The sequence below is a fragment of the Bordetella muralis genome (assembly GCF_965139205.1).
Taxonomy (GTDB): Bacteria; Pseudomonadota; Gammaproteobacteria; order Burkholderiales; family Burkholderiaceae_B; genus Bordetella_A; species Bordetella_A muralis.
In genome coordinates this window covers 1-54,047 of sequence record NZ_CBCSIU010000009.1, presented here as the reverse complement: position 1 = coordinate 54,047, position 54,047 = coordinate 1, and the positions used below count along the sequence as shown (strand labels likewise).

The following is a 54,047-nucleotide window of genomic DNA, read 5'->3' as shown; positions in this document are numbered from 1 at the left end:
GGCTTTGAGGCGGCCTCCCGGCCCGATTGCCTCGNCNCCACGTCCAAAAGAACTCCGCCCCCTCAACCGAAACGAAATACGTATCCGCACAATGCCTCCGCAACGCACACATGCTCGCATTGCACAGCCCCCCTACCGCGTCTGCCCCCTCCTCAACCTCTCCCGGCTATTACTCAAATGCGTCCGCATCGCCCCCCGAGCCGCATCCGGTTCCTGACGCGAAATCGCGTCATAAATATCCTCATGTTCCCGATTGACCCGAGCCAGATACTGCTCGCGTCCTTCATCAGCAATACGTGCCGAATTGATCCGAGTGCGAGGAATCGCCGCCGACCCCAGATGAGACATCAGATCAGCAAAATAACGATTGTCCGTCGCTTGTGCGATCAATAAGTGGAACCGAAAATCAGGCGTAATCGTGTCACCATCGGATCCTAAGCTATGGCGGAACTCATCGAGCGCCACCCGCATATCCGCCAACTGCGCATCCGTACGGCGCATCGCGGCCAACCCCGCCGCCTCGCTCTCCAGACAGATGCGTAATTCCAGCAACACCAGCACATCGCGCACCGTCGCCAGATCCGCGGGATCGACCCGAAAATCCGCCCCGCCGCTGGGTTCCAGCGCATAAGTGCCAATACCATGATGAGTCTCGACCAACCCTGCCGCCTGCAAACGCGACAAAGCCTCGCGCACTACCGTACGGCTGACACCGAATTGACGCATCAATTCGGACTCGGTCGGTAATTTGTCACCTGGCCGGATTTGCCCACCTCGAATACGTTCGGACACGTCCTCAACCAAGCCTTGCGCCAGATTGCGCGGCCGACGCGGTACAGAAACCGGCCAGTCTGCGTTGTTCGTCATCAAGGGATATCCCGAGTAATACTGCGCTTGACGTGAAAATTCTGGCCTCATTATACTGCCCGAAGTTGTACGACAACGTATCTGTATCACCCAGGATATCTGTCGGCGTTCACGTATCACTCAGTCTGTCCCTTGCTTCTGCTACACCGCCGGAATGCTTGAATGACTCTCGTTACTGAATCACCCACGAACACCCGACACTGCCATTGCCCGCCGACCCGCGCAGCGGGCATTCATCACAGAGAACGATCATGAACACCCAGCCCCAAGCAGAACGGCTGGGCAGCATGCTATGCACCGTGGGCGAAAGCCCCGTATGGCGTGCCAGTGAGCAGGCCCTGTATTGGACAGACATCCCGGCACGCCGCCTGTGGCGCTACGATCCCGCCCAAGGATTGGCACATCATTGGCCGCTCCCTGAAATGGCGGGCTGCATCGCGATGCACGGCACAGGCTGGCTGGCTGCCATGGAAAGCGGCCTCTATGCCTTGCCAGCAGTCACCGCGCCCCCCAGCGCCGGCAATAGCGTTTCTGAACCGGCACCGCTGCCTGCGACAGCGCTCGCTCTCGTCACGCATGCCGCACCCGAGATGCGCTTTAACGACGGTCGCTGCGACCGCCAGGGCCGTTTCTGGGCAGGCACGATGGTCCAGAACATGGCATTGGGCCATGACGCCGGCCGGCTATATCGCTACGCGGGCGGTGAACTCAGCATCCCCTTGCCCACGACATTCATCGTGCCGAACGGCATGGCCTTCAGCCCCGACGGCCGCATCATGTATGTGTCCGATTCACACCCGGCTCGTCAGACCGTATGGGCCTTTGATTATGACGTTGATAACGGCGTGCCGCATCATGGCCGCGTCTTCATCGATCGCCTGCCCGCGGGCCGCCCGGATGGCGCAGCCGTGGATCAAGACGGCGGCTACTGGATATGCGGCAACGATGCCGGCATGTTGTACCGCTACACCCCGGCGGGCAAACTGGATCGCAGTCTGGCACTGCCCGTCGCCAAACTGGCCATGTGCGCCTTTGGCGGTGCAGGCCTGGACACCTTATTCATCACCAGCATCCGCCCTCCTCATGCTGCGCCCGACGCGCTGGACGGCGCCCTGTTCGCCCTCACACCTGGCACCCGCGGCCTGGAGGAACCCGCTTTTATCGGCTAGCCCCCGAGCGACTGACTCATAACGGGCCAACACCCATGGCCCACTTGGCACCAACGTAGTGCCCGCAGCGTTTTTTTCCACAAGAAACCTGATTACGCCCCACTCCTAAGCCGGAGGTAGACAATGTTGTGCTTTACCCTGAAACGCGCCACCGTGGCCGCGTTGACTGCTGCGTGCCTGTCCACAGGCGCATCCCTTCATGCCGAAACGCTGCGCTCGGCGGACATACACCCTGACGACTACCCCACCGTACAAGCCGTACGCCACATGGGCGAGTTGATCAAACAACGGACCAACGGACGTATCGACGTCAAGGTCTACGCTGGCGGCACACTAGGGCGCGAAGAAGACTCCATCGAACAAGTCAAAATGGGCGCGCTCGCCATGACACGCGTCAGCAGCGCCGCGATGCACAACATCTGCGAAACCACCCGCGTGCCATCGCTGCCCTTTTTATTCCGTTCCAAAGAGCACCTGCACAAAGTGCTCGATAGCGACATCGGCGAACAAATTCTGAAATCCTGCGAGAACGCGGGCTTTGTCGGATTGGCCTGGTATGACAGCGGCGCACGATCGATGTACACGCGCAACAAACCGGTCAAGAGCAAAGACGACATCAAAGGCATGAAGATCCGCGTCCAGCAGTCGGATCTGTCAGTCGCCATGGTCGAGGCGCTGGGCGGCAATGCCACCCCCATGTCCATGGGCGAGGTCTACACGGCATTAAAGACCGGCCTCGTGGATGCCGCAGAAAACAACTATCCCAGCTACGAAAGCGCGCACCATTATGAGGTGGCCAAGTATTACTCTCTGACCGAACACACCATGACACCGGAAATCCTGCTGTTTTCCAAACGTCAATGGGACAAGCTGTCGGACGAAGATCGCAAGATCATTCGCGATGCCGCTCGCGAATCCGTGCCCTATATGCGCAAGCTGTGGGCCGAGCGCGAAAACACATCGCGTGCCATCGTCGTCAAAGCAGGCTCGGAAATCATCGAGCCCGATAAGGCCTCGTTCCAGGCGGCAATGAAGCCCGTCTACGAGCGCTTTGTCACGACACCAGAAACGAAAGATCTGGTGACTCGCATCCAGGCCGTTCAATAAAGGAACAACCATGTCTGCCCAAACGCTTTCACCTACGGAAAGCAGCGGCAGCACAGTGTCACGGGTGTTAAATGGCTACGCACGTCTGTGCGCAGCCATTGCCCGGCTATGCATGGTGCTAAGTGTGATCGGGGTGATATGCCTGGTCGCCGCTGTCTCGTATCAAATCTTCGGCCGTCACGTCCTGAACAACACACCGACCTGGGCCGAAAGCCTGTCGCTGCTGCTGGTGCTGTACGTCACGATGCTGGGTGCGGCTGTGGCCGTGCGCGATGCTGGCCATATCGGCTTTGAATCGCTGGTCAATCTGCTGCCCGAAGCCGGCCAACGGCGCCTGCAGATTGTCATCCATTTGCTGGTGCTGCTGTTCGGTGCGCTCATGGCGTGGTATTGCGGCCAATTGGCCGAGTCGGTGCACAGCTACAAAATTCCCAACCTGGGTCTGTCTGAAGGCTGGAAATACGCGCCTGCCACGTTGTCCGGCGCACTGATCGTGCTGTTCTCGATCGAACACATCATTGCGCTGCTGCGCAATCAAAAGGTGGTCCCCGCATGGCATTGACTCTACTTTCATTGACGTTCATTGGGTTCCTGGTCATCGGAGTGCCGGTCGCCTTTGCCATCGGTCTGGCCTCGATATCGGCCATCGTCTATGAGGACCTGCCTATCGCGGTGGCTTTTCAGCAGATGACCTCGGGCATGAACGCCTTTTCGTTCCTGGCCATTCCGTTTTTTATCTTTACCGGAGAATTGATGTTGTACGGCGGCATTGCCGACCGTATTGTCGCGTTTGCCAAATCCGTCGTCGGTCATGTGCGCGGCGGGCTCGGCATGTCCAATGTCCTGGCTTGCACGCTGTTCGGCGGCGTATCGGGTTCGCCGGTCGCCGACGTTTCGGCAATGGGTTCAGTCATGATCCCGATGATGAAGCGCGAGGGCTACCACGCAGATTACGCGGTGAACGTCACCACGCATGCGGCATTGGTGGGCGCACTGATGCCCACCAGCCACAACATCATCATTTATACCTTGGCTACCGGCGGCAAAGTCTCCATCGCGGCGTTGATTGCCGCCTGCGTTGTACCGGCAGTCATCTTGACGCTTTGCAACTTGGCAGCAGCCTATCTCGTAGCCCGCAAACGCGGTTATCCCGCGGGCACATTTCCCGGATGGGCAGTGGTAGTGCGATCGCTCGTAGCGGCTGCACCGGGGTTGTTTGTCATCGTGCTGATCATTACCGGTATTCTCAGTGGCGTCTTCACCGCCACAGAATCTGCCGCTGTCGCCGTCCTGTATTCACTGGCGCTCACCGCGCTGGTGTACCGTTCGCTGAGTTGGGATCAGTTCATCCGGGCGGCCGCCAAGGCGGTCAAGACCACCGGCATCGTGCTGTTGCTGATCGGTATCTCGGCTACCTTCGGCTATCTGATCGGGTTCTACAGCGTCGCAGAAAAGACCGGTGAACTGATGGGCGCGATCTCTACAGAGCCCTGGGCCATTTTTCTGATGGTCAACATCGCGCTGTTTGTGCTGGGCACTTTTCTGGACATGGCAGCTACGATCCTGATCTGCACGCCGATCTTTCTGCCGATCTGCATGCAGTACGGCATGAGTCCCGTGCAATTCGGCGTGGTCATGCTGTTGAATTGCGCACTGGGACTGAACACGCCTCCGGTAGGCACGGTGCAGTTTGTAGGGTGCGCCATAGGAAAAGTGTCAGTGGGTACCGTCATGCGCACCATATGGCCGTTCTATGGCGCGCTGATTGTGGCGTTGGCCCTCGTGACCTATGTGCCGACGTTCTCGTCGTGGTTGCCTGATCTGCTGTTCAAGTAGACACGACGCAGACTGCGGCGGCATTGCGCATGCCGCCGCGGATCGATCACGCTTGCAAGACTTTGCCAGGATTCATCAATCCCCGCGGATCCAGCGCCTGTTTGATCCGCTTCATCAGGCCCAGCTCCAGGGCACTCTTGTAATGAGGCAGCTCATCACGCTTGAGCTGACCGACTCCATGCTCGGCGCTGATGGAGCCTGCATGCTCGATCACGCTACGATGCACGACGTCGTAAATGTCTTGCTGCAACGCCAGCAGATCAGCCTCTGTCTGGCCCGGCGCACGCGCCACGTTGTAATGCAGGTTGCCATCGCCGAGGTGCCCAAATACCACGTTGCGCACATTGGGAAAGCGTTCCTGCAGCAACCCATTGGTCTTGTGCACAAACCCGGCAATCGATGAAATCGGAATCGACACATCGTGCTTGACGCCTTTGCCTTGCTCAGCCTCGGCCAAGGGAATGCTCTCGCGCAAATGCCATAGTGCACGGCTCTGCGCCACGCTGGCAGCAATGGCCGCATCGGTAACCAGCCCCGCCTCGATCGCCTCGCCCAATACTGCCTCGAAACGCTCGCGGGCATGCGCCTCGCTCTCGCTGTCAGATAGCTCCAGCAAGGCAAACCACGGGGATTTGGCCGAATCGCCCTCAAAGGGCAGCCGCTGCTGGGGAAATAGCTGCACGACGATCTGCAGGCAATCGCCCGCCATCAACTCGAACCCCGTCAGCGACGCCCCGAACCCGGACCGCGCCCGCGACAGCAACTCGACTGCAGCATCGATAGAATCCAATGCCAGCAACGCCGTACAAGAAGCCACGGGTTGCGGATACAACTTCAGGGTGGCGGCGGTAATAATGCCCAGCGTGCCCTCGCTGCCGATATAGAGGTCACGTAAATCGTAACCAGTGTTATCTTTGCGCAGCCCCCGCAGGCCGTTCCATATCTCGCCTTCGGCGGTCACGACCTCCAGCCCTAGCGCCAGTTCGCGGGCATTGCCGTAGCGCAACACCTGCGTACCGCCCGCGTTGGTGGCGAGATTTCCGCCTATCGTGCAACTGCCTTCGGCCGCCAGGCTCAGGGGAAACAGACGCCCGGCTTCGGCGGCCGCCTGCTGCACAGCCTGCAAAATGCAGCCGGCCTCGACCGTAATCGTATCGTTGGCCGTATCGATGGCACGGACGCGGTTCAACCTGCCGGTCGACAGCACGACCGCCTGGCCCGAGTCGTCGGGGGTTGCACCGCCGCACAGACCGGTATTACCGCCCTGCGGCACTACCGGCGTACCGTGCTGGACACACAGCCGCACTGCCTGCGCGACTTGTTCAGTGGAGCCGGGACGGATCACCGCCAACGCGGTTCCCCGATAACGTCGGCGCCAGTCTTGCAGGTACACCGCGGCATCTTCGCCGGTCAGCACATGGGCCGGGCCCAGTAGGGATTGCAATGCGTTCAATAAGCTCATAGCGAAAACCGCAATCAAAGCGCCCGGCCACGCAGGACGACATGGAAGACAGGAGGGTTATTGTAGGGCTGACCAGCAAATTTGGCGGTCCGTTCCGCCGGCAGCCGCCCCGCAACACCCGCGAATCGAGGATAATTCACATTCCTGCACACATAATTCACATTCACGCACACGTAACGCCCTGCTGCTTGAATATGATCAGCCCTATTTGATTATTCATCATTCCCAGGAGCCTGCTTGAACACCGCCACTCATTACCCCGATTCCGTCTTCAAGGCATACGACATCCGGGGCACGGTACCCGATGCATTGAATCCGGCCTTTGCTGTTGCACTGGGCCGCGCGCTGGCCGATCAGGCACGCGCCCAAGGCATTTCCGCGCTGGTGGTCGGCCGCGACGGCCGCCTCAGCAGCGCCGAGCTGTCACAAGCCCTGCAAGACGGCATTCTGGATGGCGGCATCGATACGATCGATATCGGCGAGGTCCCGACTCCGCTGGTGTATTACGCAGCCTACACGCAGAAAACCGGCTCCGGGGTTGCCATTACCGGCAGCCATAACCCGCCGCAATACAACGGGTTCAAAATGATGATGGGCGGCAAGGCGCTCTACGGCCCAGGTGTCCTGGCGCTGCGCGATGCCATGAATACCGCTGCAACGTCCGGGCAAACCGCGCCGGCGAGCCAGCGCGGCACCCGCCGTGAGCTGAATCTGATTGACGAGTACATCCAGCGCATCGTCGGCGACGTCAAACTGGCACGCCCGCTCAAGATCGCCATCGACTGCGGCAACGGCGTTGCCGGCGCCGTGGCGCCACAGCTGTTTCGCGCGCTGGGCTGCGAAGTCACCGAGCTGTTCTGCGAGGTTGACGGCACGTTCCCCAACCACCATCCCGATCCCGCCGACCCGCACAATCTGGAAGACCTGATTCACTGCCTGGCGACGACCGATTGCGAGATTGGCCTGGCGTTCGACGGCGACGGCGACCGTCTGGGCGTGGTCACCAAGTCCGGGCAGATCATTTGGCCTGATCGCCAGTTGATCCTGTTCGCGCGCGACGTGCTGCAACGCTGCCCGGGCGAGACCATCATTTACGACGTCAAGTGCAGCCGCCACGTGGGTCTGGCTGTCGAGGCCGCCGGCGGCAAACCGCTGATGTGGCAGACCGGCCACTCATTGGTCAAAGCCAAACTCGCCGAAACCGGCGCGCCGCTGGCGGGCGAAATGAGCGGCCATATCTTCTTCAAGGAACGTTGGTTCGGTTTCGATGATGGCCTGTACACCGGTGCGCGCCTGCTCGAAATCGTCTCGCGAGAAAGCAACCCCTCGCAGCTCCTCGAAGCCCTGCCGCAAGCCGTCTCCACGCCCGAGCTCAAACTCGAAATGGAAGAAGGCCAGCCATTTGCGCTGATTCAAAAGCTGCAAGCGCAAGGCAAGTTCGACGGTTCCCTGCGCGTGGTCACCATCGATGGCGTGCGTGCAGAATATCCCGATGGTTTCGGCCTGGCGCGTGCGTCGAACACCACGCCGGTCGTCGTGCTGCGATTCGAGGCCGACACGGATGAGGCCCTGACTCGTATCCAGGAGGATTTCCGCAAGCAATTGCAGCAACTCGCCCCTGGTGCGAAATTGCCGTTCTGATTGGGATGGCGGTCAACGCCGAACGAGAGCCTTGACGTCAAGGCTCTCGCAACGCATCCTCGCGGACATCTCGAGTTCAATGCCGCCCGGCTAACGGGCACGCTGATCGAGCAAGGTCTGGTAGATATCCAGATGTTTACGGCACACATCGTCGATATCGAATTCCCGCTCGGCCAACACGCGGCCCGCATGACCCATTTTTTGGCGCAATGCGTCATCGTTGACTAAACGGCCAATCGCTGCGGCCAGCGCTGGCGCATCATGCGAGGGAACGAGCAGCCCCGTCGTATCAGGCTCGATGGCATCACGGCAACCCGGCACATCGGTGGTGACGACCGCACGGCCGCATGCCGCAGCCTCGATCAGCGATTTCGGCAGCCCCTCGCGATATGAAGGCAATACCGCAATATGCGAAGCCGCGTACAACGCGGCGACATCGCTGCGTTCGCCCAGGGCCTCGATAAGGCCTTCTTGCTGCCATGCGTCGACATCGGCTTGCGTGACCGAGGCGGGATTACCAGGGTCGATGCCGCCGGCCAAGCGCATACGCACGTTGACCCCTTCACGGCGCAGGATGCGGGCTGCCTCAACGAACTCCTGCAGTCCCTTGTCCCGCAGCAGACGGGCCACCATCAGTGCCACCACGGGTGGAGGCGGCTCGGCGACAGCGGCATAGTCAGCCAGGTTCACACCGGATCCACGAATCATGACGACTTGCCCATCGCGCACCGCGCCCAGGCCCGCTAGCACGTCGCGATCATTGCCATTCTGAAAAACGATACGGCTGTTGCGGTGGCCGAGCGCCAGGCGATACAACATGGCTACCACCTGCCGTACCAATGCAGCTTTAGCGCCTTTGGCGACAAACACGAAGCCCAGCCCGGAGATCGCCGACACCATGGCAGGCACACCGGCCAGCCGTGCAGCGATGCCGCCGTACAGCACAGGCTTGATCGTCACCAGATGCACCACATCCGGCCGCAAGCGGCGGAATAATTGATACAGCGCCCACACCGTGCGCAGTTCTTGTACGGGATTCTTACCACTGCGCGTCATCGGAATCGCATGATGCGTCAGCCCATGGCCCTGGATGCGCGACACGCTGTCGCCTGCCATGGTGGCCACGTGAACATCGTAACCGGCACGCTGCGCGGCCAGTGCCAATGGCAAACGATGCGAGAGAAAGAACGCGGGATTATTCACCACGAACAGCAAACGAGGTGCGGTCATCTAGCCTCCTGCGCGATGCGGCGCCACACGGCATCGTATGCCGCGACCATGTGGGCCAAGTCGAATTCAGCCAGCACGCGTGCGCGCCCCGGCTCGCCGACAGCCCGACGGCCGCGTGCCGCGATGTCTTGCAATGTCGTAGCGATCCCTTGGGCCAAGGCCTCGGCATTCTCGGGCGGCACGACAGCGGCTGTCTGCCCGACGATGTGGGCCGCATCGCCCACATCCGTGACGACGCAAGGCGTGCCGCAGGCCATGGCCTCGGCGACCACGTTGGGAAAACCTTCTGCGCAACTGGACAGTACGTGCATGTCCAATGCATTCATGACGGCCGGGACGTCATCACTAGGGCCCAACAACAGGACATGATCGCGCAGTCCCAAACGATCTATCAACGCGCCCAGCTCGGCATTGTCTGGCGACATGCCGCGCCCCACCAACGCGCAACGCAACTGAGCCAACGCAGCCGGATCAGCCGTGGTGTCGGGACCAGCCCCTGCGTCCCTCTCGCTGCTGCCATGTCCTTGATCCGCACCCTGTCCGCGATCACGTCTCTGGCGCAGTAGCACGGCCAAAGCCCCCAGCAAATTCGCATGATCCTTCAACGGATCCCAACGCGCCACGCAGCCGATCACAGGAACTTCGTCAGCCAGTTGCCATTGTCCGCGCACGCGCCGGCGAGCCTCAGCATCGGGCTGATAGCGCGATAAATCATAGCCATTGGCAATCACCACGAGGCGATCTGCGCGATAACCATACTGCTCATGACGTACCGCGGCATCGCGTGCAGCGCAAACAATCGCGGCGGGTACGCGACCCGATAGCAACGCGCAGAGCTTCAACACCAATCGGGCCGAGCGGCTGCTGCGTTGCAGATGCGCTCCGGAATTACGAATCCCCCACGCCACGGCACGCACACCGGCCAACCGCGCGGCCACGCCGCCGATCAAGTCCGCGTGATACATCCATGTCTGCACCGCATCCGGCTTTTGCTCGGCCAATAGTTGACGCAATTTCAACACGCCACTCAGGCTGACACGGCCACGCGCCATACCCAGCGTATGCACGGTGACGCCTGCAGCACGCAGGCGCTCTCCATACACACCCTCATCCGTCAACGACACCACCGTGTGATGTACCTGTTGGTCGGGATACGTCACCAAGCGAAACAGGACAGCTTCGGCGCCGCCCTGCCCCAAACCCGTAATCACATGCGTGACGCGCAAAGTCGCAGGCGTATTCACGATCTGCCTCGCACGCTGTCAAACAAGGCATCCCATTGCGCCAATACCGCCGGCAACGCATAGCGATTGCGTACCGACTCGGCGGCACGTTTGCCCAATTCCTGACGCAAGGCCGGGTCGGACAATACGCGGCGCAACCCCTCGCGCAGCTTGTCCCGGTCACCCGCGGGCACCAGCACGGCGTCCTGGCCATCGCGCGTCATCTCTCGCGGACCGCTCGGGCAATCGAACGTCACGCAAGGCAGGCCCAATGCCATCGACTCCAACAACACATTTGGAAAACCCTCTACCGCCGAGCTCAGCACAAACGCCTGTCCCTGAGATAACGCATCCCACGGAGCGTCGGTGCGCCCGCGCAGTTGCACGCGATGCTGCAGGCCCGCTGCATCGATACGCGCCTGCAGATCGTCGCGATCCGCGCCTTCGCCCCAGATACTGAGATCCCAATCGGAAAACTCGTCGGCCAAGTCGGCAAAAACGTCGATCAGTAAATCGAACCGTTTGGCCGGCGCCAGCCGTCCCATCGCCAACAGCTGTTTGCGCGGCGTGACGGCCTGCGTATCCACCAAGGGCGCGTCCAGCAACTCGGGCGGCAAAGGATTGGGGATGACTTTCAATTGCTTGATGCCGGGCACATCACGTGCAAATGGAGCGACCGTATCATCGGCCTGCACCGTCACCATGTCGGCACGAGGATAGAGCCAGCGGCGCGCAATACGCCACACACGGCCCGTCGAGAGTTCCGCGACTGGGTTCGTCCGTTCGCAGACAATCAGTGGAATATCCGACTTGCCCAGCACCTTCGTTGCCAGGATCGCGGCCACATTGACGTTGGTCAGAAAGGACACCACCACATCAGGGGCCTGTTCGCGAATCAATTCCCGCAATGCGCGCAGTCGCCGCCACGCGGTCAATGGGCCGCCGCTGCGCGTGCCGACCCGATCGGCCAGCCAGATCAGATTCACGGCATCGGAAACAGGATAAAAACACGTACCCTTGGAGGAATAAGTGGGCACCAGTGTCACGGTATCACCGCGATCGGTCCAGGCGTTTACTAACGTGGCGGCCACCCGTTCGGCTCCGCCTGCATGCATGGAACTGACCAGCAGCAATATTTTCATCGTGAAGCATCCTTTTCGCCGGCAACGCCGGCGTGATAGCGATCCAACCAGGCCTGCATCATCAGCACGCCCCACAAGCGGCTGCTCCAGTCGCGATGACCGGAGACATGCTCACGCCATTTGTGCAGGATGGGTTCGGGTTCAAACCAGCCCTCCTGGCGCAAGCGCGCCGGGTCCAGCAACGATTCGGCCCAATCTCGCAACGGCCCGCGCAGCCAGCTCGCCAGCGGCACGGCAAATCCGCGCTTGGGACGATCCACCAAAGACTGAGGCACATGGCGGTACAGCACTTGGCGCAACAACCACTTGCCGGTGTCGCCGCGCACCTTGTATTCAAAGGGCAAGCGCCAGGCAAACTCATAAACACGATGGTCCAACAAGGGTACGCGCGTTTCGAGACTGACTGCCATGGCAGCGCGATCGACCTTGACCAGAATGTCATCCGGCATATAGGTCACCGTGTCGAGCTTCATCATTACGTCGAACACGGAGCCGTCCATAGACTGTTCGAACAACGACGGAGGCTCGACCCCTTGCTTGACGACCGAAGTCGGGTCCGACCAATACGAAACGAACGACCGATAAAAATCACCATGCGTGTCGGCGCGTAGCATCTCGCCGAATTTGCCTACTTTACCGCGCCAGGCGCCACGTCCAGGCAATGCCGTGGACGCCCCCATGATGGCGCCCATCGCATGACGCACCGGGCCGGGGAAACGTTCACACTTGCGCCACCAATCCCGCACGCGAAAATACCGTGAGTAACCACCAAACAGCTCGTCGCCACCGTCACCAGACAGCGCCACGGTCACATGCTGGCGCGCCAAGCGCGTCACCAGCGCGGTAGGGATCTGCGAAGAATCTGCAAACGGCTCGTCATACATATCGGCCAACGTCGGCACGACAGCCAGGGCATCGTCGGCCGTGACGTAGAGCTCGGTATGGTCGGTGCCCAGATGCTGCGCCACCGCCTTGGCGTGCTCGGCTTCGTTATATTTTTTCTCGTGGAATCCAATCGCAAATGTACGCACAGGCTGCGAGCTTTGCGCCTGCATCAGTGCGACAATCGTCGACGAATCAATGCCGCCCGACAAGAACGCGCCCAGGCTCACGTCTGACAGCATCTGTCCACCCACCGCCTTGGACAGCACTGCCTCGAGTTCATCGGTGGCCTGTGCATCCGAGGCAAAACTGCTGCGTGTCTGCACACCCTGATCCGCCATCTGCAAGGCAGACCAATAGGCATGATGTGCGGGCACACGCTGCGCGCGCATGTCCGCCTCGGAAATTTCCAGCCACGTTCCGGGTGGCAGCTTGTAGATGCCTTCGTAGATGGATTGCGGCGAAGGAATGTAGTTATGGCGCATCAGCGAAGTAATCGCAGCGCGGCTCAGCTGGCGGCCAAACCCTGGAATCGGCATCAAGCCCTTCAGCTCGGAGGCGAACACCAGATTGGCGCCCGTATAGCCGTAGTACAACGGCTTTTCGCCCATCCGGTCTCGCGCGAGCGTCAACGTGCGGCGCTCACGATCCCACAAGGCAATCGCGTACATGCCCACGGCGGCCTGCAAGGTCGCCTCGACACCCAATGCGGCGAAGCTGGCCAGTACGGTTTCCGTGTCCGAGTGCCCACGCCACTGAGGCGCCTGCCCGGACTGCTCCAGGCGAGCGCGCAACTCCATATGGTTGTAGATCTCGCCGTTGAGCACCAGTACATAACGGCCGCAGGCAGACACCATAGGCTGATGCCCAGCCTCGGTCAGGTCCAGAATGGCCAGACGGACATGCGCCAGCGCCACATCGGCTGCAGGGTCTTCCCAAAAGCCATTGCTGTCAGGACCACGATGCCGAATACGCCGGCAGCTCTCTGCCAGCACCTGCGCCTTGTCCTGCAAGGCTCCCCAGATTCCGACTATTCCACACATGATGGTTTCTTCCGTGCTCGTCCAGACGACTGTTGGGCCGGGCGATCAGCCCTGCCCTCGCACATCGTCGAAAAGTTGTTGCCACAAGCCCAGCACCCGCTGAGCCGAAAATCGTTCACGCGCTTCGATGGCCCGCTGCGCCAAAGCCTGACGGGTCTCGTCATCGTCCATCAACGCCGACAGCGCCGCCGCCATGGCCGCGACATCACCGTTGGGCCGAACCAGTACGCCATCCGTACCGTCACGGACGACCTCGCGCGGCCCGGTATCGCAATCAAAGCAGACCGCAGCCAATCCGCTGGCCAAAGACTCCAGCAAGGTATTGGACAAACCCTCGAAACGAGAGCTCAGAACATAGATGTCCGCACTCGCATACCAGTCGCCCACATTGCCTACCCGCCCTGGCATGCTGACACGCCCCTGCAAACCCGCCGCATCGATCTGGGTCTGCAAGCGTTGGCGTTCGCCACCCTCGCCCAGGATGATCAGATCCCACTGCGGGTACCGATCCGCAATCTGCGCATAGGCCTGTACCAGCAGGTCGAACCCCTTGTCCGGATGCAATCGTCCCACCGCCAACAGACGGCGTCGGCTATCGGCTGCAGGCGGCGCGACGACCGGCTCGGCACGCGACAACGGCCAATGCACCGGATTCGGAATCACTGCGAGCTTGCTGCCCGGTACGTGCTGTTCCAACCAATCCGCCGTGCCACGTGTGAGCGCCACCACGCGGGCGGCCTGCGGGTACGTCCACCGGCGCAAGCGTTGCCATAACCCAGACAACGTCTGCGATGGCGGATGCGTGTGTTCTGTCGCGATGACTTGGCACGGCATACCGCGCGCGGCCATCACCGCCAACACCGACGCCGTCGTCATCATGCCCAGCACGATATCGGGCTGAAACTCTCGCAACACCCGGCGCAAAGCATGCACGCGCCGCACATTCGCCCATATCCCGCGTAAGCCACCGCCCTCGCCTGCCGTGTGCAGGATTTTGCGCTGCACGTGCGGATGCAGCGTGTAGGCATCGTCGCGGGCGTCCGCTTGCGTAACCAGCATGACTTGCCAGCCGGCCTGCGCCCAATGCGCGCTCAAATCGGCAGCGACGCGCTCGGCGCCACCGCCATGCAGCGAGTGGATAAAGATCAGGACACGCGGCTCACGCATCGCGGGCGAATCCATCAAACGGTCTCCTTAGCGGCCGGCGGCTCATGACGCTGTAATGCCACCACGAGATAACACGCAAACGACAAGGCATACATCAGCGCCGTGGCCAACATGATGCCCGATGCCCCCATACGCGGCGCGAGCACGGTGTTCAACACCGCCTTGAGCAGAAAATTGGCGACCGCGATCAGCGCCATGACGCGATATCGATTCTGGCTCGCCAACAGTTGCACCAGAATCAGCACCCCGAAATAAAACGGCAGTTGCAGCAGTCCCCAGCGAAATACCTCGGCTACGGCCTGAGTATTGTCGGCGCTAAATGCACCGCGCTGGTACAACACCGACACGCCCCAAGGCGCCAACACCCACGCAATCGCCACCGCAACGGCGCCAGCCCCGAGCATCAAGACCGACCATTTCAAAGCCATCGTACGCGCCCGCGCGGCATCGCCACGGCTCTGGATATCAGCCAGCACCGGTAACGCCGCCCGCCCGACGGACACGGCGCCGATACCGATCAATAACGATAACAACCGAGCCGCATATCCCAGCGTCGCATTGGCGTTGTCGCCCAGATTGGCGGCTGTGTACTGATCCAGCGGACCAACGAAACTCATCGCGACTTGGCCCACCAGCATGATGCCCGCCGCGCTTACCAGCTCGGGCCAGTGCGATGACTGCATCGTCAGGCGCGGCGTACCCCAAAAACCGTTATCGGCGCGCGCCGCCAGCCAAGCCAGCCACACCGCCTGAATCGCATAGCCGACCAACGTCCCCCACAACAAGGGGCCCACATCGTGCGGTGAGGCCGCGGCCAGCATGACCCATGCCAGCGTAGCGATGGCCGGCACGCTGTCCAGCAAGGTATTGACGTGCCGCTCGTGTGAGCGCAAACGCGCCCCGCTGATGCCTGCCATCAACAAGAACACCGTGACCGGCACAAACGCCAGCAGCAAATCCGTACTCATGCTGGCGACCTGCACGGACAGGCCGCTGCCCAGCCATTGCAATACCCAGGGCCAGGCCAGCGCAGTCGCCACAGCCAATACCAGCCCCAGCATCAGCATCCAGCCTTGGAGCTCGCTGATGAACAGGTCGCGTTCCTTGCCCCCCGTGCGCCTCAGGCGCACGAGCACAGGAATCAATACCACCCCCAGGACGCCGACGATCGTGACCGGCAACCAGTTGGTCATGGTCATCGTGAACTGATAGGCATCTACCGCATCGCTGATGCCATAACGATACGCGACCGCCATTTCCTTGACAGCGCCGGCAGCCTTGCCCAGGATCAAGAAAACTGCCACACGGAACGCAGCCTTGAAGATGCGTTGATGATCCGGATGGATCGCGTTGACTCTGCGAATGAGCGCTTTCAAGAATTCTCCCACTCGCCTATGATTCGTCGCGGTAAAAGCGACCGCACGGCACGCGGGCGGCCCGGCAGAGCGCGCCCGCGGCCTTTGGAATGATCAACCCAGGAATTTGACGTACCAGGGCATCGCGGTTTCCAGGCCACGCAGAATATCGAACGCGGGCTGATAACCCAGCAGTTTGCTTGCCTTGCTGATATCGGCCTGCGAATGCCGTACATCGCCCGCCCGGAAATCCACGTACACCGGCTTTTTGTCGTATTGCACGCCCTCCGTGGCCAAGGTTTTGGCCAGAAAGCCATACAACTGAGTCAGCGTCGTGCGTCCGCTATAGGCCACGTTGTACACCTGATTGATGCCTTCTTCGGGCGCCATTGCAGCCAGCAAATTGGCCTGCACGGCGTTGTCCACAAAGCAGAAATCCCGGCTGGTTTCGCCATCACCGTTGATGTTGACGTCCTCGCCGCCGATCATGGCGGCTGTCCATTTCGGGATGACCGCCGCGTAGGCGCCATCGGGATCCTGGCGCTTGCCGAACACGTTGAAGTAACGCAGGCCCACGCTGCGGAAACCGTACGAGCGCGCAAACACATCCGCATATAACTCGTTGACGTATTTGGTGACTGCGTAGGGCGACAGCGGCTTGCCGATCTGGTCTTCGACCTTGGGCAAGGCCGGATGATCGCCATAGGTCGAGCTGGAGGCGGCGTACACGAAGGTCTTGACCTTGGCATCGCGAGCTGCGACCAGCATGTTCAGCGAACCACTGATGTTGACCGCATTCGTCGTGATCGGATCGTTCAACGAACGAGGCACCGACCCCAGCGCCGCCTGATGCAACACATAGTCCACGCCTTGCGTGGCCTTCTGGCAATCCTCGAGATTGCGGATATCGCCCTCGATAAAGGTAAAGCGCGCCCATTGAGCGGGCTCCACCGAATCGCGCACCTCATCCAGATTGCGCTGATGGCCGGTCGCGAAGTTATCCAACCCCACGACTGTCTGGTCGAGCTTGAGCAGCGCTTCCAGCAAGTTTGATCCGATGAAACCAGCGCAGCCCGTGACCAGCCATTTACGCGGCGTAGCGCGCAACTCGCGCTGAATGCTTTCGTAACGTTCGCTCATACCACCCTCTTTACAGACGCAGGTCGGATTCGTTGGTGGCCAGCACGTACTTCAAGTCGTACAACACATGCTTGGCCTTGCCCAGTTTACGAATCTCGGCAGCGCCCATTTTGACGAATTGTTCATGCGACACCGCCAGGATGATGGCGTCGTATTTGCCCTGTTCCGGTTTGGCGACGGGCGTGATGCCGTATTCGTGCACGGCTTCTTCCGGATCGACCCAGGGATCGTAAACGTCGACATCGACGTTGTATTCCCCCAGCTCGTGCACGATGTCGACCACGCGGGTGTTGCGCAGGTCGGGGCAGTTTTCCTTGAAGGTCAGGCCCATCACCAGTACGCGCGCGCCCTGTACATGGATACGCTCTTTGGTCATGGCCTTGACCAGCTGCGACACTACGTAGCCGCCCATGGAGTCGTTCAGACGACGGCCTGCCAGAATGATTTCCGGGTGGTAGCCGATGGATTGCGCCTTGTGCGTCAGATAGTACGGATCCACGCCGATGCAATGACCGCCCACCAGACCCGGACGGAACGGCAGGAAATTCCATTTGGTGCCGGCAGCCTGCAGTACGGCCTCGGTGTCGATGCCCATCTTGTTAAAGATCAGGGCCAGCTCATTGATCAACGCGATGTTCACGTCACGCTGTGTGTTTTCGATGACCTTGGCGGCCTCGGCCACACGAATGCTGGACGCCTTGTGCGTGCCCGCCGTGATGATTTCGTTATATAGCGCATCGACCAGATCGGCGATTTCGGGCGTGGAACCCGAGGTCACTTTCTTGATCGTGCTGACGCGGTGCGCCTTGTCGCCCGGGTTGATACGCTCGGGGCTATAGCCGGCGTAGAAATCCTCGTTGAATTTCAGGCCCGACACGCGTTCCAGCACCGGCACGCAGTCTTCTTCGGTGGCGCCAGGATAGACGGTGGACTCGTAAATGACGATATCGCCGCGCTTGAGTACCGCACCGATGGTTTCGCTGGCCTTGACCAGCGGTGTCAGATCGGGCTGTTTGTATTCGTCAATAGGCGTAGGCACCGTCACAATGTACACATTGGCCTTGGCCAACTCGGCACGCTCGGCGGTATATGTCAGATGCTTGGCCTCGGCCAACTCGGCGTCATCGACCTCCAGCGTGTGGTCATGACCAGCCTGCAGGGCCTGAATACGCTTGACGTTGATATCAAACCCGATGACCGGACGCTTCTTGCCGAACTCCACGGCCAGCGGCAGCCCGACATAACCGAGGCCGACCACGGCAAGTTTTACCTCATCGATACGCAAGATAGCTCTCCCTTTGCCGCGCTACGATCACGGCATTTTAAATAGGAACGGGGAAAATTGTAACAGTGGCCCTTGACCCGTTGTGGGCCTGTCGCCAGGACATTCACTCAGTGAGTACGTGGCAACAACAGCCACCCCGGACGACGCCACGACACCAGCCGCACGTACAGCCAGATATAGGCTGCCGCAAAGACAGCAAGACTCAAGCTCAGGATCCAGGCGTTGTCCCACCAGATGGTCGCCGGGACCAGGCCTATCAAGGCCAACACCCACATATATGGGGAAGCCAGGGCATTGCACAAGGCCGGTACGGCATGACGGCGCCCGCGGCTGAACGTCACCCGGACCAAGCGGCGAAACACCAACTGGTGCAAGTGCAGCGCATCCGGCTGATCCACCGGCACACCACGCTTGAAACGGCGGCGCCAGATCGAAAAACCGGTTTCGAATACAGGATAAAACAGCACGGCCAAGGCATAAAAAGGCGACACGGACGGATTGCGCACCACCAGGAGCACCGCCAGTTCCGCCAACATAAAGCCCAGGAAATATGCCCCGCCATCGCCCAGAAACACCCGGCCAAACGGGAAATTCCACACCAGAAAGCCCAGCGTGGCCGACGCCAGCGACGCCGCGATCATAAAGATAGGCATATCGCCGACCTGCAGCGCGACCAGCGCGATGGACACGGCCATCAGCGTAGCCACCATACCCGCCAGGCCGTTCATACCATCCACGATATTCAGCGCGTGCGTACAGCCACCGACAGCGAACATCGTGAACACCAGCGAAACGGGCCAGAACGACAGTACCCAATCTACCGGGGCAATACCGACACGGCTGACGCCGCCCAGCAGCCACCACGCAATCGCCGCAGACAGAAAAGCCGCCAGCAGACGTTTACTGGCACCGATATCTTTTGTAATGTCTTCGAGCAGGCCTGCGACAAACACAGGCAGCGCTGCCACAAACAGCGCGGGCCACAGCCAGGTCAGCGTCATATTGCTGGGCCCCAGCACCAACAGGCCCGCCAAAGAGCCTGCCAACACGGCCAAACCACCCACGCGAGGCGTCGCACGCGTGTGCGAGGCCTGCGGCTTGCTCAGGTCGCTATCACCGGTAAATGCACCATGCCAGCGTTCGGAGGCAACAATGAGCCCCCCAACCATGAACGCCGCCACGCAGATATACAACCAAGTCACAAAATCTAACCCCCACGCTGCGCCTTCGGCTTGTTGCCCTCGCAAGAAGGCGTTTTGCCTTGAGCCGGCTCGGCGGCAAAAAAGCAGATTGGGCGGAATGCCCGGAAACACACCATTATCTACAGTGCGTGTAACGCTCTTGTATGTAGGGCATAAACAAGTGCAAGGCACCCCCACAAAACGTAACGGCGCTATGGATATGAGCCTACATTACACACCTAGTTTCAACGGATTGTAATGCTATCCCTACGCCAACCGAGACAAAGAATTACGGGGTGTCTGAACAGGCTCTACAACGAGGGCTCGTCACTCGGGTTCTATCGCCGTCGAGCGTCCTCGAGTCGGCTCCATATCGCAAAGTCGGGTCTATCCGCAAGAATTGGGGACACAACAATTCTGATTAAAAAAAAGCCCGAGATCTTGCGATCTCGGGCTAAATCCACCAAAGGAGGAGGGTGGAGGAGACAACCGGGGCATGTTGGGGTGAACACTGCATCAGGTTCGACCGCTACGCATCGGGGTGATTCACCGCGCCGCTGCGTTTTCAACATCCATGAATGAATATTAGCGCATGGTTTTGTGCGATGCAAGATATTTTTTTAGCTGGGATTTTGATCGCCGTTGAGTGTTGCAAAACCACATCACCTCGCCGGAAAGCCGCACCGCAGCACGCACATGCATCAAACCTGATTTTAGGTAAAAGGGTAAACCCTTGCGGGCTTACCCTATAGTTTTCAACCACTTATACCGAGTGCATTGAGGCATTTCTTATCCATATGAGGATTTTGTTGTGCGACGCACCAAGCGTCTGCCACTACCCTCGCCCCGCCTTCGCGCTTCAAATCCGATAGGCGGTGGTGGTCATCACACGCGACATCGCGCGCATCATTCCCCGTACGGGCATAGGCAGGGACACCCCGCCGGCATCTTCGGCGCTCGCTCGATGCTTTGCCTCGTCGTCTTTCATCTTGCTCACGATCTGGCGCGAACGCTGGTCGGTCGCCGGCAAAGCAGACAAATGGCTGTCGAGATGCTCTTCAACCTGACGTTCGGTCTCGGCCATGAAACCTAGATTACGCGGCGCGCCTGCATAACTGGCCAGCACACCCAACGTAAACGAGCCCGCGTACCAGATCGGGTTGAGCAGGCTGGGACGGCTGCCCAGCTCCTCGAGCCGTTGGGTGCACCAGACGAGGTGGTCGACCTCTTCGACGGCTGCATCGAGGAGCAATTTTTTAATCGGTTCCTCTCGGCAGGCCGCTGCCTGGCCCCGATAGAGCGCCTGCGCACATACCTCGCCGACATGATTGACGCGCATCAAGCCCGCGGCATGACGCTTTTCTTGCTCCGTCAGCGGTGGCTCGGGCTCGGCCGCCTCGGCAGGGTTGGGACGAGACGCCGTCGCCGCCCCCGTCAACACTCGCAATGCCCGGTCAACCTCGCCAAACAAAGCGTCAAGCGGACCTCGCCGGCGTGAAAAAGGGGCGAAATCGGACATTGAGGGTGACACAGACATAAATAGAACTCCTAAGTGGACATCCCCGGCTATGGCCGAGGTTCTCCTCTAGGAATTGTACGGAAATGCATAAAGACATGCCGCGCGCGCCGGCTCGCGGGCTAACCAGTCGCTGCCGTCGGCCAGGTTGAGCGAGAGGCCCTCGAGCAGTCCATCAAAGGGATAAACAGCGCGGCGTTTGACAGTACACAGCGCCGTGTCGGCATGGACGCTATTGAGGAGGAATTGCATCGCACCGGCCATGGACGGAACCCGCAGCAACAACGAGCTCTCATTGTCCAGCCAGCGTTGACCAAACGCTCGGGTCGCCTCCGTGTCGTGACCCCGTAAAAGCGCCGGCGGTGGCGTCGTGATGCAACGTGCCGGCGCGTTGATTTCGAGCAGCCGATAGGTGCGCGGCAGTTGATGAGGATGCGGCACCTCGGCCAAGGCCAGGCGCGCACAAATTGCGGCAGCTGGACTCGCATCCAACAGGATCACCGGTGCACCCGCCACCGCCCAGCGCCCGTCCAGAACTGCCGTACCCGTCAAATTGTCGCTATTGCTCAACCGCCAAAGTGTCGTCAAGGTTGTATGTCTCCTAATACATTGTGGGTATGGCTGCAGCGGGCCGTCCGGCCTGCGCCGCCATATGCCTCGTCGGCGCGCCCACGTCAGAGCCCGCTGCCTTGATCGATCGCGATCAGCCAGCGCTCCAGCAAGGGGGCATCGGCGGCGCAACGGGCCAGTTCCAGGGGCGCACGGCCATGCAGGCGGCTTTTGGGCTGACGCAGCCACGCGCGGGCCGTGTCTCGATTGCCAAAGACCAGTTCTGCCAACCAGACGACGCGCACAGCGCGGTACAGCGACACCACATATTTGCGGGTCATCTCAGCCGGAGGAGCCGGTTCGATCAGGCACGACAGGCTGACTTCGGTCAGATCATCCCGCAGGATCTCGAGCAACACGGGACCCATTGCCGTCGACCGGGGCGAGCTCACATAACCAAGCGATGCCTCGATACGCCGCTGCAACCTGGTGCGCACGTCCAGGCCTGCGTTGTCTTTATTGGACGGTTGCCGCCGTCTCGATGGCTTTGAAAGCCGCGTTGACTTCACTGCCGTCGATACTGACTGTTCCGCCATTAATCAGTCCCTCCAGATAAGCCCGCGCCGCTTGCTGTTGACGCTGGGTGCGCAATGCGATGCGCAGTTGGTCTTGTACCTGCGCGAGCGGCGGCACTTGGGCCATGTGCGCATCTACGACTTTGATGATGTGGACACCACCCGGCATTTGAATGGGATCGCTGACCTCGCCCTCGGACAGGTGCTGCACGACTTCGCGCAGGCCCGGCACCAATTGCTGCAACGTCATTTCACCGCTGTCGCCGCCCTGCTTGGCCGTGGCCGCGTCCTGCGAATATTCGCGCGCGAGGGAGGCAAAATCGGCATTGGCGGCGCGCGCTTGCTTGACCAAGTCGGCTGCCTGTTTGCGAGCCTTTGCTACGGCCTGGTTATCGGTGTACGGGGCGGCCAGGAAGATCTGGCTGACGCGATAGCGCGCAGGCATGGTCAACTGCGACTTGCTCTGATCGTAGGCAGCCTGCAGTTCCTGTTGCGAGGGGTAATCGTCAGGCGGCTGGCTGACCGACTCCAGATACGTGCGCAGCACCACCTGATTGTGGGCCAGCTCCAGCACACGGTGAATTTCCGGACGTTCGGGCCAGCCCTGCAGGGTGGCCTGTTCGATCAACGCTTTTTCGGCCAAACGGCCGCGCAGCCACTGATCCAGCGATGCCCGGTCGGCCTGTAACTGCAGACGCTGCTCGGACGGCAAACCACGCAAGACCGCGTCCATGTCGGCACGCGAAATCGAAATGGTGCCCAGCGTGGCCACGGGTTTGCTGACGTCGATCTTGGATGGCGCGGACTTGCCTGCGCTTTGAGTGACCGGTCCGGAGGCGGCGCCACCCACCGCTCGGACCGGCGTGTTCGGCGCGCCCTGCGATTGCGCGTGCGCATCGCCGCCGTCGCCGCAGCCGCCCAACAATGCCGCGCTCAACCCGAGCACGGCGGCCACACGCAAGATATTGCTTTCGTTCATAAGGACTCTCGGAATGGACACAACACAACTACGCGGCGTCATGCACCGCGGCGGATTGCGCACTGCCCTCTTCTACCGCAACAGCGTGATCCTGCGGAGCAACACTGCCTGCGCCTTGCTGTGATGCCACCGTCTGTTGGGCATACTGGCGCAGGAACAATAGAAACTCCTGCAGCAAGTGGTCCCACAACTCGGTCACGGCACGCACGTGAGACTGGCTGACGCCGCCGGCAACGATGACGTCGAACTCCAACACCAGGAACGAACCGCCCTGCACCGTCAGGCGTGCGAAACGCTTGGCCACGTTCCAGCCAGCGACGAAGTCAGCAGACAGCTCGCCTTGCACGCGCAATGCGCAACTCAGCGTGTAGTCGACAAACTCGCCTGCTTGCGGACCCGGGTTGCCGAAACGGACGGAGAACCCCACCCCCTGGCTGGCGCTGAGCAACTGCACCGAACCGTTCTGTTCGGAACGGTTCACGCGGTAGCCCGCATCTTGCAACAAGTGGGTCAGGCTTTCGGCTGTGACGGTCTGGACGAGAGAAGTGCTGTCGGTCATTGTGTGATCTTTCCATGTAGAAAAAATGAAAACTCAGTCGTTGGTCAGGCGTGACGCGTTGCCGGCTGCAGCAGGCTCCGCCGTTTCTTGATTGGCCGCCTGTTGTTTGCGCGCCAGTGCAGCGGCCGCGTCACGGCTGAACTGGGCCTCGTACAGTTTGTCGCCGTGCGCCTGGGCCTGCTCGTCGAACAACACACGAGCCTGCCCCGCAAAGGGCTGGCGGATTTTCAATATGTCGCCCGTTCCGAATGCTTCGTAGGCCGATAGCAACTCCTTGCCAGCGGCATACATTGCGGCGTTTTTTTTCTCGCACATCGTCAGCAGGCCGTCTCGGTCTTTCAAGGACGCCTCCAGGGTGACGCGCTTGGCCTCGCTGGCGCGCGCCATGCCCAGGAGTTCCTCGTAAGCGCCGCGAAATTTGTCGATCTGCGCATGGCTGGCCGCCACCTGGGCGTGGGCGGCTTCGCGTACGGCCTCCAGTTTGCCGGCTTCGTCTTGCGCGACGCCCAATTGCGTACGAAGTTGCGCGATCTGGGCTCGCAGCTGCTCGTTGTCCTTGTGTGCCGCTTCACGTTGCGCCTCCGCGGTGACCTTGGCGGCCAAGGTTTGGGCGCGCTCGCTCTGCACTTGCTGCAATTGCTGGGTGACGTTGCGCAATTCCGACCGCAGGCGTTCCTCCATGCTCTGCGCGTGGGCGGCCGGCGCGGCCCACACTACCGACAGGGCCAACCACAGCCCCGCCCAAGGAAAACGCAAGCCGCGCCGGGACACGGGCTCTTGGCGTATCGTCGCGTGACGACGAGAAAAATATAAAGTTGTCATGAGTGCCAACCACCTTAGAAGCGCGCGTTGACTTCCGCCTGCAGGACGTCGACGGAGTACGGAGCACCATAGACTTCCTTGGTGCTGGTCCAACGCAGCAGGCCGTAGACGTTCTTGTCAAAGGCGTAACCGCCTCCCAGGAAATAGCCGCGAGCGTTAGTGCCGCCCAAGTGGAAGGTGGAATCGTTGTAGCCGTCAGGCATCGCATCAGGCTGGATGTATTTGTATCCCGCGAACACCATCCAATCGCCTTGGGCACGCAGATCGAGCCCGCGACCGAGCGACGCTTGCAGCATCCAGGCGTTGGGGCCGCTTTCGATCGAATCGTTGTTTGCGCCCGTCCGATTGTTGGCCACGTTGTTGATGCCGCCCGCGCGGCTGACCATTTTGTCTTCGTCGTAGGCCAGGTTACGAACATAGTTGCCGTGCAAACGCAGACCCATGCCGTCGAATATCTGGGTATCCCAGATCAGGTTGACGTCCAGCAAATTGAATTTGGAGGCCAGGCCGACGTATTGATATTGATCGTTGGCAGGATCGGCGGGATTACCCGGCACAGCGGCCATCAGGTCACGCAGCAGGAACACCGTGTTGCCGTGCTGCATGAAAGCGGGCCGCGACCAGTCGGTGTCGCACACGGCCGAGGTCGTCAGGCAGGGCGAGGAACGCTGGCCTTCGATATTATCGAAACGATAATACGCCAACGCACCGGTCAGCGTATTGCGTTTGTCCAATTCCCAACGAGCGCCGATCTGCGCGCCGAACAACCACTTGTTTTCCGTCTCGCCCTCGCTCCAGCTGCTATCACTCCAACTGCCGAAGGTGTTCTCCAGGGCAAACGCACCTAACGAGCCGAATAGTGTCACCGGGCTGTCTTGCAGCGCCTGCTTGAACTGGGCCGAGATGCCGTCGAAGTTCAAATCATCTGAATACAGCATATTGGTGGACACAAAGGGATTGGCCCCGCGCCCTGCCGTGATGCTGGCCCACTGTGCAGGCCGGTAGGTGATATAGGCCTGATCCAGCCAGATATCCTTCTTGTCCATGCCGCCGCCCAGCGTCTGCGTCGTGGACACGGGACTGTCGTCGCTGCCGGTGGCCAACCGGATGCCCGCCATCCATTGATCCGAGATCTGAGCCTTCACACCCAGACGCGCGCGGGCACGCATCATGTTGCGGCGGTCCTTGCGGGTATTCAGGAATGGCATCTCCAACGGATAGTCTTGGCCATTGACGACGACAGGGACAGGACCGTTGCGGTTCCAATCGTTGAAGTCGACGATCGTGTCGCTGTTATACGAGTCGTACAGGCGCGACTCGTAGCGAGCCCGCACATCGCCTTCGACGGTGATGCGAGAAACCCAGTCAGGAAAGGTATTGGGCTGCGCCCAGTTTTCGGCCTTGGCCTGGACCATCACCTCGGCTTTGACCTGGTCGCGAATACTATCGCGCACCGATTCGGGGATATAGGTCACGCGCACGTCGCCCGGCTGAGCCACTGCGGCGCCTGCGGCCCCCACCTGATGTGCCGGGGCGGCCTGGGCCTGCGCTTTTTGCGCCTCGGCTGCTTCCGATTCGGCTTGTTGCACCAGGGCGTCGGCTTGATCCTGTTTCAGTACGCCCTGCTGGACCAATAGACGAATCAGATTGATAGTGGCGTTGGGCGACGCCTGGCTCTGCGCGACGGCCGGGCCCACGCCTACCACCAGCGCGACGGCCAAAGCGCTAGCCAATCGTGTGGATGTGAATTTCATCTGCAAAACTCCGAATCTAAGAATCATGTTCAAGACAGCTCGATCAAGACGGGCGGCGGCCCGTCAACGACGCGCGCACAGGCATGCTGACGGAGGCCGGTGGCCGCTCGTCCAGCGCAGGCACGGCACGCAATGCGGCAATCACTCGCTCGTCCACGTCGGCATCACCACTGGAGCGCCCGATCTCTACGCGCAGAATCTGCCCCGTTGCGTTGAGCCAGATGTTGACGGTCATGCGGAAAGTCAGATTGCGGGTGCGGTCGTCCTCGCGCAGGATTTTCTGCAGGGCGTAGGCCATGTATTGGCTGTACGTCGCATTGCCTGCGCGGCCGCCTCCGGAACCCGCCATGCCGCCGCCTTTTCCTGCGCCGATGTTGAAAGAATCGCTGCCGGCTTGCGCGTCGGCGTCCATCTGCATGGGCTTGGCCAGGTCATCGGAGGGCGACGGCGGCGCTTCTTCCTTGGGCTGCGGCGGTTCGTCCTGAGGCTCGGGTTCGGGCTCGGGTTCAGGCTCTACGACTTCCTCTTTCTGCTCGGGCTCAGGAGGCGGCTGTTCCGGCTCGGGAGGCGGAGGCGGCGGCGGGGGCAGCGGAATAATGGTGGCGACCTTCGGGGCCTCCCGCTTCACGCCGGCCATATCGTTGGCCCATTGCCAGAGGAAATAGCCGAGCACGGCCACCACCGCCACGACCCCTGCGCCTTTGGCGATGCGCACGCGCCGGTCTTTGCCGCGGCCGGCGTCCTGGCGGCCGGTTGGATCAGGAATGTTCGACGACATGTTGCGCGCTCTACGAGGTCGGCTTGCCGGTGACTAGACCAATCTGGGACAGCTCGAGACGGCGCAGCATGTCCAGCACCTCGACGACTTTCTGGTATTGCACGATGGCGTCGCCGCGGACGATGACGGGAAAATCGGGGTTCAGCGCCTTTTCGGTGCGCAATCGATCTTCCAGCTCGGGCAAGGTGACCGGATAAGCGTCCAGGAAAACCTGGCCGTTCTCGTTGATCGAAATGGCTTTCGTCTTGGGCTGCGCCAGCGATACGGTGCTGCTGGCCTTGGGCAGGTTGACTTGAATGCCCGCGACTTGCGCCGTGGCAGTCAGGATGAACATCACCAGCACCACCATCAGCACGTCGACCAACGGCGTGATGTTGATGCTGTCGACCGGTACGCCGTCGTCGTCATCAGGGGTCGAGGACACGGATGCCATGTGCGGTCTCCTTTAGACAACGGCGGCTTCGGGTTTGACCGATGCCGGTGTGCGACGGCCCTGATGGGCAGCCTCGGCAGCCTGGCTTTCGCCCTGCACCTCGGCCAGGCGCGTCACGAACTCGTCTACGAATACGCGCATGTCGGCGCCGACATCTTTGTTGCGCCCCTGCAGACGGTTGTAGCCAAACAGTGCCGGGATCGCGACGAACAGGCCCATGGCAGTCGCCAGCAGCGCGGCAGCCATACCCGGGGCGATCGCGTTGATATTCACGTCACCAGCCATGGCCGTCCCCAGGAACACCACCATGATCCCGAGCACAGTACCCAGTAGCCCGATGTAGGGTCCTCCCGCAATCGCGTTGGACAACACGCCCATGCGACGTCCCAGTGCTTGGGATTCTTTGGTCCGCACGGCATCCATGGAGGCGCGTATGGCTTCGATGGTGGCGCCGGAAATCGAAGTGGTGTCAGCACCTTGCGAACGGCGCACACGCAGTTCGTTGACTGCAACCTCGTACAGGTTCCACAGCGGCGCGTCTTGCATACGGCCTTTCAACGCCGTGTCGTCGATCAACATTTCGAGGCGGTTGCCGACTTTGGCAAAGGCTTCGCGGAATGCCGCATTGCCTTGCTCCACGCGTTTGACCTTGCGGCTCTTGGACACCATGATGACCCAGGATTGCAGCATCATGAAGACCAGCACCGCGATCACGATCCAGGCATCCAGCGGCACGGCGTTCAACAAGTAGCCCAGGCCGCCAAAACCAAAACCGGATTGCTCTTCGTCGGCACCGTAGACGACCAAGCGCGACTCTGCTCCCTGGGACACGGCATCGGCCAGAATCAGCGCAGCGGACCGAGCGGTCTTGGATAAACGGATTTCGTCGATGGCGCCGATGAACGGTGCATAGGTCGCGACCGGGACGGCAGGCGCCGCAGCGCCAGCAGATTCTGACGCGGCTGCGGTCCCCTGGGCTGCGGGGGTGTCGGCAGATGGCGCAGGGTTTGTGGGCGCCGCTACGGCCGGCGTGGTCTGACCTGGAACATCGGCCCCGATGGCGGCGATCGTGTTCAGCGGCGGCAGACTGGCGGCCAGCGTTGCGCTCGCCTGACCATTGACATAGAGCACGACCTGACGGCCATCCGCCGTGACAGCCAAATGTTGCCACGCGGCCGGCGACAAAGGCTGGCCCGGCTGCGTGCGTTGGCCATTGACTTCGACAAAGGGAACACCGTTATCCACGCCGATCAACAACGCGTTGCCGCTATCCCGACGTGCGTAGATCAATTGCGCACCCGCGGCTTGGTCCGAGCGCACCCAGGCGCTGAATGTGAATGCGCCTGCGGCCGGAACGGCCAGCGAGGGGCTGGCTGGCAGCATCAGCGGGGCGCCGCCCACGAACTGCGCCGCACGGCCCGTCACCCCATCGACCATGCCTGCCAGCGCAGTCTGGGCGTGGTTGCTGTAGGCCGTGGCATCACGCGGCGGCGCATCCGACGCACCATTGAAGTGGTACACCAAGGTGTAGTTCGGGTCGAACGCAAGCTGGCCGTTCGAGGTGGCAGGCGCTTTCTGGTTGCCGTAATACATCCAGATGTCCTGGCGCTGCGCGCCGACGACGTCTGGGATATCCACCCACACCAACGCCATGCCCAGCAAGGGATCAAAGCTCTCGATCTGGTAGTTCAGCACCGTCTGATCATCGCTGGTCACAAAGCGCAGGTCGTCGCCTTTCTCGTTCACGCCGTCAAACGCGAAGTTGCCGGTGTGCAAGCGCACCAGTAACGGCATGCGGCCGACGTTTTCATTGATGGCCCCGGCCTGTGCAGTGGTATCAACAGAAATCTGCTTGCGAAAATTCCAGTCGGCCTGCCACCAAGCGTTGGCAGTCAAGGGAAACACACTGGCCATCAAGGCCAGCATGAGGAAAAGTAAGCGTTGCATGGTTGCCGTGCTCCGGTAGTCCGTCATGCGTAAGGGTTAAAAGTTGGCGCGCAGGTTGAAATTCACGCGCGATTCGTTTTTCTTGGTGACATCGCCGTCACGCAGGGCATAGCCCCAGACCAGGCCGCCATGCAGCCAATCGAACAACTGCATACGCGTGCCCAGGCCGACGCTGGCCAAACCGAAAGACCTCTCTTGATCGGGCAGCGGGTCGCGCAGGCGCATAAAGGCCCAGTCGCTAAAGGCGAAGAAACGCCATTCATTCACCTGAGGCCCCAACCAGCGCGACAGCGAAGGAGTCCGCAATTCGAGAGAGGCCATCAGGCCTTCGTCAGCCGAACGTTCGGCTGCCAGATAGCCGCGCACACTGGTGGCGCCTCCGGCCGAAAACTGTTCGTTGGATACCAGCGCACCCGAGGCCAACTGAAAGCCCGTGCGCAAGAAAGCCTGCCAATCGTTGCCGACCGTTTGAGTGTGAGTCAGGTCGCCGCGCAACAGCGCAAAGCTGGGGCTGGCCATATAGCGCTTGTAGTCGAACTCTTCGTCGCTGCTGCTCACGCCGAACGAGGTACGCGTGGCACCGACCACGCTCATGCTGACCGAGCTTTGCGATGTTTCGGTATAGCGGTAGCCGTCGTATGCCAAGGTGAACGGAACGTATTTCAACGGCACCTCGTCGCCGTCCCCGCCATAGATCAGGTTCTCATCGAAGTTCTTGTAGTCCACACCGACGGACAAGGAGTTGTGCCAATTGCCTAATGGCTCCATGGAGTAGGTAGCCATCATGCCGAAGGAGTAACCCTTGCCCAGCACATTGGTGCCGCCAATCGTGGCCACGTTGCTATCGGAGTGATAGCCGGAAAACTGCAGACTCCACTTTCCGGATAAGGGCATGGTGTAGGAACCCGACCACACTTTGGCGTTGGAAGGCTCCTCGGGTGCGGTGAAATAAGTCACCGAGAACGCATGCCCGCGCTGCCACAGATTATCGTGGCCCAGTGTGACCATCGCCCGCAGTTTTTCCGTGTCGGCGCTGTAGTCGTTGTTCAAGCCCACGCTGGCATTCCAGGGGCTTTTGTCTTCTACGCGCAGATCGACGTCCATGGTGCCGGGCATCTTGCCCTCACGCACCAGGGGCATGACCTGGCGGCTGGCCGTACGATTCAAGGCAGTCAACTGCGTTTGCGCTTCGTTGAAATCCGGAACCTCGCCTTCTTTCAAGGCAGGAACCTCATCGCGGATTTCCAGCGGCGAGTAATGTTTGGCTCCCACCACGCGCAGGCGCCCCACCTTGGTTTCGGTCACTTGCAAGATCACCACACCGCCGCTGACCTGCTGTTCAGGCAAGTCGACGTACACAGATTGGTAACCTGATTGGTGATAGACCTCTTGCAAGGCATCGCGAGCCGCCTCGATGTCGGCCATCGTGCGGTCGGGTCCCAGATAAGCGTAAACGGCCTTTTCGATGTCGCGCGCGGTCAATACGGAATTGCCCCGCACGATGTACTCGCTGACGTTCACACGGCGGGCGTCGGCCCGCTGTGAAGCAGCGGCAGCAACGGGTTCGGCGCTATCGGTGCCCACCGATGATTGGGCGTTTACACAGGCATGTATACCTAGCGCCGCGAGAGCCGCGCTAAAGATCCTGAGACAGACGCCGTGGCCTGCGTTGTTCAATTCATGCATAGAACCGCACTCAATCCTGATTAGAATTCGCCGCGAGTCACGGAGCCGCAAGGCATCAGCAACGCGCAGCGGCCGCCTGTGAATCACGAAAAGCCGGTCGATCAAACCGATCACATTTACGAACCGGCAATGACCAGCGTTTACTGATTGCTAGACGAATGACGGACGTGGGGAGTGCTCAATGTCACAAAAACTTCACGGAGAAATTTGTGTGGAGCAGGAAAGAAGCTACGCAGCGGGTACTGGGTAGTGGACGCGCACCTGTGAAGCGCAGCATGCTCAGGACAATGGCCGCTGACTAGAGGAGCGAAGACGGTACGCGTTGTACCGTGCGGCTGTGCTCAGTGCGGGCTTGTACTGCAGTCGTTAAAAAGGGGGCTGGCGCCCCCTTTTTAACGATGCTCCTCTACTGTGCAAGATTGCGCCGCTCTGACGGCGTCAGGCTTGCCAACTGTTCGGACGTCAGGGAGCCCGTGCCGACGACTTGGACCACGCCGTTTGGACGATAGGACAGCGGCTGGATGACCGACGCAGACGAGCTGGCGGGCGGCGGCGCGCTGCTGATGGGTTCGTTGCCAAAACCCAGAATCTGGACGTTGATGATCGAGGGCAACGCACGCTGGGCGGCGGCACGTGCACCTCTTGCCGCATCAGATGCGGCAGAGGCAGCAGTGGATGCCGCTGCGCTGGCGCTGGTCAACGCGCCGACGTTGACTGTCGCCACCATCGGGATCCCCGTGGATTCGCCCTGCACCTGGATGTTCTCCGCATTGACCACACGCAATGCGGCAATGTTGACGTCGCCTGACACCCGGATACCCGCCTCGCCCGCATCGACGGTACCCAACGGCGCAATCAGGTCGATGTCGCCCGGCGGGATTTCCGGGATGGGATTCAGTGTGGCGATGCCCGCGCCGGTCGTAGGCGCGGAGGGAGACAACGCGATGTTGCCTACGCTGTCGTATTCCCGGCGCTGGGGCGTATAGACCATGCTGGTCTTGCTGCCGCGGCCGGCGTTGATATCTCCCTCAGCAGACCAGGCCAGGATGCTGCCGCCAAAAGTCGTGAATATACGGCTCTGGCCCATCAAGATGCTGTCGAGCGCGTAGAGATTGATATTCCCATCGCCCTGCGTGATCACGCCCGAACCCGGACCTGGATTGAACCCGCCATCGATGCCCACCAGGGTACGGCCGCCTGGCGTCATGATGCTGATATCGCCCCCGAAATTGGTGTGGATACCGGCGTCCAGTACATCGTAAAACGACACGTTGTAACCCGGGCTGCCCATCGCTTCCCACTGCGCCTTGGTAATGTAGGTCACGCCCGGTGTGGGACGGGTGCGGCCAATGTTGTTGGATACATAGTCGGCGTTAAAGTAGAGCGCGCTGCTGAACATTGTCAGGTCGCCCTCGTACGTCAGCGCCCGGCCTTGCACATCCTGTGCGGGGAACAGGGTGGCGATGGCTTCGCGGCCGCGCAGATAGCTGCCAAAGCGCTTGCCGTCGGGATCGTTGTACTCGCGGCCCGACTCGCGCAGTTCCGCGTAATAGACATTGCGCAGGAAGGCACGCTGCTGATCCGACGGCAAAGCGTTAAAAAAGGCGCGCGCGTCCGTGGTGGCCGCATCGAAGTGCAAGCCCAGGCCATTGGCACCACCGAAACGTTCGCTCAACCAATTCACCAAGCGCAGTTGGCTTTCCGCTCGGAATTCGCGCGCGAGCGATCGGTTGCCAGCGCTGCGGCCCTCGGCCGTTGCAGTGACGCGCGCCGCATCGAGTTCGGCTTGTTTCTGAGCCAGGAACGCTTCGGCCCCGGCTTCATCGCCGGTATAGCCAAACTCACTTTGCAGCCATTGCCCCAGCGTCAGCTCACCACCATAGGTGATCACAGCCTTGCCAGGCTGGTCGGCGAAGGGCAGATCCGGATTTGCCTGGTTGTCCGGATTCAGATAACGCTCGGCAAAGGCATCCCAGTATGCGCCCTCTCCCATGCCGGCCGAGACCGAGATACCGGCGCCGCCGCTGCGCTCGCCCGAGGACGCGGCGCCGCTGATCGGCCCCAGACTCTTCAGCTCGCCTTTGTTGCCCAGATAGACGTGGCGCCCCGCCGAAACATCGAGCAGGCCTGGGCCCAGAATATAAAAGCTACTGTCGCGCACATCGCGGCCGGCTTGAACGACGGAGATATCATCGCCATAGGCGTGAGCGATGAGATTACCGCGGGTCGAGACGTTGCCGGCCCGTTGGGTGCCTGCCGTCGGATCTTTCTGACCCAACGGCGTGCCGGAATTGGTAATGTCGCGACCGGCACGAATCGCCACCGGGATCGATGCTTCGTAGCGCGCTTGCTCAAAGCCCGCTTGGAAATCCCCCAGAACAGCCTGTCCCACGCGCAGGCCAACGATATCGCCATTGACCGCGTAATAACGCGCGGGCTCCCGTCCTGCCGTCGCATAGGCAGACGTGACGGCGTTGCCAAAGGTGAACAACGCCGCCGAGTTCATGCGTCCGCCGGTGCCCACCGGCGACGCGTCATAGCTGCTCAGAATCCAGTCGTTATATCTTTGCGTTTCAGGCGCTGCATTCGTGATCAGCAGAGGGTTGAATCCAAACTGGCCGCCGCCCGTCTCGGCCACCATACCGACGAAACCGGGCCGGAAGGGACTGGCCATGGACAAGGGATCGGCAGTGGAGGCTGAGAATACGTAGCCCGCACCTTGAATCGACTCCTGGGCCAGCAACTGCAGTTCGCCTTTGCCGGTAGCGTTCGTAAACTGCTCGCCTACGGGTGACGGCGCCAGCACCGTACCGTAGCCGTAACGTATGAACGGGCCACCACTTGCAGATGCGACACTAGCGCTGGCGCCATAGTACACACTGCCATTGGCCGCTGCCGCGCGCAGAATGGACGGGTAGAAATAACCGTCGCCGTTGGCCGACTGGTTACGGCCGTTGCTGCCCCAGCGCACGTCCTCGGTGCCACCCCGTTCGTCCCACGTTGTGGTCGGCGTCAGGCTTCCTCCTGCGCTAAACAGATCAATCGCCGTGGCTGGCGTCCATAGCGAAAACCAGCTCCAGCCGTCGCCGTCATGGCGGGTGCCTTGATAGGTGAAAGGCGTCGAATTTAGCAGCAGCGTACGTCCCGGATCGGCTGCACCGCCCAACACCAGATCACCGCGCGTCTCGATGCGTGCAGGAGCATCGCCCAGCACGACGATGGGCCCGCCGGCGGCACTGCCGCGCCCGGCCGTATACACATCGCCCAGGCGTGAGTCCATCTGGCCCAGGTCGCCATAGCCCAACTTCACGCCCCCAATGGCGCCCGCATCGATGGACAGCGTGCCACGCAGATTGACGAAGGTGCTGTTGAGATCGTGTTCGTTGATCCGCAGTTCGGGGTTGGGATTCAGTGTCCCGCCTAGGCGCAACTCGAGGTCGCCGCCGCCTGTCTGCACCAGTTCGCCCGCCTGCGTGATGCGGCCGGTACTGGCCACGACCAGGTTCAGCCCCTGGCTGCGCGGCGTGTGGAACGAGACATTCGTCATCGCCTGTATCCCGCGTGGGTCGATCATGCCTGCGTCGCCGCCGGCTTGCACGGTCAGATTGCCGCCCCCCAGTGTGCCGATGCCGGTAAATCCCACCAGGAAGGGGTCGTTGCTGAATAATCGTTGGTTATAGGGGTCGCGCTGCCCAGTCGCATCACCCGCGACATAGGTACCGAAGTTGACCCACCATGCCGTCGGCACCGCATCCGCACCTGCCTCGACACTGCCCGACCCTTGACGCCATAGCCAGTTGCCGATGGCGGTGGTCGCGATCTGCTGACGCGTGTTGTAGAAGGTATAGCCCTCGGGGTCGAGGCGATTGTCGTTGTTGCCGACCAGATCCCCCTTGAGATCGCCTTGGGCGCGCACCAGCACGTTGCCGCCGTGCTCCGGATACCAGGCCTGATACAAACTGCCGGCGCCGCCATCGACTAGCGCCTCGAAGCCTGCCCCTTCAGGACGCAAGACGGTGCCGTCGCTTAAGCGGCCGCGCACCTGGTTATAGCCGCCGCCCGTGGACGTCGATGCGGTGCCGGCGGTATAGACGCCATACAGCGAGGTCATCTCGAAATCGCCGCTAGAGATCAGATCAAGGTCGCCCGTGCCGGTACGTACCACGCTGAACAACTGCTGGCGCGCGGGGCGGTAGGCCTCGACCTTGTCGGGAGGCGTCGCCGGTGTGTCGAACTGGGCGATGTTGTCACCAAAGCCGAAAATGTTCAGATCCGCCGGAGACTCCCACATCAAGCCCCACATCACCATTTCGTCGATCTGCGCCTGCGTGATAATCTCGCCCGCCGCCGGCACGAAGCTGAAGAAATAGCCGCCCGTCAACACCTCCGACAGCTGCGTAAACCCGCTCACATCGCTCCAACGGTAGATCGCGGGTGACCCCGTACCGGGTACCTCGCGCACGTCGACGCCTAGGCCGAAGTGGGTATCGGACAGGCGAAGGCGAGTCGTACTGACGGGCTGGATCAGGCGCGAGTCGGCGGCCTGCAGATCCGCGCCGGCCACCATCCGGATGTCCCAGGACTGCGAGCCAGCGGCAAGCATGGGCGCCAGTGCCAGAGTGCGGCCTTGGGTATTGTCGATACCGACAGGACGCAAATTCACCATTTCGACACCGCCGGGCAACACCACGTCGGTTTCTGACGGCACCACAGCACCCTTGGCCAAGGCCAGCGGCTGGCTGAGTGTCATGGCCACCGGCAGCGCTACGCCTTTGGGCCACACCGTGGCGGCAATCTGGGTCTGCGCGGGCAAGCGGAAACCGGCACCAAGCTGCATGCCGGGCTCCAGCGTCAATGGTGTCTGCAGGACCGTGCCGGCCGCGAGCACGACGTTGCCGGCGACGTCGTGCACCGCGGCACCCAGCACCGTGCCGGCAGACAAAGTCAGGCTCTGGGCCAGCGGCATGGCGGCAGGCAGCAGCGTGCCCGCAGGCAAGCTCAAACCCGCAACCGGCAGATCGTAGTTCAGCGTGCGGCCGCTCGCGAACTTGGTGCCGGTCTCCAGCGTGGCCATACCGCCATGCGGAATGACGAGATCCCCACCAAACGGCATGCGCCCGGCAGGCAGCACCCAACCATTATCATCCGCGGTCACGCCCTGCTTGGACGTGTCGAAGCCGTCGGTAATGCTGCCGAAAATCGCCAGGTCGCCCTGTGCGCGCAACACGAGCGCGCCGGCTTCGCCAGAACCGTAAACCGCCGTTTGCTGCGTACGCGGATTGACACTGGCGTAACGATACCGCGACAGGTCGATATCACCGTCGACGTGCAGACCGCCATCGGGATTGACCGCCGCGTTACTGACAATCTCTACACCAGGACGCAGGTGGAATTGTTCACCATAGCCGCGCAAGCCCCCCAGCTTGCCATTCATCAACGTCCCGTTGGCCAGCGCGTTGTCGATAAAGGCAACGCTATCGTTGTGTTTGGCATCCAGGTAGGCCTGGTCGATGCGCTGATAGGTACGGCCATCCACGGAAACATCGGTGCCCGGGGCCGCATCGTCATACGTGTAGAAAGCATTGACCGCAATGGATTTCGCCCCGGTGATCGCCACGGCGCCACTGGCGTCGATATCGACGTCATCGCCCCTAGCACCCCCCAGGCGCGGTGCATTGAGCGCCACGGTGCCGTAGTTCGCGTTCGCGCCATCCACACTCAAATCCATACGAGCACCGTTGCTCAACACCAGGCGGCCATGGCCCGCGTCGATCTCGATGATGGCGCGGTTAGGCGCGTCGATGGCCTGTCCATAGCTGTCGCGGCGCAGCGCGCTTGCGCTCGCATCCAGTACGGCGCTGCCGACAATGGTCACGCCGTTGTTCGCGGCCAGGCGAATGCTGCCAGCCTGCTCACCGCTCGCATCGACCAGACCTGACACCGTGAGGCTGCCATTGTCCACAGAGATATTGATCTCCCGAGCTTTGAGTTCGCTGCCTATCGCGAGATTGCCTTGCTTGAGCTGGAAGCTGCGGCCGCCAAAGACCTGGCCCTGCGTCAACCGCTCGTTGAGTCCGGCAAAATCGGCGATATTCTGTGCGCGTACATCGATATAGCCGCCGGCAAATGGCACGATGGTTCCACCCGCATCGTAGCGGCCGGTGCTGGCGCCCTGTATGCTGCCCTTCAGGTCGGCTGCGCCTTCCAGTGCTATCGCCGTCAACCGGCCGGCGCGGTTGTTGTCCGCCGCAATGTTGATCGTCGATGCGGCATCCTGAACGATGTTGCCATGACGGCTCTGGAGCGTGATGTCGCCGCCCCAGCTATATTTGCTGACGTCAAAGAAATCGATTTTGCGGCCGGCCACATCCAGTTGCGCACCGTCCTCCAGACTCACATCGCGTTGCGCCGACAAGGTGAGTTTGCCGCTGGGCAGCAGCATGGCGGTGTCCACGACGAGACGGGTGCCCGCATCCAGCGACAGCTCGGCGCCCAGAGCGCCGGCGGCCATGGCGTGGTCAAGAGACGGCGCGGCAGAGCCTGCCGGCGCAACCACGGTAATGGCGCCACCGGCCTTGATGTGGTTCACCGAGCCGGCCTGGCCGGATAGCAACGGCGTATTGATGTTCAGATTGCCGCCGCTGTATCGCCATGCCTTGGTCGTCTCGTCCCACGCGCCTTGGGATTGATACACCGCCAGGGCGCCTTTGTGGTTGGCGGTAATACGCCCGCTGGCATTCAGATCGACGTTGGCAAAGCCCAGCGCCAGCCGCTCGTGCATTCCCACCGAATCGGGCTGGCTCTGCGGCCCATAGCCGAATTCGATGGTATCAGCGTCAATCACGAACCGGCCGCTGCCTGTGCCGGCGCCTGCCGCGATGACGGGGCTGGCGGGCGACGTTGCGCCATTCCAGACCAGCGTGCTGGTCTGGATGCGCGCGACATCGTTGGCGCCGCCATGACCATAGATAGCGGGGGTTCCCAATACCAACCGTTCCAGCGCCGACTCGCCCGTTGCCGGGTTGAGGGTGCTCAGATCCACATTGCCGTAAAAATTGATCGAATCACTGGCGTTCAGGACCAGGTTTTCCAGCGCGGGAGCGCCAGTGGTGGTATCGCCTCGCAACAGGCGATCGAGCACAGCCTGGTTCAGCGTCAAGCCCGAGGGCAGGACGCCGTCAGCGTTCGCTTGGGCCAGCGAGGCAGCACTGCCCACGTTGATACCGCCCACCGCCAGCACGAGGTTACGCGTGCCATAACGCACCGACTCGCCCAGTTCGAACGATTTGTTGGTGGCGGCGGTAATTGTGCCTTCGGAATACAGCACGGTTTCACCGGCGCAGCTTGCCCCCGCGGCGCAAGTCCCGATGTGCAAATACCCGGCGCNNGCCGACGTCGAGGGATCGTCGGCGGTCGGCGACATCACGTTCAACCAGCCATTGGTCACGGCCAGCACCCCGTTCTGACCGGGGCTCAACACATAGCCATCGTTCGAGTCCCAGGGCGCGCTGCCACGCCCCAAGGTATTGACACCCGCGCCCTGTTCGATGGTCAGCCCTTGGGTCTTGTTGTTGACCACCAGGAATACCGAGGCCGCTTCGAGCACGGCCCCCTGACGCAGGATGAGTTCACCGGTGGAGCTATTGGCAAGGCCGACCCGCCAGGAATCCTGCGTCGACAAGCCATCGACATTCTCTTTGGTAAACATGGACGTCGGCGTACCGCCGATACTGATGCCTGCGGCGCCCAGACCGTTGAGCGTCCGTGCATAGACAGACGTGCCCTCGAACCCCTCAGTCGGCGCTGCACCATCGGCGAGTATCTCAATACGGCTGCCGTTCAGAACCACCGTGCCGCCGTGCCCGCCCTCGGCCGGCGTGAAATCTGCGGTCCCGGCGGCGATATTCAGCTGGCTGCCTGGCGAGAGACTCAATTGACGCGCATCGCGCTCTAGCTGAGGGCGCGGTGCGCTGTCGCGCAGAGCCCAGTCCATGCCGAATTGTGCGTAGCCGGTCTCGTTGTATTGCGAATAGCTACGTAGCGTGTCGGCCGGCGTCAAAATAGCCTGAGTGGTCTGTACATCGGCGATGCCGGTGTTGCGAATGTTCAAACGAGCGGCCGTGGTGTAAGACCGGTTGCGCATGACGCCGCCACTGCCAAAGGCCACCTGATTCGGCGCCAGCCCATTGAGCTCTACACGGAAGGCGCCCGGCAACAAGGCGTAGGTGGATGGCAACAGCGTATAGGTCCCCGGGGGAAGGCCCGGCACACCGGGGGCGATGGTGATCTGGCGCCCTATTGCCGGATCACCCGCACCGTTCTCGGCAGCAATCGGCGCCACGACCGGTTGCAGACCCGGGACGACGGCGTAGACCGGGTTGCTATCCAGCCCCGGCTGGGTAAAGCCGTTGCCATCCCACTCCACCTGCATCAGCGGGTTCAAGCGGGCATCGGTAGAGCCGCCACGCCCCGTCAAAAAGCCCGCGCCTGTCAATTCGCCACCGCCGGACAAATCGATCCGGGCGCCCTCCTGCACGTCGATGCGGTCGGCTATCAAGTGCACATTGCCCAGCCCCTCTCCCAGTCCGGAAAACCGCGCATCCGACCCAGCATAGTTGTAGGTCAGGCCATCGACCGTGCCGCCATAAGGCATGATCAGGCCGGCTGCGCTGACCGACGAGATGCTGCCGGGGCGCATCACAATCGTGCCCGGTGCCTGGTTGTTCGTTGCGCGGGGACCAAACTCCAACACGCCTAGCGGCGCACGCACGACACCGCTCTGATTGATATTGAGCGACATCAGGCGCAAGGTGCCAAAAGCCGAGTACGGCACGGGCGGCGTCTCGGCGCCACTGCGCTCGATGCGCAGGCTGCGTTCGGGGTCGAATAGAACCTGAAAGTTGCCCCACATATCAACTTGGCCCTTACGCCCCGCAATCACCTCGGCTATCGCACCGGTGGCGGGATAAATCTGGCTGGCGGCCAGCACGAGATCGCCCTCTGTGGTCAGCGACGTGCGGTCGCTGACCGTGTGCTTGAGGAAACGCAGATCGTTCTGACTGCGCAGCGCCAGCAATTCGAAACCACGGCGCGAAACGATCGTTCTGTCGCTTTGCGTCGAGTGCCCATAGGCGCCGAACGCAACCTTGTTGAGCACGTCCAGCACGCCCGCTTCGATCTGCAATTGCGTGGCATCCTGCAACTCGACCATGCCGCCCACTGCGGTGGAGGGGGCAATCAGATCGGGCAAGGTATAGGCGTCCTTGCCAAGGCGCGAGTGCCCCGCCACACGCACATAGGGCGCGGCCAGATTCACGCGCGCGCCTACGGGCGCATCTGCGGTGAGCGCAATGGCGCGCGAGGCCAGATTCAAACTCTGCCCCAGCCTCAGATCGACACCGTCGCCCAGCGACAAAACGCCAGTCACCAGCATGGACAAGTTATCGAACCCACCCGCTTCGACGCGGTCCACGCCGATACGCCCACGACCGTAGACCAGCGCCGGATCGGCTTGGCTCGGACGCAAGTCCGCCGCGAGACTCTCGGGCGTCTGTTCCTGTACCAACTGCAGTTCCCGGGGCGCCAGCACGCGATCGGTCGGCAAGCCGGCGTTACGATAGGCTGGCGCTTCCAGCGCCAGCGATAAGGTACCGCCAGACGCGCCCGCGCCGCCGGCCGCTGCCCGCATGTCGCCGTCCAGATACAGGCCGTTGAAACTCGCCAGATGTATCACCCCGCCATCGGATGCTAACTGGGTCGGGCCCTGGCCGGGCAAATGCACTGTGGCGGCAGCGCCGGATGCATCCAGGCGCGCGCCGTCTCGAATGACGATGAATTGATCGATCGCTCCAGCCTGCGTGGCATAGGCGCGATATTCGCCTCCGATTTCAATACGGCCGCCATCAAGCACCACACCGTAGCGCTGCCCTTGCACATCCACTGCCGTCCGGGCGACGCCCGCCACGTTCAACCAGGCCTTGCTGCCGATCCATACCGAACGGTCGTGACCTTTCAAATCACCCACATCCTCATTGCCGAAGCCCAGGCCATATACCCCGATCCGGCCACCGGCTGCATGCAATTCGCCGTCGATGGTGATCTGGCCGTTGCCATTCAGAACGATGCTGTGTCCCGGATCAACCTCGACACGAGTGCCCTCGGCAATGGCCAGCGTAGGTGCCTCGCCCCCGACGACCGTCGTGCGTGCGCCTCCAGCGGTCAAGACGAGATCCGCACCGGCACGTTGTGCCAGCACACCTTGCTTGGGTTTTTCGGCAAACAGCGGCGGCTGCCACATCGTCAATACGGACTGCAGGTCCGCACCCGTGGCCACGTCACGCACCAGGGATAAATCGGCTTGCAGCACAGGCATCGTCACGTGCAGATCGGCGTCTGGCGCCACCGCCAGGCCCGCGTTGCCCGTGATGTCGTAACGCGAGAACCCCTGTTGAAAACGCGCAGCATCCAAGTGCAGCATGGACTCGACTGCCACTGTCTGTGGCAGACTCGACCCGGCGCGGATCAAGGTACCGGCCGCATACGTCACATCGCTTGCCGCAATAGCACCGGCTTTAAGCACCCCAGCGGTCGGCGCGATCGCGACACCGTTGGGCAGGACGGCCGCATCGACGACATAGCTGGCCGGGAAATTCTGCGGATTCACGATGGACGTAATAACCGTGCCTGCCGGTAGCGTCGGCGGCGTGCTCCAGCTGTAACCGTTGACCGTGAGATATTGGCCATTAGACAACGTCACGCTGTAGCTGGAGCTTTCGGTGGCTGCCTTTGGCAAAGTCCACGCGGCGCCCAGTGTCAGCCAGCTGGCCGGATTCTCGGCGATCACCCGCGGCGCCCCGCCGATGACATCCCCCGGATTGGCGTGCGTACGGGTGTAGTGATAATCCACCGGCAGAACCGCTCCCGCAGCGACGGTGAAAGCCTCTTCAGTAACCAGGTCCACCGGCGAGCTATCCCCCGCCTGAAGGAAACCGTTGCTGCCGGCCACTTCGCCGCCGATGACGATCACATTGCCGGTTTGCAACGTCAGCGTGCCGCCGCCCTTGATGCCGCGGCTGCGCAACTCGCCTTCGATCTCCAGCCGCCCCTTGGGGCCGCCCGCTACCGAATAAGCGTCGGCAGACAATGTGATGCTGCCGCTTTTGCCTCCCTGCAGACTCTGATCCTCCAGCAGCGCCGCGCCTGCAGAAACATCCAACAGAGCACCCGCGCCCACACGTACGTCGCCACTGCTGCGCAGCGTGATGCTGCCTCCATTGACGAAAGGCAGGGCATTGATATTGGCATCATCCAGCAGCAGATTGCTCCACAGGCCACGCGCGTCCAGCGTGATGCCATCGCTGATCGAAACGCGCGCTGGATAAGCGGCCTGAGCCCCCGCCCCCGTCAGTGGCAACGACTGCCAACCCGTGGTGTTGCCGACGTACTGATCGACCATATTGCCCAGGGTGATGGCACCCCCGCGAGCAACCAGATCGGCATTCACGTTCACCTGCGTGGCATGCAGCGCGATCTCGCCACCAGGCGCGACCTGCACGGCTTCGTCAGTCTGGATCGCGCCTTTCGCATAGGCGCGCAGCTCACCCAATTCCAGGCCGTTGAGCCAGGCAGCATCCAGCACGATGCGCGTCGACTCGTCGGCTGGGGTCTCGTTTGCCGCGCCGCCCGATACAGGATCAGTGGCAGGAGCGGTACCGGGGCTCCCCTGCAGCAAGCCGATCACAATGTCATCGACCATCGCCCCGGGACTGAATCGCAGGTTCCCGGTCGCTTCGTCATAGACCGGAGTCCAACTACCGATGATCAATCCACCGCGACGCCCTACCGCCATCTGGCTTTGACGGTAGCCGTCCAGCGTGGACACCGGCGTCGTCAGTTGGCGCGAGCCTTGGAAAACTTCGGTCTCGATGTCTCCGGCCAACATCGCTGCCTGAGTACTGATAATCAAGCGGCCTGCATCGCGGCCCACGGTATAGCCTTCCTCCCAACGCGTACCCTGTGCGACCAGCGGATTGACCCAGGTATCCGTACGGCCCCAACGCACACTCTCGCGTTGATATCCCTGGTACAGGCCTTCCTGGTAGAGCAAGTCGCCCGGAGCGCGGTCTGCGGTGTACAGCCGGCCATCCTGGCCGCGCACCCAGCTTTGCTTGATGTAGCCGCTTTGAACGTCCAGCGTCCCCCCTGACAGATTGATGCTGGAACCCGCGCGCGTCGCCACATTGCCGCCGGCAAAATTCACGGTTCCGCCCTGTGCCATCCACTCGCCGATCGTATGGCCCGTCGTGCCCAGGTAGCCACCTACCTCCAGCAAGCCGCCAGGCGTATACCAGCGATCCGTTTCATATCCACCCGTGCCGGCCGGCACCAGCACCAGATAACGGCGATCCACCCACACATTGTTGTTGTTCAGATTGCCGGTGTCGCGGTTACCCGGCGCGTCGCGCTGCTCGTTGCCCTGGATATTGATCTGCACATTGTTGGCCGCCATTGCGACCTGCACGCCCACGGCGCCGGACACATCCACGGCAGCGCTTTCATGTACGGTCGCGGAGCCCTGTGCCATCACGGCGACTTGCCCTCCGGTCGCCAGCGTCAGGCTGCCTGCGCTGAAATCAACGCTCTGACCAGACACAATCTCGATACGCGACTGATCGCGCCGATCTGCCATCGTGGACAGGTTGTCGAACGTCCCCGTGATTCCCCCTCGACGTTGCGCGTCGAGTTGAGCCGACTCCTCGATCAAGGTCTGACGTTGACTGTCAAAAGCGGTCTGTCCGTCGTTTTCCAACAGGATGGCAGTCACCGAATCCTGTCCCAACGTCACTCGGCCCTCTGCATCGGCAGCACTGTTGAGCAGGTGAATCGTGCCGCGCGTATTCACGGTGGTCGTGGACAGCGCCACGCCTTCCTGCCGTACATCGCGCCCCGCCAGCGTGATGTCGCCCTCGCGGGATTGAATCAGACCGGTATTGCTCACCCGGCCACGCTGGATGGCGGGATCGATCAGCGCCCCATCCAGTCCCGGCACCGCCTTGGGCGCGACTTCGTTGCCGCGTGTCGTGGAATACGCCGTTCCGCCCGCCGAGCTGTTGGAGACGAGGCCCTTGCGTATGACGAAACTATCGCCTGCCGCCAATTGTGTCTGGCCCTTGCGAGTCGTGATTTCTCCGTCGTTGTGCACCTCTTGGCCCAACAGCAGCACATAACCCCCGCCCTGCGTCACACTGGCCGGCTCATGGGTTTGCACCAGCGCTCCCGCCTGCACCGTGACTTTGCCCAACGCATCGGTAAACGTAGCGGTGTTATTGTCGGCGCCGTACAGCCCACGGCTCAGGAATTGATCGTTACTGATCTTCGCGGCGGCTACCACCAGATTGCGCACATTCACCTGGCTGGTGCCGGTAAACACGACCCCGTTCTGATTCACCACCATCACCGTGCCGTCCGCCCGGACCGAACCCTGGATCTGGCTCGGGCTCGTTGAAGCCCCCGTCACCCGATTCAAGACCGCCCAGTCGGGCTGCGCCGTGCGCGCGCCCGTACGGTCGGCCGCATTCGCATAAGTCGCCTGGTCGAATACGACTTCGGTATTGCGCCCCACGTTAAAGGTATCCCAGTCCAGAATCGCCTTGGACTCGGTCTGCTCGATCGTGACGGTCGTATTGCCATTGGCCGCCTTGCCGACGACCGCCCGCTTGCCCGACACGCCGATCCAGGGCAGGTTCTGACCACTGGCGTCTTTGTCCCATAGCCCGCCCTGTGTCAGCCCATTGGGCGAATCCGTCGCCAGCGCCTGGCGATCGCGTTCCTTGCGCCAGGCCTCCATTTGACGAGACTGTGCCCGAGCAATGGCACCCGCTTCACCGGCCACGCGATTCAGGTTCTCGACGGAGCGGCTCAGTTGCTGCTTTGCCAGCCGGCGCTGCGCTGCCGCCGTCTGCGTGTTCAAGCCCGGCGCATTCTGCCGCAGCGCGCGGGCTTTGCCTGCAGCATCCGCGCCCACCCACCATGCGCCGGCAGCGTAGGCATTCGGCATCCCGACAGACAGGGAAACACCCGTCAGCAACGCCAATGCCGACAACGAAGCAGCCAAAGGTTTCAGTCGAATAACGTGCCCTTTGCGGGCGGGCGAAGAACCGGCGGTGCGGGCGCGGCGGCTGTGCATGGCTTGAATCCCTTCTTATGCTGTCCTGGATTGACGCGGCAGTTCGGCCGCCTGAGTCAAGCCCTAGACGCGCCACCGGGCGCGGGATTGAACCGGGTCATAAAAATTTAACGTTGGCGTATTTCCACGCTGAAAAACGCTGCGCGAGTCTAGGCCCTCCCCTGTCCCACCAGCACGATCCCGCCGGGCAATTGCGTGATCGACGCGCCATACACATCGCGGATCAACGCAATGGCCTCGTCCAGACGATCCAGAGAAAAATGCGCCTGCACGGGATTACGGCCCAGCGCCGGATCGGTCAGCACAATGCGGCCGCGACGGTAGCGATTCAGTTCCTCAATCACCGCAGCCAACGGCACGCCATTGAAAACCAGCATACGCTGGCGCCATGCCGAAACCTGTTCCCCGTCGATAGGCATAGGCGTCGAGTGCCCTGCGTCGTCATAACTCAATTGCTGGGACGCCAACAGGCGCACCGGTGCCCCGCCGGGACCGCTTTCCACACTGACTTCGCCCTGCAGGCAACTGACATGGACCTTTGCATCGGTGTAGCGCACATTGAAACGGGCCGCCATGGCGGTGATCCGACCCGGACCGGCCAGCACTTGGCACATGGGCTCGCCGCCGGCACGTGCCGGGGTCAGGATTTCAGCCTCGCCCGCCACCAGTTCGATGCCGACCACACCGCCCATGGCCTGATCCTGCTGCACGTTGATGCGTGTCTGCGTGTTCAATTCGACCTGCAAGCCGCCAGCCAGCGTGAGTTGACGCTGCTCGCCCGTACCAGTGCGGTAATCAGCCTGCCATTCGGTCAGGCCGGGCCACAAGCCCAGCGGTGGCCGCACCAGCAAATACGCCGTTGCAGCCGTCACGGCGCCACCCAGAAAAGCGCGCCGGCCTGCACGCGCTGCCCACGAGCGGCTCGCAGGCACACGGCCAGCGATTTGTCGCGCCGCCGGCTGCATTTTTTGCCACACTTGCCGGGCCTGCGCGAACGCGCGTGCGTGCTCCGGGCTTTGCGCGCACCAGCACCGAAAGGCCGCACCATCAGCCTCGCTGACTCTTCCAGATGTCAGGCGCACGAGCCAAGCCTGGGCCTCGCGCTGCAAGGTTCTGCGATAACCACGACGGGTAAAGGGAAGGATCGCCATACTCATCATGACGTACGGCCAGCACCAGGACCGAATCGCTGGACATAATTTCTTTCAAGTTTGGCGCAGCAATGCTTCAGACCGGCACGCAACTCTTTCTCGACCATGCGCACGGAAATACCAAAGCGCAAGGCAATATCGCGGTGCGGCAGCTCCTCGACCCGAGCAGCGATGACGATCGCGCGCCGCCGCGGCGGCAGCTCATCCAACGCACGCTCCAGCTCTTGAATTTCGGCCCGTCCGGCGGCGATGCGCGACGGGTCCAGCACATCTCCCGCCTGCCCGCCGGCCAGCTCATCGGCCATGTCGTACAGTGCCTCGACCTCATCGACCGACAACAGCCTCGCCTGGCCCCGGCGCTGATCCTCAGCGGCATTGACGGCCATACGGAACAGGTAGGCGGAGGGGTAATCAATGGAGCCCGTCTCCGACAGGCCCTGGAGCTTTAGCCAAGCGTCGTGCAGGGCATCGTCGGCCAAGTCTTCCGAGCCCAGGCGCAGGCGCAGGCGACGCCTGAACGACTCGTACTTGGACAGAAACAACGCGCGCAACGCGCTTTGCGTATTGGACATGGCGGTCTACGGCATCTCGCCCGCCGCGCGGCATTCCTGCTCGGCATCGTTGCGTGGGGTCAAAAGGATCGTCAGCGGCTGGACCATGCCCTGCGGAGGCTTTCCGACAAACAAGCCCCGCAGACGCTGCCGCAGCAAGTTATCGCGTTGCGGCACACCCGTGGTGTCCAGGAGTTTGATCCGGTCTATTGAACCGGATTGCGTGATCCATAACTGCAGGGCAGCCCGATAGCGGCCAAAATCGCTGCCCTGCCAATGGCATAACGAGCGCGTCAAGGCTGCCTGCACTTTGCCCGCATAGGCGGCCACACTCCCCCCACGCCCCACGGCCCGCGGCTTTGCTTCGGGCCGTTCGGCCAGGGTGAACGAAGTAGAGCTGATGTAACGCACATGCAAACCCGTATCTGCAATCAACTCGAGCAAGGCCTGCGACGGCGTGAACAATCCACGCACGGAGGTCGATCGGCGCCCCGCCGTCAAACGGCTATCAACCAGTGCCGACCATCCGCTCGTCTGGGTAAAGGCATTCAGCGCTGCATCCAGCGGTTGGGCGGGAATGTCGAAAGCCATCACGCCGGACACCTCAGGAGCTGGCAAATGAGCCCAAGCCCCTGTAAAGGCCAGCAAGGCCATCGCCGCCATCGCGCGCCAGCCCAGGGGACGAACCTTGATCGGCACCTGCTCTACCGTCATGCCTCATTGCCGAGAAATAAATCACCGGCCAAACCTACGGCCAGCACGCGAGGAAAGCCGGGATAGTAGGCAGACGCCGTGACGGTTTCGTGACATGCCGAGCGTGCCCCAGGGGCAGCGAGTCTCCGCAAAGCATCATGGATCGCACCCCACCGCAGGGCATGCGGTGCCAGGCAGGAAGGCCCATCGCGCTCATCCCACAAGAAAGATCCATGACACCGCCGGAAACCCAATCTCACCGGTCCGAACGGGCGCTACACTGACGGCTCGAAGGAGCTGCATCATGCCCGCATCCAAATGGCTATTCCTTTCCGGTCTGGCGCTGTCTGCCACGGCCGTCGCGCAGTCAGACGGTACAGCCCCTCCACCGCCCCCCAGCGCATCCCCCTGTGTCGACGTCGAGGTAAACGGCTACCGCGCCCTGTCCTATGAGTGCCTGAGCGCCCAGATCGCGCCGTCCCCGCAGCGGCCTGTCGACAACCCGGCGCTAGCCTCCAAAGACACCCTTTCGCAGCCCGGAAACCAACTGGGGCTGTTCAACCGCTCGGCCACGTCCAATCGCATGGGCAACACGCTGGGCACCTCGGCCTACCCTCAGCGGCCTCCTCGCCCCTGAGTGCTCCTGTCCCCGTTTCCCCTGCCCAGCACGCTGGCAATCCCACCGGTTATCATCAACCTTTGTTCGCGAATCACGCACAAGGAATTTTTCTCATGGATTGCACGATCAACTGGGGCGGCCCGGACGGCATGCTGTTCGTGGCCCAGACTGGCAGCGGTCACATCGCCACCATGGACGGCGCCGTCGAAGGCGGCGGCAACAATCTGGCGCCGCGCCCGATGGAGTTGCTGTTGGCCGGCACCGGCGGGTGTACGGCATACGATGTCGTGTTGATCCTCAAGCGCGGCCGCCATGCGGTCACCGGCTGCAGCGTCAAACTCTCGGCCGACCGTGCGGAAACGGATCCCAAAGTCTTCACCCGGATTCATTTCGCCTTCACCGTCACGGGCAAGAACCTGCCACGTGCCGCAGTCGAGCGCGCCGTGCAGTTGTCGCACGAAAAATACTGCTCGGCGTCGGCCATGCTGGAAAAAACGGCAGAGCTGACGTTCTCAGTGGATATTGTCGACACACAGGAAGCCCAGGCCGCGTAAAGCGCCCTCCAGGCCGGCGTTACCCGGCTCGCCCCGCGAGGGGCTCTAGCAATTTGAGGCAGCTGCGCGCTTTTGCATGCCGCCTCGCCAGCAAGCCCGCATCGGCGGGCAGATCGCCATGAAACAATACCTTTCGCTTATTCAATCCATTCTCGATCACGGTGCGTGGCAGGAAAACCGCACGGGCATACGGACGCTGTCGCTGCCTGGTGCGGCGCTGCGTTTTGACCTGCAACAGGGCTTTCCCGCCGTGACCACCAAAAAGCTGGCGTTCAAATCCGCCATCGGCGAACTGGTAGGTTTCATGCGCGGCGCACGCAGCGCGGCCGATTTTCGGGCATTGGGCTGCAAGGTCTGGGACCAGAACGCCAATGAAAACGCCAATTGGCTGGCCAACCCCTATCGTGAAGGCCCCGATGACCTGGGCCCGGTCTATGGCGTCCAATGGCGCCGCTGGCCTGCATACAAGCTGCTGCCTCGCACGAACACGGCACAGATTCAGGACGCGCTAAACCGCGGTTACCGCCAGGTCGCCGAACCCGACGAAGACGGCGTACCTCACGTGCTGTTGTACAAAGCCGTGGACCAACTGCGCCAATGCCTGGACACGATCCAGAGCAACCCGCAGGATCGCCGCATCCTGTTCCATGGCTGGAACTGGGCGCAGATCGAGGAAATGGCCCTGCCGCCGTGCCATTTGCTGTACCAATTCCTGCCCAACGCCAGCACGCGCGAAATCTCGCTGTGCCTGTATATCCGTTCCAACGATGTCGGCCTGGGCACGCCGTTCAACCTGACCGAAGGCGCGGCGCTGCTGCACTTGGTCGGCCGCCTGACGGGCTACAAACCTCGCTGGTTCTCGTATTTCATAGGCGATGCGCATATCTACGAAAACCATCTGCCGATGCTGCGCGAACAATTGACGCGCGAACCCTATGCCGCGCCGCAATTGGTGCTGTCGGATCGCATTCCCGATTACGCAGTGACTGGAAAATATGAACCGCAATGGTTGGAACAAGTCGAGCCTACGGATTTTGTCCTGCACGGCTACGAACACCACCCCGCCCTGACGGCGCCGATGGCGGTGTGAGACCGAAGTCGTTGCAAAACTGGGCCATCCTCATCACTCGTTATTACTGCCATGTCCGCCTCGCCTCGCCTGACGCTAGTCGTCGCCTATTCTGATAACCGTGTGATCGGCCGCGACAATGCGCTGCCCTGGAAACTGCCAGGTGATCTGGCGCATTTCAAACGGACCACGCTGGGCAGTCCGATCATCATGGGCCGCAAGACATGGGAATCATTGGGGCGGCCATTGCCGGGACGCACGAACGTGGTCGTGAGCCGTAATACGGAATATGCCGCGCCGGGAGCTGTCGTGGTACCCACGCTGCAAGCCGCTGTTCAAGCCTGTGGCGATGTCGCTGATGCCTACGTCATCGGCGGCGCACAGATTTATGAACAAGCCTTGCCCCTCGCCCAACGGCTGATCGCCACTGAAGTGCATGCCGTTGTTGAGGGCGATGCGTTTTTCCCTGCATTACCCGCTGAACAATGGCGAGAAATATCGCGTGAGCCGCAGCCTGCCGAGAATGGCTACGCCTACGATTTTGTCGGATACGAACGCCGGGCCTGATCGTTATCGAAACAATGGCGCACGAACACCCGGCGATCATTGAGACAGTCACTGAACTCAAAGGCGCATGCCGTCTTGCGCCAATGCACCGGCCTGGAATTCGATCGCAGGCCGCTGTCTCGATCAGCGCTCGCCCGCCTGCACGCGCTGCAAGAATCGCCATAACTGCGGACCCTGCGAATACGCGACGTTAAAGCGTATCCAGGGAATATCGGCTTCGCCCGGGTCGAAATAAGAACCCGGCGCCAACCAGATGCCGTCTTGCAACGCCAACTCGGCCAACGCATTTGCACCAGAATGCATGCTGGGCTCGGGCAAGCGAGCCCATAGAAACAACCCGGCCTGCGGGCGCGCCCACACCTGCATACCGAGCTCATCCATCTGTTGCGTCACCTGCGCATGAGCCTGAGCCAGACGCTCGCGCGTACGGACGATGTGCGCGCGATAACGGCCCTCGCGTATCACCTGATACACAACACGCTCCATAATCTCTGGCGACGTCAGCCCCACCGCCATCTTGGTGCGGGCGATATCACGGATCAAATCCCGATGCGCGGCGATGTAGCCCACGCGGACCGACGGACTGATGACTTTGGAATAACCGCCGAGATACACCACACGCTGCGCGCCGTCCAGCGCAGCCAATAACGGCGCGGTACCTGGCATCAACTCGCGTGAGATATCGTCCTCGATGATCCAGAGATTATGTTGTTGCGCAGCCTGCAATACACGGAACGCATTCGCCATGGTCATCACGGCACCGGACGGATTTTGCAGCACCGTATTGACGAACAACGCCCGCGGACGATGCGCCTCGGCCGCCCGAGCCAACGCCTCGCAATCCAGCCCCTCCGAGGTCCGCGGCACACTGACGATCCGCAGCCCCGCCAAGCGCAACAGCGGCAACAGGTTGGCATAGCACGGCTGCTCGACCAGCACTGTATCGCCCGGCCGCAACAAGGTACGAATCACCACATCCAGACCATGCGCCACGCCCTGCGTGAGCACCACCTGATCCATCGTCACATCCAGGCCCTGCGTGGCGAGGCTGGCCGCCACCGTCTCGCGTAATGGCGCATAGCCGTACGGATGTCCATAACCCGCAATACGCAAAGCCGGCACACGCCCTAGATGCCGCAATGCTTGATGCAGCCCCTCCTCGTTCAGCCATTCGCCTGGCAACCATCCCCCTCCCGACTTGATAGGGATGGAATGATCCGCATAAATGTCCGATAGCAGCCAGCCCGCATTCAGCCGTGGCGGCTGCCATGGCGTTGGCAGTACCTGCGCATCCGATTTGGGCCGAGGCGCAACACGGTAGCCGGCGCCAGGCCGCGCGACCAGCCACCCTTGCGCCACCAACCGGCTATAGGCGCCCGCCACCGTAAACGTGCTGAGCTGATAGGTCCGGGCAAAATCGCGGATCGACGGCACAGGCATGCCCGAACGCAGCGTTTGGTCCCGGATGGCGCTGACGTAGGCGTCGACCACCTGGTCCACCAGTGTCGGCGCCTGATGACGGGTACGGACAGGCTGAAAATCGAACATATCAATACAGTTATAGGATTAAAACCAGTACAGTTCGCAAGCTTTGCACCCATTGTATATTTTCATCCTGTCCCGGCACGATCAGAATGGTTGCCATCCTGCTGCGTACCAGCGGCCCATCGCGCAGTTTCATCTGGAGCTTGCATCATGAACGCCCCCACCGATTTGCCCGACCTGTCCCATCTGTGGATGCCCTTCACCGCCAATCGGCAGTTCAAAAGCAAGCCGCGCCTGTTGTCCAGCGCCAAGGGCATGTACTACACCTCGGTTGACGGCCGCCAGATCCTGGACGGCACTTCCGGCCTGTGGTGCGTCAATGCCGGCCATTGCCGCGAAGAAATCGTACAAGCCATCGCCAACCAAGCCGCAGAGATGGATTACGCGCCCGGTTTCCAACTGGGGCACCCTTTGGCATTCGAAGCCGCATCGGCGGTTGCCGGGCTCATGCCGCAAGGCCTGGACCGCATCTTCTTTACGAACTCCGGCTCCGAGTCAGTCGATACCGCACTGAAGATCGCCCTGGCCTACCACCGCGCCCGCGGCGAAGGCCAGCGCACCCGCCTGATCGGCCGCGAGCGCGGCTACCATGGCGTGGGATTCGGCGGCATCTCCGTCGGCGGCATCTCGCCCAACCGCAAGACCTTCTCCGGCGCCTTGTTGCCCGCAGTCGATCACCTGCCGCATACCCACAACCTGGAGAAGAACGCCTTCTCGAAAGGCCAGCCCGCCTGGGGCGAACACTTGGCCGACGACCTCGAACGCATCGTCGCCCTGCATGACCCATCAACCATCGCCGCCGTCATCGTCGAGCCCATGGCCGGCTCCACCGGCGTCCTGGTTCCCCCCAAAGGCTACCTGGAACGCTTGCGCGCCATCACCGCCAAATACGGCATCCTGCTGATCTTTGACGAAGTCATCACCGGCTTTGGCCGTCTGGGTGCCGCGACCGCAAGCGAATACTTCGGCGTCACTCCCGACCTGATCACGATGGCCAAAGGGATCAGCAACGCTGCGGTCCCGGCAGGTGCGGTGGCTGTCAAGCGAGATGTCCACGACGCCATCGTCAACGGTGTACAAGGTGGCATCGAGTTTTTCCATGGCTACACGTATTCGGCCCACCCCTTGGCTGCGGCCGCTATCCTGGCTACGCTGGATATCTACAAGCGCGACAATCTGTTTGCCCGCGCCCGTGAGCTCGCTCCGGCCTTCGAAGCCGCGGCGCACGGCCTGAAAGGCGACCCCAAAGTCATCGACGTGCGCAACATTGGCCTGGTCACCGGCATCGAACTCGCACCGCGCGAAGGTGCACCCGGCGCTCGCGCTGCCGAAGTATTCCAAAAATGCTTCGACAGCGGACTCATGGTCCGCTACACCGGAGATACCATCGCCCTCTCGCCACCACTGATCATCGAGGAAAACCAGATCGCTGAGCTTTTCCAGCATATCGGTAATGCACTGAAAGACGTTGCCTGATAAATCGAATCGGGCTCTGATTGAATGGGCCTGAGCCGGATGTCTTTTGGGGGAGAGCGGATTCTTAACACGTTTGTCGCCGCCCGGCAGGCGTGACGGACAGGCCTGGTCGGCTGACTCACCCCCTGGACGGGGGTTCGGCCTTCGTCCGCAGAGGATCGGCGGGCCGGGGGCCAAACTCGCTCCGCTGCGCTCCACTCAAACATGGCCCCCGGACTTCCCCCGCCAATCCTCCACGGACTCGGCAGCCTCCGACAGGCCTGCCCGCCACGCCCCCCGGCTGCGGCAAACTCACGGCGGTAGAAGGGC

At 61.7% G+C, this 54,047-nt stretch carries 38 protein-coding genes; 10 read left to right on the top strand and 28 right to left on the bottom strand.

What is annotated here, in order from left to right; genetic code table 11:
• Positions 1-132: 132 nt before the first annotated feature.
• A complete protein-coding gene (locus tag ACNA0I_RS14470; RefSeq protein ID WP_415806712.1) occupies positions 133-867 on the bottom strand; it encodes a FadR/GntR family transcriptional regulator in 735 nt (244 codons plus the stop codon).
• Between the two features lie 251 nt (positions 868-1,118).
• On the opposite strand from ACNA0I_RS14470, the gene ACNA0I_RS14465 reads away from it, so the two are divergent.
• The 4 genes from ACNA0I_RS14465 to ACNA0I_RS14450 all read left to right on the top strand — a co-directional run bounded on the left by ACNA0I_RS14465 (position 1,119) and on the right by ACNA0I_RS14450 (position 4,979).
• A complete protein-coding gene (locus ACNA0I_RS14465) occupies positions 1,119-2,036 on the top strand; it encodes an SMP-30/gluconolactonase/LRE family protein (protein ID WP_415806711.1) in 918 nt (305 codons plus the stop codon).
• A gap of 123 nt (positions 2,037-2,159) precedes the next feature.
• Positions 2,160-3,143: a TRAP transporter substrate-binding protein gene (locus ACNA0I_RS14460; RefSeq protein ID WP_415806710.1), complete on the top strand. Its 984-nt coding sequence runs from the start codon at positions 2,160-2,162 to the stop codon at positions 3,141-3,143.
• Positions 3,144-3,255: 112 nt separating this feature from the next.
• Complete coding sequence (locus tag ACNA0I_RS14455) at positions 3,256-3,705, top strand: TRAP transporter small permease (protein ID WP_415806874.1); 450 nt, start codon at positions 3,256-3,258, stop codon at positions 3,703-3,705.
• Positions 3,696-4,979 (top strand): TRAP transporter large permease, encoded by a 1,284-nt coding sequence (locus ACNA0I_RS14450; RefSeq protein ID WP_415806709.1) that lies wholly within the window; start codon positions 3,696-3,698, stop codon positions 4,977-4,979. Before ACNA0I_RS14455 ends, ACNA0I_RS14450 begins: the two co-directional genes overlap by 10 nt.
• A 46-nt stretch (positions 4,980-5,025) precedes the next feature.
• On the opposite strand, the gene ACNA0I_RS14445 is transcribed toward ACNA0I_RS14450, so the two are convergent.
• On the bottom strand, positions 5,026-6,441 hold the full coding sequence (locus tag ACNA0I_RS14445; protein WP_415806708.1) for an FAD-binding oxidoreductase: 1,416 nt from the start codon (positions 6,439-6,441) through the stop codon (positions 5,026-5,028).
• A 237-nt stretch (positions 6,442-6,678) separates the two neighbouring features.
• On the opposite strand from ACNA0I_RS14445, the gene ACNA0I_RS14440 reads away from it, so the two are divergent.
• Positions 6,679-8,082 (top strand): phosphomannomutase/phosphoglucomutase, encoded by a 1,404-nt coding sequence (locus ACNA0I_RS14440; RefSeq protein ID WP_415806707.1) that lies wholly within the window; start codon positions 6,679-6,681, stop codon positions 8,080-8,082.
• 90 nt (positions 8,083-8,172) lie between these two features.
• On the opposite strand, the gene ACNA0I_RS14435 is transcribed toward ACNA0I_RS14440, so the two are convergent.
• The 25 genes from ACNA0I_RS14435 to ACNA0I_RS14315 all read right to left on the bottom strand — a co-directional run bounded on the left by ACNA0I_RS14435 (position 8,173) and on the right by ACNA0I_RS14315 (position 47,929).
• Positions 8,173-9,312 (bottom strand): glycosyltransferase family 4 protein, encoded by a 1,140-nt coding sequence (locus ACNA0I_RS14435; RefSeq protein ID WP_415806706.1) that lies wholly within the window; start codon positions 9,310-9,312, stop codon positions 8,173-8,175.
• Complete coding sequence (locus tag ACNA0I_RS14430; protein WP_415806705.1) at positions 9,309-10,556, bottom strand: glycosyltransferase family 4 protein; 1,248 nt, start codon at positions 10,554-10,556, stop codon at positions 9,309-9,311. The genes ACNA0I_RS14435 and ACNA0I_RS14430 overlap by 4 nt, the downstream gene beginning before the upstream one ends.
• On the bottom strand, positions 10,553-11,677 hold the full coding sequence (locus ACNA0I_RS14425) for a glycosyltransferase family 4 protein (RefSeq protein ID WP_415806704.1): 1,125 nt from the start codon (positions 11,675-11,677) through the stop codon (positions 10,553-10,555). The genes ACNA0I_RS14430 and ACNA0I_RS14425 overlap by 4 nt, the downstream gene beginning before the upstream one ends.
• Complete coding sequence (gene asnB / locus ACNA0I_RS14420) at positions 11,674-13,602, bottom strand: asparagine synthase (glutamine-hydrolyzing) (RefSeq protein ID WP_415806703.1); 1,929 nt, start codon at positions 13,600-13,602, stop codon at positions 11,674-11,676. The genes ACNA0I_RS14425 and asnB overlap by 4 nt, the downstream gene beginning before the upstream one ends.
• Before the next feature lie 45 nt (positions 13,603-13,647).
• Positions 13,648-14,784, bottom strand: a complete 1,137-nt coding sequence (locus tag ACNA0I_RS14415; protein WP_415806702.1) for a glycosyltransferase family 4 protein — start codon at positions 14,782-14,784, stop codon at positions 13,648-13,650.
• Positions 14,784-16,145 carry a murein biosynthesis integral membrane protein MurJ gene (gene murJ, locus ACNA0I_RS14410; RefSeq protein ID WP_415806701.1) on the bottom strand — a complete coding sequence of 454 codons (1,362 nt, stop codon included), beginning with the start codon at positions 16,143-16,145 and terminating at the stop codon, positions 14,784-14,786. The genes ACNA0I_RS14415 and murJ overlap by 1 nt, the downstream gene beginning before the upstream one ends.
• Before the next feature lie 93 nt (positions 16,146-16,238).
• Positions 16,239-17,264 (bottom strand): SDR family oxidoreductase, encoded by a 1,026-nt coding sequence (locus tag ACNA0I_RS14405; protein WP_415806700.1) that lies wholly within the window; start codon positions 17,262-17,264, stop codon positions 16,239-16,241.
• Positions 17,265-17,274: 10 nt separating this feature from the next.
• A complete protein-coding gene (gene tviB / locus ACNA0I_RS14400) occupies positions 17,275-18,549 on the bottom strand; it encodes a Vi polysaccharide biosynthesis UDP-N-acetylglucosamine C-6 dehydrogenase TviB (protein ID WP_415806699.1) in 1,275 nt (424 codons plus the stop codon).
• A gap of 107 nt (positions 18,550-18,656) precedes the next feature.
• Positions 18,657-19,751 carry an MraY family glycosyltransferase gene (locus ACNA0I_RS14395; RefSeq protein ID WP_415806873.1) on the bottom strand — a complete coding sequence of 365 codons (1,095 nt, stop codon included), beginning with the start codon at positions 19,749-19,751 and terminating at the stop codon, positions 18,657-18,659.
• Positions 19,752-20,589: 838 nt separating this feature from the next.
• Positions 20,590-21,267 (bottom strand): 2-polyprenyl-3-methyl-6-methoxy-1,4-benzoquinone monooxygenase, encoded by a 678-nt coding sequence (gene coq7 / locus ACNA0I_RS14390; RefSeq protein WP_415806698.1) that lies wholly within the window; start codon positions 21,265-21,267, stop codon positions 20,590-20,592.
• A gap of 48 nt (positions 21,268-21,315) precedes the next feature.
• Positions 21,316-21,834, bottom strand: coding sequence for an RES family NAD+ phosphorylase (locus tag ACNA0I_RS14385; protein WP_415806697.1), 519 nt, complete (start codon positions 21,832-21,834; stop codon positions 21,316-21,318).
• A gap of 86 nt (positions 21,835-21,920) precedes the next feature.
• Entirely contained in the window at positions 21,921-22,292 is a 372-nt protein-coding gene (locus ACNA0I_RS14380) for an antitoxin Xre/MbcA/ParS toxin-binding domain-containing protein (RefSeq protein ID WP_415806696.1), read from the bottom strand.
• A gap of 19 nt (positions 22,293-22,311) precedes the next feature.
• Entirely contained in the window at positions 22,312-23,349 is a 1,038-nt protein-coding gene (locus ACNA0I_RS14375) for a peptidylprolyl isomerase (protein ID WP_415806695.1), read from the bottom strand.
• Positions 23,350-23,377: 28 nt separating this feature from the next.
• Complete coding sequence (locus ACNA0I_RS14370; protein WP_415806693.1) at positions 23,378-23,908, bottom strand: YbjN domain-containing protein; 531 nt, start codon at positions 23,906-23,908, stop codon at positions 23,378-23,380.
• Between the two features lie 33 nt (positions 23,909-23,941).
• Positions 23,942-24,730, bottom strand: coding sequence for a coiled-coil domain-containing protein (locus ACNA0I_RS14365; protein WP_415806692.1), 789 nt, complete (start codon positions 24,728-24,730; stop codon positions 23,942-23,944).
• A gap of 14 nt (positions 24,731-24,744) precedes the next feature.
• Positions 24,745-26,484 carry a putative porin gene (locus tag ACNA0I_RS14360; RefSeq protein ID WP_415806691.1) on the bottom strand — a complete coding sequence of 580 codons (1,740 nt, stop codon included), beginning with the start codon at positions 26,482-26,484 and terminating at the stop codon, positions 24,745-24,747.
• 43 nt (positions 26,485-26,527) lie between these two features.
• Entirely contained in the window at positions 26,528-27,262 is a 735-nt protein-coding gene (locus tag ACNA0I_RS14355) for an energy transducer TonB family protein (RefSeq protein ID WP_415806690.1), read from the bottom strand.
• A gap of 10 nt (positions 27,263-27,272) precedes the next feature.
• Positions 27,273-27,695, bottom strand: a complete 423-nt coding sequence (locus ACNA0I_RS14350) for an ExbD/TolR family protein (RefSeq protein ID WP_415806689.1) — start codon at positions 27,693-27,695, stop codon at positions 27,273-27,275.
• 12 nt (positions 27,696-27,707) lie between these two features.
• Positions 27,708-29,642, bottom strand: coding sequence for a DUF2341 domain-containing protein (locus ACNA0I_RS14345; protein ID WP_415806688.1), 1,935 nt, complete (start codon positions 29,640-29,642; stop codon positions 27,708-27,710).
• A 36-nt stretch (positions 29,643-29,678) separates the two neighbouring features.
• Positions 29,679-31,328 (bottom strand): ShlB/FhaC/HecB family hemolysin secretion/activation protein, encoded by a 1,650-nt coding sequence (locus ACNA0I_RS14340; RefSeq protein WP_415806687.1) that lies wholly within the window; start codon positions 31,326-31,328, stop codon positions 29,679-29,681.
• A gap of 406 nt (positions 31,329-31,734) precedes the next feature.
• Positions 31,735-38,655: a filamentous haemagglutinin family protein gene (locus ACNA0I_RS14335; RefSeq protein ID WP_415806686.1), complete on the bottom strand. Its 6,921-nt coding sequence runs from the start codon at positions 38,653-38,655 to the stop codon at positions 31,735-31,737.
• A gap of 61 nt (positions 38,656-38,716) precedes the next feature.
• On the bottom strand, positions 38,717-45,513 hold a 6,797-nt coding region (locus tag ACNA0I_RS14330), incomplete at its 3' end, for a two-partner secretion domain-containing protein (protein WP_415806685.1).
• A gap of 149 nt (positions 45,514-45,662) precedes the next feature.
• Positions 45,663-46,664 carry a FecR family protein gene (locus tag ACNA0I_RS14325; protein ID WP_415806684.1) on the bottom strand — a complete coding sequence of 334 codons (1,002 nt, stop codon included), beginning with the start codon at positions 46,662-46,664 and terminating at the stop codon, positions 45,663-45,665.
• A 5-nt stretch (positions 46,665-46,669) separates the two neighbouring features.
• Complete coding sequence (locus tag ACNA0I_RS14320; RefSeq protein ID WP_415806683.1) at positions 46,670-47,236, bottom strand: RNA polymerase sigma factor; 567 nt, start codon at positions 47,234-47,236, stop codon at positions 46,670-46,672.
• A gap of 6 nt (positions 47,237-47,242) precedes the next feature.
• Entirely contained in the window at positions 47,243-47,929 is a 687-nt protein-coding gene (locus ACNA0I_RS14315) for an STN domain-containing protein (protein ID WP_415806682.1), read from the bottom strand.
• Between the two features lie 283 nt (positions 47,930-48,212).
• Between ACNA0I_RS14315 and ACNA0I_RS14310 the strand changes: the two genes are divergently transcribed.
• The 4 genes from ACNA0I_RS14310 (at position 48,213) to ACNA0I_RS14295 (ending at position 50,717) form a co-directional block, all read left to right on the top strand.
• Positions 48,213-48,545 (top strand): hypothetical protein, encoded by a 333-nt coding sequence (locus ACNA0I_RS14310; protein ID WP_415806681.1) that lies wholly within the window; start codon positions 48,213-48,215, stop codon positions 48,543-48,545.
• A gap of 95 nt (positions 48,546-48,640) precedes the next feature.
• On the top strand, positions 48,641-49,081 hold the full coding sequence (locus ACNA0I_RS14305) for an OsmC family protein (RefSeq protein WP_415806680.1): 441 nt from the start codon (positions 48,641-48,643) through the stop codon (positions 49,079-49,081).
• A gap of 118 nt (positions 49,082-49,199) precedes the next feature.
• A complete protein-coding gene (locus ACNA0I_RS14300; RefSeq protein WP_415806679.1) occupies positions 49,200-50,171 on the top strand; it encodes a thymidylate synthase in 972 nt (323 codons plus the stop codon).
• A gap of 51 nt (positions 50,172-50,222) precedes the next feature.
• Positions 50,223-50,717 carry a dihydrofolate reductase gene (locus ACNA0I_RS14295; RefSeq protein WP_415806678.1) on the top strand — a complete coding sequence of 165 codons (495 nt, stop codon included), beginning with the start codon at positions 50,223-50,225 and terminating at the stop codon, positions 50,715-50,717.
• 123 nt (positions 50,718-50,840) lie between these two features.
• Here the strand turns inward: ACNA0I_RS14295 and ACNA0I_RS14290 are convergent, their stop codons facing one another.
• The gene (locus ACNA0I_RS14290) at positions 50,841-52,265 is read right to left on the bottom strand and encodes an aminotransferase-like domain-containing protein (protein ID WP_415806677.1); all 1,425 of its coding nucleotides are present in this window, start codon (positions 52,263-52,265) and stop codon (positions 50,841-50,843) included.
• Between the two features lie 147 nt (positions 52,266-52,412).
• On the opposite strand from ACNA0I_RS14290, the gene aptA reads away from it, so the two are divergent.
• Positions 52,413-53,738, top strand: a complete 1,326-nt coding sequence (gene aptA, locus ACNA0I_RS14285; protein WP_415806676.1) for an omega-aminotransferase AptA — start codon at positions 52,413-52,415, stop codon at positions 53,736-53,738.
• The last annotated feature ends 309 nt before the right edge of the window (positions 53,739-54,047 follow it).

Bases quoted from the DNA above. Each gene is read 5' to 3' on its own strand.
- ACNA0I_RS14470 (WP_415806712.1), bottom strand. From the start codon at position 867: ATGACGAACAACGCAGACTGGCCGGTTTCTGTACCGCGTCGGCCGCGC.
- ACNA0I_RS14465 (WP_415806711.1), top strand. From the start codon at position 1,119: ATGAACACCCAGCCCCAAGCAGAACGGCTGGGCAGCATGCTATGCACC.
- ACNA0I_RS14460 (WP_415806710.1), top strand. From the start codon at position 2,160: ATGTTGTGCTTTACCCTGAAACGCGCCACCGTGGCCGCGTTGACTGCT.
- ACNA0I_RS14455 (WP_415806874.1), top strand. From the start codon at position 3,256: ATGGTGCTAAGTGTGATCGGGGTGATATGCCTGGTCGCCGCTGTCTCG.
- ACNA0I_RS14450 (WP_415806709.1), top strand. From the start codon at position 3,696: ATGGCATTGACTCTACTTTCATTGACGTTCATTGGGTTCCTGGTCATC.
- ACNA0I_RS14445 (WP_415806708.1), bottom strand. From the start codon at position 6,441: ATGAGCTTATTGAACGCATTGCAATCCCTACTGGGCCCGGCCCATGTG.
- ACNA0I_RS14435 (WP_415806706.1), bottom strand. From the start codon at position 9,312: ATGACCGCACCTCGTTTGCTGTTCGTGGTGAATAATCCCGCGTTCTTT.
- ACNA0I_RS14425 (WP_415806704.1), bottom strand. From the start codon at position 11,677: ATGAAAATATTGCTGCTGGTCAGTTCCATGCATGCAGGCGGAGCCGAA.
- asnB (WP_415806703.1), bottom strand. From the start codon at position 13,602: ATGTGTGGAATAGTCGGAATCTGGGGAGCCTTGCAGGACAAGGCGCAG.
- ACNA0I_RS14415 (WP_415806702.1), bottom strand. From the start codon at position 14,784: ATGGATTCGCCCGCGATGCGTGAGCCGCGTGTCCTGATCTTTATCCAC.
- ACNA0I_RS14405 (WP_415806700.1), bottom strand. From the start codon at position 17,264: ATGAGCGAACGTTACGAAAGCATTCAGCGCGAGTTGCGCGCTACGCCG.
- coq7 (WP_415806698.1), bottom strand. From the start codon at position 21,267: ATGTCTGTGTCACCCTCAATGTCCGATTTCGCCCCTTTTTCACGCCGG.
- ACNA0I_RS14375 (WP_415806695.1), bottom strand. From the start codon at position 23,349: ATGAACGAAAGCAATATCTTGCGTGTGGCCGCCGTGCTCGGGTTGAGC.
- ACNA0I_RS14370 (WP_415806693.1), bottom strand. From the start codon at position 23,908: ATGACCGACAGCACTTCTCTCGTCCAGACCGTCACAGCCGAAAGCCTG.
- ACNA0I_RS14365 (WP_415806692.1), bottom strand. From the start codon at position 24,730: ATGACAACTTTATATTTTTCTCGTCGTCACGCGACGATACGCCAAGAG.
- ACNA0I_RS14360 (WP_415806691.1), bottom strand. From the start codon at position 26,484: ATGAAATTCACATCCACACGATTGGCTAGCGCTTTGGCCGTCGCGCTG.
- ACNA0I_RS14355 (WP_415806690.1), bottom strand. From the start codon at position 27,262: ATGTCGTCGAACATTCCTGATCCAACCGGCCGCCAGGACGCCGGCCGC.
- ACNA0I_RS14350 (WP_415806689.1), bottom strand. From the start codon at position 27,695: ATGGCATCCGTGTCCTCGACCCCTGATGACGACGACGGCGTACCGGTC.
- ACNA0I_RS14345 (WP_415806688.1), bottom strand. From the start codon at position 29,642: ATGCAACGCTTACTTTTCCTCATGCTGGCCTTGATGGCCAGTGTGTTT.
- ACNA0I_RS14340 (WP_415806687.1), bottom strand. From the start codon at position 31,328: ATGCATGAATTGAACAACGCAGGCCACGGCGTCTGTCTCAGGATCTTT.
- ACNA0I_RS14325 (WP_415806684.1), bottom strand. From the start codon at position 46,664: ATGGCGATCCTTCCCTTTACCCGTCGTGGTTATCGCAGAACCTTGCAG.
- ACNA0I_RS14320 (WP_415806683.1), bottom strand. From the start codon at position 47,236: ATGTCCAATACGCAAAGCGCGTTGCGCGCGTTGTTTCTGTCCAAGTAC.
- ACNA0I_RS14315 (WP_415806682.1), bottom strand. From the start codon at position 47,929: ATGACGGTAGAGCAGGTGCCGATCAAGGTTCGTCCCCTGGGCTGGCGC.
- ACNA0I_RS14310 (WP_415806681.1), top strand. From the start codon at position 48,213: ATGCCCGCATCCAAATGGCTATTCCTTTCCGGTCTGGCGCTGTCTGCC.
- ACNA0I_RS14305 (WP_415806680.1), top strand. From the start codon at position 48,641: ATGGATTGCACGATCAACTGGGGCGGCCCGGACGGCATGCTGTTCGTG.
- ACNA0I_RS14300 (WP_415806679.1), top strand. From the start codon at position 49,200: ATGAAACAATACCTTTCGCTTATTCAATCCATTCTCGATCACGGTGCG.
- ACNA0I_RS14295 (WP_415806678.1), top strand. From the start codon at position 50,223: ATGTCCGCCTCGCCTCGCCTGACGCTAGTCGTCGCCTATTCTGATAAC.
- ACNA0I_RS14290 (WP_415806677.1), bottom strand. From the start codon at position 52,265: ATGTTCGATTTTCAGCCTGTCCGTACCCGTCATCAGGCGCCGACACTG.
- aptA (WP_415806676.1), top strand. From the start codon at position 52,413: ATGAACGCCCCCACCGATTTGCCCGACCTGTCCCATCTGTGGATGCCC.